Annotated in this window: 56 protein-coding genes (2 of these 56 cut by a window edge); 2 read left to right on the top strand and 54 right to left on the bottom strand. The window is 37.8% G+C overall.

What is annotated here, in order from left to right:
• Positions 1-3,540: the 5' portion of an RCC1 domain-containing protein gene (locus tag V1L65_RS16225; RefSeq protein ID WP_331700248.1), read on the bottom strand. It extends 2,334 nt beyond the left edge of the window; the window shows 3,540 of its 5,874 coding nt (coding positions 1-3,540); its start codon is at positions 3,538-3,540; its stop codon lies beyond the left edge, outside the window.
• Positions 3,541-4,437: 897 nt separating this feature from the next.
• On the opposite strand from V1L65_RS16225, the gene V1L65_RS28755 reads away from it, so the two are divergent.
• Positions 4,438-4,533 carry an IS3 family transposase gene (locus tag V1L65_RS28755; RefSeq protein ID WP_442955703.1) on the top strand — a complete coding sequence of 32 codons (96 nt, stop codon included), beginning with the start codon at positions 4,438-4,440 and terminating at the stop codon, positions 4,531-4,533.
• Positions 4,534-4,594: 61 nt separating this feature from the next.
• On the opposite strand, the gene V1L65_RS16215 is transcribed toward V1L65_RS28755, so the two are convergent.
• The 11 genes from V1L65_RS16215 to V1L65_RS16165 form a co-directional block, all read right to left on the bottom strand.
• The gene (locus V1L65_RS16215) at positions 4,595-4,930 is read right to left on the bottom strand and encodes a hypothetical protein (protein ID WP_331700247.1); all 336 of its coding nucleotides are present in this window, start codon (positions 4,928-4,930) and stop codon (positions 4,595-4,597) included.
• 11 nt (positions 4,931-4,941) lie between these two features.
• Complete coding sequence (locus V1L65_RS16210) at positions 4,942-5,349, bottom strand: hypothetical protein (RefSeq protein ID WP_331700246.1); 408 nt, start codon at positions 5,347-5,349, stop codon at positions 4,942-4,944.
• 206 nt (positions 5,350-5,555) lie between these two features.
• Positions 5,556-7,364 carry a reverse transcriptase/maturase family protein gene (locus V1L65_RS16205; RefSeq protein ID WP_331700245.1) on the bottom strand — a complete coding sequence of 603 codons (1,809 nt, stop codon included), beginning with the start codon at positions 7,362-7,364 and terminating at the stop codon, positions 5,556-5,558.
• Between the two features lie 548 nt (positions 7,365-7,912).
• Positions 7,913-8,329 (bottom strand): ThiF family adenylyltransferase, encoded by a 417-nt coding sequence (locus V1L65_RS16200; protein WP_331700244.1) that lies wholly within the window; start codon positions 8,327-8,329, stop codon positions 7,913-7,915.
• A gap of 22 nt (positions 8,330-8,351) precedes the next feature.
• On the bottom strand, positions 8,352-9,254 hold the full coding sequence (locus tag V1L65_RS16195; RefSeq protein WP_331700243.1) for a zincin-like metallopeptidase domain-containing protein: 903 nt from the start codon (positions 9,252-9,254) through the stop codon (positions 8,352-8,354).
• 65 nt (positions 9,255-9,319) lie between these two features.
• Complete coding sequence (locus tag V1L65_RS16190; RefSeq protein ID WP_331700242.1) at positions 9,320-9,976, bottom strand: hypothetical protein; 657 nt, start codon at positions 9,974-9,976, stop codon at positions 9,320-9,322.
• Positions 9,967-10,356: a hypothetical protein gene (locus V1L65_RS16185; protein ID WP_331700241.1), complete on the bottom strand. Its 390-nt coding sequence runs from the start codon at positions 10,354-10,356 to the stop codon at positions 9,967-9,969. Before V1L65_RS16185 ends, V1L65_RS16190 begins: the two co-directional genes overlap by 10 nt.
• 48 nt (positions 10,357-10,404) lie before the next feature.
• On the bottom strand, positions 10,405-11,565 hold the full coding sequence (locus V1L65_RS16180; protein ID WP_331700240.1) for a hypothetical protein: 1,161 nt from the start codon (positions 11,563-11,565) through the stop codon (positions 10,405-10,407).
• Entirely contained in the window at positions 11,513-12,034 is a 522-nt protein-coding gene (locus tag V1L65_RS16175; protein WP_331700239.1) for a hypothetical protein, read from the bottom strand. The genes V1L65_RS16180 and V1L65_RS16175 overlap by 53 nt, the downstream gene beginning before the upstream one ends.
• Complete coding sequence (locus V1L65_RS16170) at positions 12,035-12,388, bottom strand: hypothetical protein (RefSeq protein ID WP_331700238.1); 354 nt, start codon at positions 12,386-12,388, stop codon at positions 12,035-12,037.
• A 253-nt stretch (positions 12,389-12,641) separates the two neighbouring features.
• Positions 12,642-13,520 (bottom strand): ATP-dependent DNA ligase, encoded by an 879-nt coding sequence (locus V1L65_RS16165; RefSeq protein WP_331700237.1) that lies wholly within the window; start codon positions 13,518-13,520, stop codon positions 12,642-12,644.
• 155 nt (positions 13,521-13,675) lie between these two features.
• Between V1L65_RS16165 and V1L65_RS16160 the strand changes: the two genes are divergently transcribed.
• Positions 13,676-14,170 (top strand): hypothetical protein, encoded by a 495-nt coding sequence (locus V1L65_RS16160; RefSeq protein ID WP_331700236.1) that lies wholly within the window; start codon positions 13,676-13,678, stop codon positions 14,168-14,170.
• A gap of 113 nt (positions 14,171-14,283) precedes the next feature.
• Here V1L65_RS16160 and V1L65_RS16155 read toward each other — a convergent pair whose 3' ends face one another.
• The 42 genes from V1L65_RS16155 to V1L65_RS15950 all read right to left on the bottom strand — a co-directional run.
• Entirely contained in the window at positions 14,284-14,646 is a 363-nt protein-coding gene (locus V1L65_RS16155) for a hypothetical protein (RefSeq protein WP_331700235.1), read from the bottom strand.
• 185 nt (positions 14,647-14,831) lie between these two features.
• On the bottom strand, positions 14,832-15,158 hold the full coding sequence (locus tag V1L65_RS16150; protein WP_331700234.1) for a hypothetical protein: 327 nt from the start codon (positions 15,156-15,158) through the stop codon (positions 14,832-14,834).
• Positions 15,159-15,525: 367 nt separating this feature from the next.
• Entirely contained in the window at positions 15,526-15,975 is a 450-nt protein-coding gene (locus tag V1L65_RS16145; RefSeq protein WP_331700233.1) for a JAB domain-containing protein, read from the bottom strand.
• Between the two features lie 611 nt (positions 15,976-16,586).
• Entirely contained in the window at positions 16,587-17,066 is a 480-nt protein-coding gene (locus V1L65_RS16140; RefSeq protein WP_331700232.1) for a hypothetical protein, read from the bottom strand.
• Positions 17,067-17,274: 208 nt separating this feature from the next.
• A complete protein-coding gene (locus V1L65_RS16135) occupies positions 17,275-18,327 on the bottom strand; it encodes a hypothetical protein (protein ID WP_331700231.1) in 1,053 nt (350 codons plus the stop codon).
• Between the two features lie 427 nt (positions 18,328-18,754).
• Positions 18,755-19,504, bottom strand: coding sequence for a Fic family protein (locus V1L65_RS16130; protein WP_331700230.1), 750 nt, complete (start codon positions 19,502-19,504; stop codon positions 18,755-18,757).
• 799 nt (positions 19,505-20,303) lie between these two features.
• The gene (locus V1L65_RS16125; RefSeq protein ID WP_331700229.1) at positions 20,304-20,672 is read right to left on the bottom strand and encodes a DUF6843 domain-containing protein; all 369 of its coding nucleotides are present in this window, start codon (positions 20,670-20,672) and stop codon (positions 20,304-20,306) included.
• 432 nt (positions 20,673-21,104) lie between these two features.
• Positions 21,105-21,278 (bottom strand): hypothetical protein, encoded by a 174-nt coding sequence (locus V1L65_RS16120; RefSeq protein ID WP_331700228.1) that lies wholly within the window; start codon positions 21,276-21,278, stop codon positions 21,105-21,107.
• A complete protein-coding gene (locus V1L65_RS16115; RefSeq protein WP_331700227.1) occupies positions 21,278-21,805 on the bottom strand; it encodes a hypothetical protein in 528 nt (175 codons plus the stop codon). Before V1L65_RS16115 ends, V1L65_RS16120 begins: the two co-directional genes overlap by 1 nt.
• Positions 21,806-21,990: 185 nt before the next feature.
• Positions 21,991-22,200, bottom strand: coding sequence for a hypothetical protein (locus V1L65_RS16110; RefSeq protein ID WP_331700226.1), 210 nt, complete (start codon positions 22,198-22,200; stop codon positions 21,991-21,993).
• 201 nt (positions 22,201-22,401) lie between these two features.
• Positions 22,402-23,028, bottom strand: a complete 627-nt coding sequence (locus V1L65_RS16105) for a hypothetical protein (protein ID WP_331700225.1) — start codon at positions 23,026-23,028, stop codon at positions 22,402-22,404.
• A gap of 115 nt (positions 23,029-23,143) precedes the next feature.
• Positions 23,144-23,851, bottom strand: a complete 708-nt coding sequence (locus V1L65_RS16100; protein WP_331700223.1) for an HNH endonuclease — start codon at positions 23,849-23,851, stop codon at positions 23,144-23,146.
• Between the two features lie 47 nt (positions 23,852-23,898).
• Positions 23,899-25,038, bottom strand: a complete 1,140-nt coding sequence (gene ltrA / locus V1L65_RS16095; protein WP_331700221.1) for a group II intron reverse transcriptase/maturase — start codon at positions 25,036-25,038, stop codon at positions 23,899-23,901.
• A 691-nt stretch (positions 25,039-25,729) separates the two neighbouring features.
• Positions 25,730-28,204, bottom strand: coding sequence for a hypothetical protein (locus V1L65_RS16090; RefSeq protein WP_331700220.1), 2,475 nt, complete (start codon positions 28,202-28,204; stop codon positions 25,730-25,732).
• Positions 28,205-28,316: 112 nt separating this feature from the next.
• Positions 28,317-29,339 carry a DUF6094 domain-containing protein gene (locus V1L65_RS16085; protein ID WP_331700219.1) on the bottom strand — a complete coding sequence of 341 codons (1,023 nt, stop codon included), beginning with the start codon at positions 29,337-29,339 and terminating at the stop codon, positions 28,317-28,319.
• 297 nt (positions 29,340-29,636) lie between these two features.
• Positions 29,637-29,987 carry an AbrB/MazE/SpoVT family DNA-binding domain-containing protein gene (locus V1L65_RS16080; RefSeq protein WP_331700218.1) on the bottom strand — a complete coding sequence of 117 codons (351 nt, stop codon included), beginning with the start codon at positions 29,985-29,987 and terminating at the stop codon, positions 29,637-29,639.
• A gap of 117 nt (positions 29,988-30,104) precedes the next feature.
• Complete coding sequence (locus V1L65_RS16075) at positions 30,105-31,169, bottom strand: restriction endonuclease (protein WP_331700217.1); 1,065 nt, start codon at positions 31,167-31,169, stop codon at positions 30,105-30,107.
• Between the two features lie 560 nt (positions 31,170-31,729).
• Positions 31,730-32,377, bottom strand: coding sequence for a thermonuclease family protein (locus tag V1L65_RS16070; RefSeq protein ID WP_331700216.1), 648 nt, complete (start codon positions 32,375-32,377; stop codon positions 31,730-31,732).
• A 60-nt stretch (positions 32,378-32,437) separates the two neighbouring features.
• Positions 32,438-33,937 (bottom strand): DNA cytosine methyltransferase, encoded by a 1,500-nt coding sequence (locus tag V1L65_RS16065; RefSeq protein ID WP_331700215.1) that lies wholly within the window; start codon positions 33,935-33,937, stop codon positions 32,438-32,440.
• A gap of 79 nt (positions 33,938-34,016) precedes the next feature.
• Positions 34,017-34,316, bottom strand: coding sequence for a hypothetical protein (locus tag V1L65_RS16060; RefSeq protein WP_331700214.1), 300 nt, complete (start codon positions 34,314-34,316; stop codon positions 34,017-34,019).
• 322 nt (positions 34,317-34,638) lie between these two features.
• Positions 34,639-34,905: a hypothetical protein gene (locus V1L65_RS16055; protein ID WP_331700213.1), complete on the bottom strand. Its 267-nt coding sequence runs from the start codon at positions 34,903-34,905 to the stop codon at positions 34,639-34,641.
• Between the two features lie 14 nt (positions 34,906-34,919).
• Complete coding sequence (locus V1L65_RS16050) at positions 34,920-35,321, bottom strand: hypothetical protein (protein WP_331700212.1); 402 nt, start codon at positions 35,319-35,321, stop codon at positions 34,920-34,922.
• A gap of 58 nt (positions 35,322-35,379) precedes the next feature.
• On the bottom strand, positions 35,380-36,804 hold the full coding sequence (locus tag V1L65_RS16045) for a hypothetical protein (protein WP_331700211.1): 1,425 nt from the start codon (positions 36,802-36,804) through the stop codon (positions 35,380-35,382).
• 201 nt (positions 36,805-37,005) lie between these two features.
• Positions 37,006-37,131 carry a hypothetical protein gene (locus tag V1L65_RS16040; RefSeq protein WP_331700210.1) on the bottom strand — a complete coding sequence of 42 codons (126 nt, stop codon included), beginning with the start codon at positions 37,129-37,131 and terminating at the stop codon, positions 37,006-37,008.
• Between the two features lie 112 nt (positions 37,132-37,243).
• Positions 37,244-37,465: a hypothetical protein gene (locus V1L65_RS16035; protein ID WP_331700209.1), complete on the bottom strand. Its 222-nt coding sequence runs from the start codon at positions 37,463-37,465 to the stop codon at positions 37,244-37,246.
• The gene (locus tag V1L65_RS16030) at positions 37,431-38,528 is read right to left on the bottom strand and encodes a hypothetical protein (RefSeq protein WP_331700207.1); all 1,098 of its coding nucleotides are present in this window, start codon (positions 38,526-38,528) and stop codon (positions 37,431-37,433) included. Before V1L65_RS16030 ends, V1L65_RS16035 begins: the two co-directional genes overlap by 35 nt.
• 148 nt (positions 38,529-38,676) lie before the next feature.
• Entirely contained in the window at positions 38,677-39,123 is a 447-nt protein-coding gene (locus tag V1L65_RS16025) for a hypothetical protein (protein WP_331700206.1), read from the bottom strand.
• 72 nt (positions 39,124-39,195) lie between these two features.
• A complete protein-coding gene (locus V1L65_RS16020; protein ID WP_331700205.1) occupies positions 39,196-39,648 on the bottom strand; it encodes a DUF4258 domain-containing protein in 453 nt (150 codons plus the stop codon).
• A 10-nt stretch (positions 39,649-39,658) separates the two neighbouring features.
• Positions 39,659-40,819 (bottom strand): DNA polymerase III subunit beta, encoded by a 1,161-nt coding sequence (gene dnaN, locus V1L65_RS16015; RefSeq protein ID WP_331700204.1) that lies wholly within the window; start codon positions 40,817-40,819, stop codon positions 39,659-39,661.
• A gap of 490 nt (positions 40,820-41,309) precedes the next feature.
• Positions 41,310-42,668, bottom strand: coding sequence for a hypothetical protein (locus V1L65_RS16010; protein ID WP_331700202.1), 1,359 nt, complete (start codon positions 42,666-42,668; stop codon positions 41,310-41,312).
• Entirely contained in the window at positions 42,661-42,960 is a 300-nt protein-coding gene (locus V1L65_RS16005; RefSeq protein ID WP_331700201.1) for a helix-turn-helix domain-containing protein, read from the bottom strand. The genes V1L65_RS16010 and V1L65_RS16005 overlap by 8 nt, the downstream gene beginning before the upstream one ends.
• A 96-nt stretch (positions 42,961-43,056) precedes the next feature.
• Positions 43,057-48,738: an Athe_2463 domain-containing protein gene (locus V1L65_RS16000; RefSeq protein WP_331700199.1), complete on the bottom strand. Its 5,682-nt coding sequence runs from the start codon at positions 48,736-48,738 to the stop codon at positions 43,057-43,059.
• A gap of 15 nt (positions 48,739-48,753) precedes the next feature.
• Positions 48,754-50,013, bottom strand: a complete 1,260-nt coding sequence (locus V1L65_RS15995) for an S-layer homology domain-containing protein (RefSeq protein ID WP_331700198.1) — start codon at positions 50,011-50,013, stop codon at positions 48,754-48,756.
• A gap of 13 nt (positions 50,014-50,026) precedes the next feature.
• Entirely contained in the window at positions 50,027-50,986 is a 960-nt protein-coding gene (locus V1L65_RS15990; protein WP_331700197.1) for an S-layer homology domain-containing protein, read from the bottom strand.
• Between the two features lie 241 nt (positions 50,987-51,227).
• Positions 51,228-51,749, bottom strand: a complete 522-nt coding sequence (locus tag V1L65_RS15985; protein ID WP_331700196.1) for a hypothetical protein — start codon at positions 51,747-51,749, stop codon at positions 51,228-51,230.
• A 17-nt stretch (positions 51,750-51,766) separates the two neighbouring features.
• A complete protein-coding gene (locus tag V1L65_RS15980; RefSeq protein ID WP_331700195.1) occupies positions 51,767-52,159 on the bottom strand; it encodes a hypothetical protein in 393 nt (130 codons plus the stop codon).
• Positions 52,160-52,218: 59 nt separating this feature from the next.
• Positions 52,219-52,380, bottom strand: coding sequence for a hypothetical protein (locus V1L65_RS15975; RefSeq protein ID WP_331700194.1), 162 nt, complete (start codon positions 52,378-52,380; stop codon positions 52,219-52,221).
• A gap of 23 nt (positions 52,381-52,403) precedes the next feature.
• Entirely contained in the window at positions 52,404-53,162 is a 759-nt protein-coding gene (locus tag V1L65_RS15970; protein ID WP_331700193.1) for a hypothetical protein, read from the bottom strand.
• A 171-nt stretch (positions 53,163-53,333) separates the two neighbouring features.
• Positions 53,334-54,383 carry a hypothetical protein gene (locus V1L65_RS15965; RefSeq protein WP_331700192.1) on the bottom strand — a complete coding sequence of 350 codons (1,050 nt, stop codon included), beginning with the start codon at positions 54,381-54,383 and terminating at the stop codon, positions 53,334-53,336.
• Entirely contained in the window at positions 54,383-55,837 is a 1,455-nt protein-coding gene (locus V1L65_RS15960) for an ATPase, T2SS/T4P/T4SS family (protein WP_331700191.1), read from the bottom strand. The genes V1L65_RS15965 and V1L65_RS15960 overlap by 1 nt, the downstream gene beginning before the upstream one ends.
• A gap of 21 nt (positions 55,838-55,858) precedes the next feature.
• The gene (locus V1L65_RS15955) at positions 55,859-56,947 is read right to left on the bottom strand and encodes a hypothetical protein (RefSeq protein ID WP_331700190.1); all 1,089 of its coding nucleotides are present in this window, start codon (positions 56,945-56,947) and stop codon (positions 55,859-55,861) included.
• Positions 56,944-57,671: the 3' portion of a hypothetical protein gene (locus tag V1L65_RS15950; protein WP_331700189.1), read on the bottom strand. It continues 58 nt past the right edge of the window; the window shows 728 of its 786 coding nt (coding positions 59-786); the start codon falls outside the window, past its right edge — the gene reads right to left on this strand; its stop codon occupies positions 56,944-56,946. Before V1L65_RS15950 ends, V1L65_RS15955 begins: the two co-directional genes overlap by 4 nt.

The following is a 57,671-nucleotide window of genomic DNA, read 5'->3' as shown; positions in this document are numbered from 1 at the left end:
CACGGTGAGCGTTTGCGGCGTTGCCTCTATTTGAATGGAAGTATTACCTGACGGCATGTTAGATACTTGGAAATGCACTTCTTTGCGAATGAGTTGGACGCCGTCTCCTGCCTCGATAATGAATTTATGTGCGCCAGGGATCAGTGTAGAGCTATCGAATGGCTCAAACCTCAAATACTGCTCTTGATCACTGAGTTGAATATTTGTTGTATACAGTGGTGTGGCTTCTTCATCCAAGTATGTGCTTACGACAATAGTCGAATCAGTCATTCCCTGTAACAACAAACTCATAAAAACTAAATTTCTGTTGTGGAGGGGGACTGCTTGTGGCGTATAGAAACTAGTTGCAAGGCCATTCCCTAGCTGTCCTTCTCTTCCTTCTCCCCACCCCATCATCACTGCGCCGTCAAGGAGAGCAAATGAATAGTGGCTTCCTGCAGCTATGTGTATAGCGCCGCGTATTTCTGTTACATTTACTGGAAAAGTAGTGTTAGAAGTAGTGCCCAGTCCCAATTGGCCAGAAGAATTAGATCCCCATGCCTTAACGCTTCCATCCTCCATTAACGCAAGTGAATGTAAAGCACCGGATGCAAGCTGTTTTACTCCGCTTAAACCTGGCACAGTGGTGGGCTGCAATTGACTTGCCATGTTTCCTAGTCCCAACTGGCCGGAAGAACTAGATCCCCATGCCTTAACGCTTCCATCCTCCATTAACGCAAGTGTATGGGAGGAGCCTGTTGCGAGTTGCTTTACTCGATTTAAATCTGGTACATTGATAGGCTGCAATTGATTTGTCTTGTTTCCTAGTCCCAACTCGCCACTAGAATTATTTCCCCAAGCCTTAACGCTTCCATCCTCCATTAACGCAAGTGTATGGGAGGTTCCTGTTGCGAGTTGCTTTACTCCACTTAAGCCTGATACAGTGATGGGCTGCAATTGATTTGTCGTGTTTCCTAGTCCCAACTGACCGGAAAAATTCCCCCCCCATGCCATAACTGTCCCATCCTCCATTAAAGCCAGTGAATGGGAGGAAGAAGCTACGAGTTGCTTTACTCCACTTATATCCTTTACAGTAATGGGCTCCAATTGATCCGTCGTGTTTCCTAGTCCCAACTGGCCAGAAGCATTAGATCCCCAAGACTTGACAGTTCCATCTTCCATTAAGGCCAGTGTATGGGTGGATCCTGTTGCGAGTTGCTTTACTCCACTTAAATCTGGTACAGTTTTAGGCAATTGACCGGAATACCCCCAAGCCTTAACTGTTCCATCCTCCATTAAAGCCAGTGTACGATTAGTACCTGCTGCGATTTGCTTTACTCCACTTAAAGCTGGTACAGTGATAGGCTGCAACTGATTTGTCGTGTTTCCTAGTCCTAACTGACCAGAAGCATTAGATCCCCAAGCCTTAACACTTCCATCCTCCATTAGCGCCATTGTATGGGAGGATCCTGCTGCGATTTGCCTTACCCCACTTAAATCCGGCACAGTGGCGGGCTGTAATTGATTCGTCTTGTTTCCTAGTCCTAATTGACCAGAAATATTTGACCCCCATGCCTTAACGCTTCCATCTTCCATTAAAGCCAGTGTATAGGAGGATCCTGTTGTGATTTGCTTTACGCTATTCAAATCTGGTATAGTGACAGGTTGCCATTTCTCAGTCATATTTCCTAGTCCTAACTCGCCAGAACCATTATAGCCCCATGCCTTAACAGTTCCATCTTCCATTAAGGCCAGTGTATAGGAAGATCCTGCTGCTATTTGCTTTACTCCACTTAAACCTGGCACTGTGATGGGCCTATATTGGGAGCTCGTGTTTCCCAAACCTAACTGGCCGTTAGCATTTGACCCCCATGCCTTAACACTTCCATCTTCCATTAAAGCCAGTGTATGGGAGGATCCTGTTGCGATTTGCTTTACGCCACTTAAACCCTGCACAGTGATAGGCTGCAATTGATTGGTCGTGTTTCCTAGTCCCAACTCGCCAGAACCATTATAGCCCCAAGCCTTGACTGTTCCATCCTCCATTAAGGCCAGTGTATGGGCGGATCCTGTTGCGATTTGCTTTACTCCACTTAAACTCGGCACGGTGGTAGGCAGCAATTGACTTGTCGTGTTTCCTAGTCCCAACTGACCATAAGAATTATTTCCCCAAGCCTTGACTGATCCATCTTGAATCAGAGCTAATGTGTAAGAATTTCCTGAAGCTAATTGCTTGACGGCATTCAAATTTTGAATGGTTACCGGGGTTAGCTGATTATCCTTGTTGCCAATACCAAGTTGACCAGAAGTGTTTACACCAAAAGCCCTCAATACACCATTTGTATATGCAAATGAACTTGAGGCACCAGCGGCAATAAAAGGTTCGTCGATAAATCCCTCTACTTGCATCGGAACGGTCATCACTTGCAAGCTAATCGTTGTAAATATTGTACGGGTATTGTTGTCTCCCCCCCCTAACTGATAGTAGGTATTGGAACCTGATCCATGTAGGGTATAATCTTTAAAAATAAGAAAACTATGTTCACTTCCAGCTACTGCGTGCAAAACATTGTCTTTTTGCAAATCAGTCGGAATAGTGCGATTTGTAGTCCCACTTAAGCCGAGCTGGTAGTTGCTGTTTTTTCCCCACATTTTAACCTTTCCATCATTGAGAATGGCAATTGAATGATAGCCTCCTAGAGAAACTTGATAGACGTTTGTCAATCCGGAAATGGTTACGGGTGATAGTTGATTGGTCGTTGATCCAATGCCTAATTGGCCGTTTGAGTTATTCCCCCATGTTTTTACAGTGCCATTCGTGAGAACTGCTGCTGCGTGATTGGTGCCTGCAGCAACATCCTTGATAGCTGTCAGACCAGATACTGTGACAGGTGCTGTCCCTGTATTCGTATGACCTAAACCAAGTTGTCCGGAATCATTGAGTCCCCATGTTTTAACAGACCCATTCTCTAACAAAGCAACTACAAAAAATCGTCCTATTGCTATTTTTTTAATATTTGTCAAGCCGGGAACAGTAATTGGGGTGTTGGATGCAGTATAAGTGCCATTGCCTAGTTGACCGTAGGTATTGTCTCCCCACGCTTTTAAGGTTCCGTCTTTCATGAGGGCAACTGCAAAATTACTGCCTGCAGCAATTTGTACAACATTAGTCAAATATGTATTTTTAGTGGGTGACTGGACAGTCGTTGTATTGCCTGTTCCTAACTGCCCGTTACTATTATTCCCCCAGACATACACCTCGCCCTTTTCATTTAAAGCGTATGAACTGGTTTCTCCTGCCGCTATTTGACGGATATTAGTCAAGTTTAATTGTGTTGGCGTATAAACATAGCTTGACGAGCCGTAACCTACTTGTCGGTTTGAATTATATCCAACCCCTTTTACATTTCCATCAGGCATCAGAAACAGTGAGTGATAAAGTCCAGCTGCAACAGATGGCTGGTAAATGTCAACTCGTGCCTCTGCTTTACCCGAAAAATAAAAAAATTGAAATAACAATGAAAATAAAAGAAATAGAGTAAGCGCTTTCTTTAAATGCATGGGGCTATTCTCCTTTTTAGTAGGTTTGAAGATTAATATAGGTTTCTGACTGAATAATTAGTATCATATTTCAGTAAGGTTGAAATTGTAAATGGGTGTATTTTGTATAAAAATATGGATATAAGTCGTTTTTTGTCGATTATGACAAATTTTTTTAGTTATTTCGTGCTGAAAGGTCAATTTTCCTTAATATATTGTTAAAAGTGAGTGTTTATGTCTAAAAAGGTGACATGGTCACATACCTGACGGTCATGGTCAAGTCAATATATTATAGACGCTATATCAAAAAAAGAGTCGATCCGTGGTTTTATCCCCTTACGGTAGACAGTGAAAAAAGAGTTCATGATATTATGGACTCAACATTGTTTATGGGAGGGGATTTTTTATGGCTACAAAAGGACAGAAGTTTTCACGATACACGGGAGAGATAAAGAGGTCGTACGATTACGGCTCAAGGAGGGATTGTCCCTTTCTCAAATTAAGGAACGATATGGAATCAAAAGCGATGCACAGATTGTGGAATGGGTACGAAAGTTTGGAGAAACGTTTGAAGACTTTCGAGGCCGCTTCAGTAAGAAGCACTTTAGCACTTTGGAAGAAGAGAATATGCACTTAAAAGCGCAGGTCGAATATCTAAAAAAGCGCAATCCGAATCTACACGGGGAGGAAAGTTGGATAAGCAAGCCAGGTACAGGGTCATCGAAAAAATGACACCGCAATATTCCATCGTTATGTTATGCCAAATTTCCGAAGTATCGAGGGCTGGATTCTATAAGTGGAAATTAAAGGGGTGGAAACTGTTTCGACAACGCTTGTATTGAGTCTTTCTTTTCACACCTTAAAACGGAAAAGCTTTAATTAAATAAACCAGATAGCGAAGCATATGCTCGGCAACTCATTACTGAACACATTGAATACTACAACAATGAACGATTCCAGAAAAAACTAGGCGATCTTTCCCCGGTAGAATACCGAGAAGCGATCGCCGCTTAATACGCTCTTTTATTACTGTCTACTTGATGGGGCTATGACCACCGCGACTCTTTTTTGGGTATTAGCTTACACCTTCGAAATTAAATTGTAATTGCACATTCCGCGTCTTTAATTGATCTTTTATATACTTAGGCAATAATGATGTAGGGGCCTCACGCCTCATTAACTCCTTCATTAATTCAAAATACCGTTTATTCTTGCCAATCCTACCCCGCCCTAAAATTCCACCTAGTTCTTGAAGCTGTTTATGATCTTCTTCTGTTAACAACTGATTACGAGGTATTAATGTAAATCGCCCATCATAATGTAGAACTTTTACCATTGTCACACCATAGCGATCCCGCTTCATACTAATAATTTCAATCAACTCATTCGGAATAATATATGTAGCTTTCATATACCCCTCCACTACAGATTTTTTTCAATTCGTAGTTGTTTCAGCAATTTAAAGTGAGAAAATGTTTCATCATCTATAAAAGTACCCATACCTCCACTGCAACACGTTTGAGCATTGAAATTGACTACGTGGGTAAATAAGGTATTCAGATGAAAAAGGTTATTTACAATATTATTTGCGACTTGAGCAGCCATTTTATTCGTTGCACAGCGTTGTGGAGCGTTATGAATAAGATCCCCACATCCTTCTCCTGGAAAGTGAGTAACTTCATCTTCCCAAATATTCGAGAATACTTGTGCTACCGGCTCTAATACGATTTCATTTGCATATTTAAGCCCACACACTACTTGGCCACCAAAACCACTATGGTTTCTAGAAATCCCGTCTTCTTCAGATAAGTTTCTTTCCTCTGCGAACATAACACCTTCTACACCTGCATCAATATATATTAAATCCTTTAAGTAATCTGAGTAGAAAAAGTTATCCAGCAGCTGACGCGTTTTATTGTAGGGTAAGCACCCGGCGCCTTATCATCTTTCGACGACAGGTTTCCAAGTACTCCCCCCCGAACCGGACGTACACCTTTCAGCGTATCCGGCTCTCTAGATATATCATTCGTCTTGAATTAGTCGAGTCTTCCTGCATGTAAATCAACGTGGCACTTTTTACAAAGAACCATCGTCTTTCTAACCCGAGCAATCATGATTTTCTCCCATAGACTTTTGCCTTTTAGGTCTTTTAACTTCCGTACATGATGTATTTCAAACTGTCCTTCCTCTGTACCACACCATTCACATTTATTTGCTAGAATTCTATCTTCTAACGAGGTCCCTGTGAAATAGGTCATCCAATTAGGGATGAAATCTATTTCCTCACTTATGTTGGGGACATCATTCCTTTCAAACGGACCTTTATACAGATAAGCTATCTTCGTGTTTCCTTTTTTATCCTGATACTTTACACCCAACTTCCCATTAAACGAATGACTGTCTCGAATCCTCTTCGAGGTAGTTTTCCCCTTATTGGCTAGTGTTTTCAGGAAACTTTTTTGGATAAGGAAATAAGGATTGTGGAACCTGAAAATATTATTAGCAAGCTTGTAATATTCATAAAACCCTTGTATTTGAGAGTTATATGTTCTCAATATCTCCAATTCGGAATAATTAAGGTACTTTTTTACGTGCGTTGCTTTCCAAGTTCCGTCCTCTTTAATTCTAAAGAAGCAATTCCTTAACATGAAGTCTCTAATTCTGTCATGGGGCATCGCTAACAATACATTCTTACTTAGCTGTCTTGCCTTACCTTTTACAGTTTCGAGTACTTCCTGACTTTGGTTAATTTTGATGTCATAGCCAAGGAATCTAATAGATTGCGTATTGTGTGTGATTAGTGTTTTTTCTTCACTGAGTTCAAGTTTGAGTTTGTTTTGTAGGAAGTTTTTGATCTGCTCTTTGATTACTATCGCATCTTCTTTGCTCCCAATGACACTGATTAAGAAATCATCCGCGTACCTGAAATACTTTAGTCTTTTGAAGTTCTCGTCCATATCGTTCATGGAGGACATTGAGCGATATTGCTTTTCAAATGCTTTGACTTCTTTTAGTAATTTCAATTTTTGAGATGAGTCAGAACATTCCTTGTATTTTTTTCTCTTATATCTTGCCTTTCCGTTTATGCTCAAATATTCCTTACTCGGGTTCCTTTTGTCCCCTTTATTGAAATTTTCAGTAAGGGCCTCCATGAACTTATCGAGTTCATGGAGATAGATATTAGAGAGTATTGGACTTAATACTCCTCCCTGTGGTGCTCCACTATAAGTGTTGTGGATTTTCCAGTCTTCCATATATCCGGCATTCAGGAATTTTCGGATAAGGTTTAGAAATCTTTCGTCCTTAATCCTTTTCCGAAGGATGCTAATTATGATCTCGTGATTGATATTATCAAAAAAGCCTTTAATATCGCCTTCAATCCACCATTTGGTAGCCTTAGAGTGGTTTTTTATTTGGGCGAGACAGGTGTGACAACTTCTATTAGGTCTGTAGGCATGAGAGAAATCTGAGAACGTATCCTCATAAATCGCTTCAAGGATGACTCTAATAAGTTCTTGTACAACCTTGTCATCAAAAGTCGGCATCCCTAAAGGTCTCATTTTGTCTGAGTTCCTTTTGGGGATGTGAACCCTTCGCACGGGTGCTGGTTGATAACTTTCGTTACGGAGTTTAGTGATCATTTTCATGATCCTCTCCATTCCGAATCCATCGATGGTGTTGCCATCGCTTCCAGCGGTCATGTTTCCGGGATTGGGAGCCAGTTTAGTATAAGCCCTGAGATGGAAGTTGGAATTATACAGCATTCTGTACAGATCTTTAAAGACATAATCCTTGTTACTCGACTTTGATTTCAATACGCTTAGTAAAGTAGATGGTCCTTGCATGGTCTTTCACCATAACCTTTCAGCTTCTATTAAGCGATATTATCCTGCTTTCCTTCGCCATGTACTAGGCTTTCCCTAGCTCGGACTACTACGAAAGCTCCGTTACCATATTGGATATTCAGATTCTACAATCATAGCCAGTATAGGCGCTCCAACTTAGGCAATCCCCATTTAATCATGAAATGATATTTATCGAGGTTGGTTAGGTTCCCATTTCGTTCAGTTTAGTTGCTTATCGCAACCAGCAAGACCTAGGAATGACTGATCATAAGGACAATAAACCTATGACCACCCTGGTCTACCTACCCTCTTTCCCACGATTACGAGCAGGGAGATGATTCTACTCGCCTTAGAACTTGGGTTCAAGCAATCCAGCTTTAACCATACAACCTCTTTTCTCCCTCAGTTAAGCGTACCCATGCGTGGTTCATGAAAAGCACCTCACCTTTACACCATGCTACACTCCCCATAGGGTTTCCCCTCCGGATAAGGTGTTAGGAGATAGGAGTCATTATCCTAGCGTTTTTAAACGCAATCACTTCATGCCCTTATGGGCGCACATTGTCTATCATCCCAATTAATACAGGTACTACTTGGTCTTCAGGATTAATGGATAAAGTACTAAACATCTTTTTAAGCATATCCATATCTTTGATATATGAGGTAACTCTTTTAATGGGAATATCATAGTGGTCGCCATATCTTTGAGCTAGGCTAACCACTTTATACTCCCCAATATCCTCCTCTGTATATAACTGATTATCCAGATTTTTCTTCTCTACCCGATCACCATCGGCAATCATTACGTCAAGCCCGAATGGTTTATTCCAATGGCTTTTGAAGTATGTAGAGACATCTTGGCATAATCCCCTGAAAAAATGGCTACCATTCGCGCCAAGACCAACTATTACGATTTGATAAGAAATTCTTTTACCTGGTAATTTAATATCGATTCCATTTGGCATTATTCAACTTCCCCCTAAATTGTTATGCAACATCTTCCTTAGTGCTGTTATATTCTTGAACAATTGAATTGATATAATCTACCGCTCGTTGAGCTTGTTGAGCTGCAATAACAATCATTTTCTTATCATTTTTCAAGACCTTTAACCAGTTCTTCACATATGCAGCATTCTGCTTTTCTGTTAGATAGTTTATTCCCGCTTCAAAGCACATAATTGAAGCACCAATTTCTGCGATGAGCTCTTCTTTACCGTATTGTTCTGAACCAAACTTATCAAATTGGACAATCCCTGGTCGTGCAAGTCTAGTTTTGTGTCCTGTACTGTGTATCATCTCGTGATAACTGGTCGAATAATACGCTTCTATTTTATAAAACTCCTCTTTGGGCGGTACTCTAACTAAATCTAATGGAATTACATAGTCTGCAGTGTCGGACATATGCCTAAATCGTGGTGAACTTGTATGGCTGAAGAAATCTTGTATTAACTTCTCCGCATTTTCGATAGGATGATGAACAATAAGATCCTCAGTAACCATCCTACTTGCTAATCCAGTACATTGTGTATTTATATCCCACACCTTTGAATATAAAGGGGTTGGTCTACCACGCTCTTTATCAGACTCATTTTCTTCCTCATCATATTCTTCCTCGGATTTCTTTTTGTCTGGCCAGAGCCAATAAACAATCATTGTGTAATTTTTTCTTTCTTCACTTTTAATTTTGCCCCCGTTTTGTTTTATCTGATACTCGGTTGCGTATTCTCCACCTGGTACAGTAGTTAACCTATTTATTCCTTTATACGGCTTCTGAGTTATCCAGTTAACTGCAGGATTACGACTCATCCATTCACGCTGCCACGGTAATTCATCTGTCTCCTCAATAATTTTGATAAGCCGATCTGCTACCCATTCGTATACCTTTGTCATTTTTAACTCCTCCTTAATAATGAAAAAAGGGAAGCTAGCCCTAAGTAAGGCTAACTTCCCCTATACTAATCACGTATGACATGGACACGTTTTGTCCAGGCTTCAGGAAATTCAGAAGGTGATCCTAGACTTGCATTCTCAAATATCAAGTCAGAATCCAACCTAAAAAATTTACCATTATACCCCACCCTAATCTCCATTTCAGGCTCTTTGCGGTGTAGTCTACCTATTACAGCGTAAATCATAAATGCTTGCTCATGTGCATCGTCAATCGATGAAAACCTTGCTTCCATCGTATTATGCGAGTGTATATGGCACACTTCAATATACCTGTTTGCATCCTCTAACTGCCGAGAGAAATTGGCATTAATCCTATCAAATTTCACCCATTGATGAGGACACTCTACAATGTATTGTTTAAGCTGCAGATCCCAAAAGATTTGTACCATAGCTTCATTTTGATCGAGTTCATCACAATAATACTTAAAGAAACCTTCGACCTGTCTTAAGATGGTGTGAGGGATTTTAGGAAGATCAAATCTAAATCCCGTAGGAACCTCCTCACATTCTATAATGTTTTCAGCAGGCGTGATCATAAGACCTAATGTTTCTCTTCGTATTTCATATAATTTCCCATCCCTAGAAGCAACGATATTGAACAGCTTCGGTTTATCAAGCTTGAGGAATTCAGATAACTTCCAAAAAAATGATCTTACTCCCATACTTGATACCCCTTTGTCGTTCCGGATGCATAGGGCATAAGACGCTTTGCTTCAATGTCATAATCCCAAATAGTCCTCTGTTCTGTCAGTTCAAAAAATTGTTGCTCCATTCTTTCCCTTAGTTGAGGTAATGATATTGTACCGCTCTCTGGAACATCCTCTATAAAATCGCTAACTTGGAATACGTGAGTAGCGTAATGGATCGTAAAGTCTAAGTCTACTTCAATCTTCTGATCCTTCATGCTTTTTGCAGCTGAATTTACAGTGGTACCGTTTGAACTGGTTGTAGTAGCAGAGGATTTACGCACAATTTTTTTACTTAACGTGGGTTGATACTCTGTTCCAAATAATGATAATTGCTCTATGTTATTAGTAGTCATAAGCCCGCTCCTTTAAAATAAACAATGTAATACTTACATTTGTACTTTCTAAATCTTCATATAATCAGAAATTGTAAGACCTGTATCTTCTAGAATAGAATCATCGAAAGATTGTCCTTCGAAATTCATGAGCCGTTCTCTTAGATTTGTATACTTAAACAAATCGTTATTACTTGGACTATTCAAGAAAAGATAAGGTAATGTAGATAGTGTAGTAAGGTTATTATAAAAATCGCGTTCATTTGCTAATCTGTTGAGTTCTGGCCAACAAGCTTCCATTGAACGTTCCTCATATTGAACATTTGAGTAGGGATAATAATACACTTTTGAGTCTTTTGAAATGATAGTATCTTTAACAGTAAGTACTTTTAACCGAATTGCCCCATTCGTGTTAACAGAAAATAAGAAAATAAGTTTCGGATATCCTACTTTTTCATAAAGAGTTGAACCGAATTGAACATTAAACATCTGTTTCTCTGTCTCCAGAGCCACAATCCTTCGCCCATCTGCCCCTTCTTGATAAAGTAAACAATTTTTGGGTAGAAGCGGGCTACTTATTGTATGCTGACTTAAAAATGGTGCAAGCAGCTCTCTCCTGACACTTGGTGACAAATGTTTAGATAATGCCCCAAACATTCCCTTCATGAGAGGATCATCCGTTTGGCGTGCTGTACTATTCATAAGAGTTGAAAATATTTCTTGTTGGAAATACTCACTCTGGTTTGAAATTTTCACATTCTCAAGTAGTGTGATGAGCAACTTATCATAATATTGTGCGTCAGTGAGCTGCTTAACTTCCCTTAGAATATCGCTAAGGAGACTATTCAGCCCTACCTCATTTAAAGATGCTAGATTAATCTTCTTTGAAAATATAGAAAAGAATTTCAGCATTACCTCTTCATCTGCCTGCTTAAAACGTTCCATAAAATGATCAAACACTTCATAAAGTTCCTTGTCGTCAGAAGATTCTTTAATTAAAGGCCCAAAAACATCCAGTAATGAAAACTTCTTTTGCCCGCTATGAACAAAATAATTCTTGAGTTCTTCGCTATCCAATATATCCAATAATGAAAAAATGAGCTTATCCACGCGGATTCGCTCACTTTTAACCACAAGTTCATTGGACCATTCTTCAACTGTTGCCAATAAACCACCTCTAGGCAACCGAATAAGTGTCTCGTCCTGTCTTGGAATTTGTAAGGCTTGCATCGTGTTCCCTCCATACCGTTAGTTTGTGTAATAATCTCTCTTTGAGAGATATAAATTTCTCCACTACTTGAAAATAGTCACAACCCTCTGAATTTAACCTTATTCCGATAGGTGTAGACTTGCACTGAAGTCCGCCAAATTGAAAATCTGAAGATAGTTCCTCCACAGGACCAAAAATCCACAGTTCGTCTTTTACCATTTCCGGATACTTCTCCTGGAGCTGAAACCATTCCTTGATTTCACTAATGGTTAAAGAATAACTGTAATCTGATTCTTCAATAGCCGGCGAACACTCAAAAATGTAGGAAAGAGCATTGCAAAAAAAGTCGAAAGCTGAATATTTAGTCACAATCCATTCTGATGGTAATTCAACATTATTGTCGTAGCAAACCTTCGCAATAAGAAAGTTATCCAATGCTTCCAGCCACTCATACTGAACATTCGTAGGTAAAAATAAGGATGTTGTCATTCAAATAAACCTCCTTATCTTCTTTTCATCAGATAGTCTTTCAACACATATAGCTGCATGACTCACCCGGTTAATCTCGACAAGGAGATTCTTTCTATTGTCCTCTTCTTCTTCTTCAGAATCGACAATATCATCTGGATGATAATTAAAGAGTTCCTTATAGGCATATTCTCCATCATCTAAATCAAACACTTTGAAATCTGCGGAGCCAATTGAAGCCATGCCTGAATAGATGACAAAATACAAAACATCCATGGCTCTTTGAATTTTATCTGCCTCTTTTGTTTCTAAAGCAAAATTTGAAATACTTTCGTTAAAGCGCGATAAATTAATTTCCATAGTATCAGTAAGCATTTAAACCTCCCAAAGTAAATTAGTATCTATATAAAAAGCCGACTTTCCGTCTTATAAAGAACGTACTCGCCGGCTTGTAAACACCAAAAAACCCTATGGTGTAGTTCTTCCGTAATGAAAGATCACCCATAGGGTTTATAAACTAGACATAAGGCTCAACAAGGAGTAAATAAGAAATTCAATATATTAATAATATCACATTTAATCATCACTTGTACATGTAGAACAATAACGAATAGTGAAGGGGAAGTCGTCAAGCATTGTGGCTGGACGTTGGATTAACCGAACTGATAAAACTAACAAATTCCGGACTCCGCAGCATCCCGCTCCTATAGTAGTTTCGGAATCGAACGCGTGCCTTTATTTGAGGCTGTACGTAAACGAAATTGCGATCTTCACCAGTTACAATCGTATTGGCGACTTTATAAAATGCCTTACGATGTGCAACAGGTACAGCAAGTTCTATAATACCAGCCGGGCGTCCGTTATAATGGGCTAACCATCCAAACTGGTTCTTTCGATAGCCAGCTATTACGACATCGGCGTATTCATAGTTAATGATCTTAAGCCAATTAACAGATCGGCTCCCTTCATACCTGCTATCCTTACGCTTTGCAACGATACCTTCAAGTTTATGCGATTTGATGACGTCGAATAATGTAATCCCGTCGCCTTCGACCGACAGAACTAACGAGAAATAACTGTTAGGATTTAGAATGCTTGTTAACAACGCAAGGCGCTCCGTAAGCGGCCAGCTCCGAACGTCCTCACCGTTATAATGCAGTACGTCAAAAACGTAATATATTACTGGTCTTGTCCGCACTGCTTGAAGAATCCACGGGTCCTTTTTTAAATGAAATCGTTCCATGATTAATTCAAAATCGATCCAGCCATTCTCATCCATCCGCGCGATTTCACCGTCTAAAACGACATCCACATTGCCATCAATCGGCACATTATGTAGCTCTGGATATTGGCGTGTAACATCGTTATTATGGCGTGTATATAATCTTATTTGATTAGATGTGCGGGATAATATAAGACGGTGACCATCAATTTTGGGCTGGTATATGAAACGGTCGTCATCAAACGGTTTTTCCCGTTTTTCGAGAAGCATTGGTTCAATAAACATAAAACCACCTCAATAAAATTATATCGTATGTCCTGCCTGTATTGAGTTGGTAGTTAATGGACACATATGGGCTTTTTGCTATTGCATATCTAACGTATGTTTGGTATATAATAAGATATGGGAACAAGGGTTCGCAATTATGGAGGTCGATATAAATGAGTAAGCTTGATGCTAACAATCGTTGGAGTGGAAAAATGCTTTTGACCGAACATCAGGAGCAATATGATCAGCGGAATGATGAAAAACCGAACGGTAGACCATCAACAGAGGAATTAGAGATGATAAGGGATCTTGTTATGTTCCCTCAATTAATAACAATGGTTCAAAAATCAATTGAAGATATGGGTTTTGCTAAAATAACCTTTAAGGGAGTTGTCAATCGATTCCTAGAAGTTATTATGTTTAGGATTTCGGACGATTACTACGCTTTAAAGCGAGAGCTTAAAAAACGTAATATCAAGGTATCTGAAGAAGAAACAAATGATGGTATTCTGTATTATCGCTATTTTTGCCGCGGATATGAAGAAAAGTTTGGTATTGTACGTGAAACGTTACGTACAGAAATGTCGATGAGACTAACTAAATATACTACTGATATTACTCAAGCTTTAAAAAAACCAACTGGGGGCAACAGAGATTACGAAACTTAAGGGACCAAGCACAATATAAAAACCTTAAGGAAAGTATCCCTGCGACCCTTTTTATTTAGCTCTTTTCTAAATTATTGTTGCTTATCTCAACAAGGAGAAATGATTTAAGTAAGCTAATCATTGCATAATTCTAGTATATCAACAAACACCGCATCCTTTAGAATTAATCTCCTGTTCATTGAATCAATTTCATGTAATTGCTCCCAATCATAAACGGTATCATATAAGTCATACTCCTGACTTAAATGAATATAACCATATTTTTGTAGTATTTCTTTAACTTCCACTTCCGCTTCGATCAGTTCAAACGTATTTGCGGGTCCAACTAACCCTAAATTACCAATTAGGGAATTATGCTTAACCTCATGAAAAAGCATGTACTCGAATACAGGTACTATTTTAGAAATAGTTAACTGGATTTCTTGAAGTAGAACAAACCCTCCTTCTCCTACTTTATCTTTTAGTTTAAGGTACACTTTTGCAGAAGGATAAAATCAATCTTGTACTTTAACTTCAGAACTTATCCCTCCTTTATTTATTCAAACTTTATAGTTTTTTATTATCGCCCCTTTCAAGTAAGTAGTTAACTTCGAGATTTATTTTCCAAAAGGAGGAATTCCTTAGTCGCTTGAAGATATCTACTATTTGTTATAGTTAAGCACTAAAGAATTTCTCCTTGCTCGCCCTCTCTGCGAAAAATCGCATGAGAATATCCACCAGCATAGTTCCCTTTACTTTGTTCCAATAAAAAGTGTTCATAACCTTTACTTAATACAATAATGAGACTTTCATGACTAGCATCATTCCTTGTTTCATATTGTATCGAACACAATTTGTACCCTTCATTCTGCTTCTCTTTAAATACTGCTTCTATCTTGGGAAATGCTTCAAATAAAACGGTTTGAATAGGATTTACTTGAATCTGATCGTTACTATGTCTTCGCTTTTCATACTCTCGATTAGTCCCATAACATTCTTCTCGTTCCATCAAACTCGTCCTTTCTTTTTTAACCTATTTTACCAAAGGCTCGCATAATAACTATGTCGAATATATAATTCAATTATACATAGTTATCCGTCCAAACATAGAGTTTCAACTGCATATCTAATGTTATGGAGCAAAGATCATTGTTACACTTGCAAGAGCATAATGATTTGACTGGGATATATCAATTTTTATTGAATTATAGACGAATGATTGTAGAAAAGGTGTAAATGGGTTATTTTTCCTTATGCCGCCTTTTTAGAACCTGTTTAATAAAATATTCATTCGTCCCTCTTCAAAAAAAAGAATGCTCAAATATCATTGCACAAGAAAGGCCGGTTATATACCGGCCTACCTTTTGAATAGGACCTCATATTAATCCATCTTCCTTTAAACTAGTAAATCTATCATCTCCAACAATTATGTGATCCAACACATCAATGCCTATGATAGATCCGGCTTCAATTAATTTTTTTGTTAGGTTTATATCCTCAGGAGATGGGCTAGGGCATCCACTTGGGTGATTGTGAAAACAAACCAGTGATGCAGCGTTGTTTAGAATGGCTGATTTGAATACTTCCCTCGGATGTACGAGTGTTGTGTTAAGAGTACCTATCGAAATAACATGTACACCTGCGATTGCATTTTTTGTGTTTAGAGTCAAAATCCCAAAATGTTCTACTGCTTCATTTTCCAAGTCTAGTACAGTAGTAATAATATTATACGCATCTTGCGGAGAACGGATAATTTTAGATTCAAGGTCATAACGGGCTCCCTTTTCTTTGACTTGTTTTACCTTATAAAGGTTAATAGTTATCATCGTCTTATTCTCCCCTTTGATTGATTTTCAGCATTTATATTGTTTTTTTCTTCATCAAAATCGACAATATCATCTGGAGGATATCTAAAAAATTCCTTATAGGATTCTCCATCTTATAGATCAAATGTTTTGAAATCTACAGAGCCAATTGAAGCCATGACTGAAATTATGTCAAATTACAAAAAATTCATGGCACTTTAAATTTCATCTGCCTTTTCAATCTCTAAAGCAAAATTTGAAATACTATCGTTAAGGCTCTGTAAATCAATTCCCATAGAATCAGTAAGCATTTAAACCTCCCCCAAAGTAAAATAGTTATATAAAAAACCGACTTTCCGTCTTATAAAGAACGTACTCGCCGGCTTGTAAACACCAAAAAACCCTATGGCGTAGTTCTTCCGAAATGAAAGATCACCCATAGGGTTTATAAACTAGACATAAGGCTCAACAAGGAGCAAAAAAGAAATTCAATATACTGCTAATAATATCACAATTAATCATCACTTGTACATGCAAAAGGTGTTATATATAAAAAGAATCGACATAAATTTTTAAAACTTGAAATTTATAGTTTAACTTTAATTGTATCTAAGGACTCTATTCATCAAACTTTATACATATAAATACCAATTATCTTCTTCGTGAGGTGAATATAAACATAAATCTTGTTTTAGGCTGTGAAAATGTTCATGCGAAAGAACAATAGAATATTTAAAATGTTCGTCAAAAACATAAGTTTCTTGGGGGAAAGAAAAGTAATTTAACAAGAATTTTTCAAATGGCATCTGATGCAGATAATATTTTCCAAGCTTAAACATTTCCTCATCTCTCTCATTCACATCCCAAAACACATAAACATCCCCAGGAAAAGGTGGATTCTCATTTACTTCCTGTATAGTTAATACTCTTGGACCTCCAATCATACAATCCCAGAGCATATATCCCGGTTCTCTTTTGTAATACTTATATTGTTCTGAATCCGTAGAACAAAACTCTTTCTCAAACTTTCTCCTTAATACTTCTGATTTTGATTTGGATAATCGAACAAACTTTTTTTTTATTTCGGTTGCTGTATAAGGCCTTAGGTACATTAAAATTCTCCCTTCACCTATACTAGAATAATAATAATCTTATCCTGAAAAGTCCCTTCAAACTAGTATCAAATGATTACCGAATTAACTTAATCATGAACATTCCAATACTGCAAGAATCAAAACTAAATCTATTTGTATTTGAAATTTTACTTATTTAGTTATTCAAAAATAGAAAGGGTATAGCAAATGCTACACCCTTTTGTAATTAACCATACCAATGATGACCAGCTGCTCTCACATTAAAGGATTTCATGCTATGCCAATGTGGTTTATTATACGGCCACTTATATACCCCATTAGCATCATGAGTATGAGCAAAATCATGTTCAGCTTGTGTACCTGCAGTAGATGCTTGTTGAGCTACTTCTCTAGCATCATTCATACTTAAATTATAGGTATCCAATTCCGCCACTGCTCTCAACACCGCCATTGAATAGGGTATTGGTTCTAGAACAAACACTCCTCCACCCCAACCAGTATTGGGTGCTGCTGAAAAGTGCTTATAGTTATTTGGATATGCAATTGTTCGAGATTGTGATAATGAAGAAGTAGCTTTGGTTTTATAAGTAACCCCCTCATTTATTCCAATATTATTGGAAATTGCTGTAGCAGTACTCAGATAGCTATAGACAAATCCACCAACAATTACAGCTCCGCCTACAAGAGCGATAAAATCTCCCACTGGTAAGGGCCCATCAACAGCTGCAACTGGACCCAATGCGGCTAATCGTGTTGCTAAACCTTGTTCCGTAAAAGCTAATCCCATTTCTTTCAAAATTCTAACCATATCTGAAAAACTTGCAGGTTGTATCATATCATTAGATTCATTCGGATAGGTACCGTTTTCTTGAAAGTAATTATAATATTGAAGAGCAAGTTGATCAACTCTTTTAAGTTGTTCCTCATCTTCATCCGTTAAAATATATTGTGTCTGTAAGGCACTGCTTTCGAGGTTTGCTCTTTGGTGATTAGCAAACGATTCTTTTTCATATAATTCTATTTTAAACTTTGATATACTGATACCTTCCGAATCTTTTACAATATCATCCATGTCATTTAATACAGCTGATAGGTACTGGTTATCTAATAATTCTTGATTAGTTATTGAATTTATAAACTCGTCAATTAATGCTTGAGTAATTGTAAATTCACCTTTATGAATTGAGGTATTAGTCGCAAATGATGTGTTTAAAATAGAAAAAAAGAGGGCAATTACTAGCATTATCGATAATACAAATTTCTTTTTACTTAATACCATGTTTACAACTCCTTTTCCTTTTTTTGAACCATGAAAAATAAATTATTACTATCATCTAAATCCTACACAATATCCCTAATACTGTAAACGAATTCGAATTTCGTATTTTCCGAAGTAGACCTTGCGCATTGAAACAATATATAATGATATATTTAATAAATTTTGAACATCCGGTAATGGCAGAAAATACTAAAACAACGAACGAACTAAGAAAATCTTTCACAATATTCATCTTATTAACAAAAAAAGGCCCGACACATGGCCAGACCCTTAACATACATCAAATTGTGTGTATTGCTACCCTTTGCTCCTATTTTGGTAACTTTCGCTACCAGTTAATCGATATTCGTGGACACTAAAAATGGCTGTTGAGAATCTCTCGACAGCCTGAAATAACGATGACTCGTTCCTTTGATCAATCTTACAACTAATCTAACTCCTCTGCCATTTCTAACACAGAAATATATCGTATTAATTCTGCTTGAACATATTCTTGTACAAGTTCGATAAGTTTAGAAGGATCTCCCTCATTCTCATGGTAGAATTTAAAGCTATCGTAATACCTGCGTGTGTCATGAAATTTCATATTAATAGGTGGATAACCAGCCGATAACAAGTCAAGGTTCATTAGCAGTCTACCTGTTCGTCCATTCCCGTCGATAAAAGGATGGACACTTTCAAATTTCAAATGAAACAGTGCAACTCTCTCTACTACGTGCATATCTTTCATAGTTGTATGATATTCCTCCATCATCCGTTCCATGAGACTAGGAATTAGATAAGGGGAAGCAGGTTGATGGCTAGATCCTGTAATCATTACGGGTACGCGACGATACACTCCTTTATCGCTGGAGGCCCCCATTAACACAAGATAATGAATATCTTTAATGATTTGTTCAGATAGTTCCCTTTTCTCTTTCACCACTTCTTCTACATAATAGTATGCTTCTTTATGTCCAAAGGCTTCTAAGTGATGACGAAGCGGCTTCTTATCAATTGTGATGCCTTCCTTTAAGACAAGTGCGGTTTCCTCCAAGGTCAATGTATTGCCTTCGATAGCGTTGGAGTTATATACAAAATCAATCATAAAATCCTCCCCTAGCCGCTTCACACTTTCTGGAGAAAGCGGGCGTAAGGACTTTAACTTGGCGAATAACCTATCTATTTCTTCAAACAATCTGTGTCACCTCTTTCCTACTTTTGATTATCATTTGTTTAATTATACATACACACAGCAAGTCATGTAAAATGCTGTATGTATGATATTGAGGCTCCCCTTATGATTTACAGTTCTGCTTGAATTTCCTTTTGTTGATGTTCTTTCGCGATTTCCAGATTTAACATTACCTTTTCCATGTACAGTAACAACAAATCCTGATTTTTCAAGAGCATCAAAGTCCTTCTTTACTATTAATATACTAACGTTAAGCTCTTTGGCTAAACTTTGTACTGAAGGAAGGGATCTTTTCTTATATTTTTTTTAATAATTTTTCTTCTAAATTGATCTAAAATCTAATCATGAATCGGAACCATTTATGTAGTTGAATGTTATACTCAGTTTATCCGCCTCATATTTGTTACTCTAACCGACTCCAACTATGAATAGTTATATCATCAATCTACGACATCATCACTGTAATGGAGAGCTCAGCATAATCTTTAGGACTATTAATAGCTTTTAGCCTGGAGACTTCATTCTCACCATTAATGAGAAGCCTAGTATCAAAATACACTGATCCTCTATTTCTTTCAGCTTCTCTAAAAGTAAGTAAAAACATGGATGAAATGGTTTAAGCAAGATGTTGGGGGAGACGATTCAGTTCGTCAAGCTGGACGGGCGAATTCTTTATTTGTTCATTTCGGCAAAATTTGTTTAAGAGAATCGTGCTGTAACAACCGAGACACCAATAGGGGGAAGTACCAACGGTGGCTATGCGCTTTATATCTATTTCTCTAGGACAACTGAATCCCAGCTGTTAACTAGATTTAGTTCCTACTGTAAAATTAAGAGTCTGCAAACCATCTGGATTTTTAGATGTGTACAAAGAATGGATTAAATCATCTTTAATTTCTGTTCGATCACCCTCAGAATTAACATAATAGAAGCGTACTGGACCCGTTTTGTTTTCACTTGAAGTTAACAGCACACCAGTAGAAGGTATTTCAAGATAAATACGATTGTTTTTTCTTTCTAAAGCAGGATAACCTTCTTGTTCATATATAATTTTCACTTCGCCTGTATATCCCTCTGGTATTAAAAAAGTAGAAGTAGGTTGTATACTTAGTTGTAGCACGATTAAAATCAATACCAATACTGTAATACCTGTAATTATGAGCTTTTTCACAGAACATCCAACCTTAAATTGTATTTTAAACCATTTGTACGGTATTCCCTGCTCTAATTTTATTATCAGATCGTCATGATCTGCTTGCCAATCTGTCAGAATTAATATTTAGTCTCAATTTATTAATCACTGTTTTATTAGCCTTCTGCCCATAGCGCCGTCCTCAATCATCCTTGCAATCATTACAATGAGATAAGTCTCTATCATTAATGGCTTTAGCAGGTTTATTCATAGTTTTCCCGCACTATGGATATATTTATACGCTCATGCTTTTTAAAATGTTTCTTCAGGTATTACCTTTTTATATCAACCACTTGATTGTAACTTTGCCCTCCTTTTCTTAATATAAGAGCGTAGTTTCAACTTATCAATAAAAAAAAGCCCAGCACATAGCCAGACTTTTCAACTTTAATACATCAAATTTTGTATTTATTATTTCTGTTGAGATGCAAGCTTTTTCGAATCGCGTTTAAGTAGATACTTCTTCATTAGTTTATCACGTTCAATACGCTCTTTCTCATCTTGTGGAGGGATTGCCAGGACACCATTTCCCGCTTCAGACAATTCTTCAAAAGCATCTACTATATCTTTACTGTTATCGATCATTATGCATCACCCTCTCTGAAATATCGGTCTACCAAATATTTAGCTGCATTTGTTTCGATAGTCATCAAATGTCCACCAATGCTTATTGCACCTAACTTCTCTTGATAATGTTCTACTAACTTAGTCTTTGAAGTAAACGCGATTACTCCTTCAAATCCAAGTTCAAAACTAACCTTACATGCATATGCGAATAAATGAGCCCCTACACCGCTAAATAGTTGTGAAGAAGATCCAATATTCCAATGAGCACTTTCAACAAGGATAACGTCAATATACCCCTGTGCAACTTCGAAACTAATAAGTCCTTGAATATCATTTGAACCAACTACCATCAGTTTATAAACGAGCCGATTGGGTGTTAAATGTTCCTTTTTCCAATCGAAATTACTCCAGCCTTGCTTTTTAGTTAATTGCTTGAGATCAGAAGTAACCACCGGTTCAATAATTGTCTTATATTCTTCCCCTGATTCTCGGTGAATTAAACATGGAGTAAGTTCATCAATGAAAACTTCGATTTCATTACGCATAGTAGTACCCTCCATTAATTATAACATAATTTCAATAGTTTACCGTAGATAACAACCACAACCACCAAAATAAAATAAATCAATCTGATAAACTTTTTAACTTCCTGTTGAATCTTCTTATAAATCCTGCAACTCCCGTAATTATTAATGAACTTTTAAATTCAAACAAACTTAATATTGTATTTTTATTCATTCATTAGATCACCTAACCTACTAAACCTACTAGGAATAGAATCATTAAGTTCAAGATCTAATTCGGCCTCCAAGCCACTAAGTATTCTTTTAATCCATTCGAACAGTTTAAAATTACCGACTTTACTGCACCTTATGTTGTGTTCTTCCCTTTCAGTATGTTCATCGTTAAAGTTAAAAAAGAAATTCTGTCTCTTTTTCATTCTCAATTCCTCCTTTAAAAGTAAAAAACAAGCTCTTCAATGTGAACTTGTTTTAGGTAATAAAAAATTTAACGCAAAAAAGCCCTATAGGGGCATACCTTTAAACGGTATAACCACCCATAGGGCTTAACACTAACAAATAGGCTCAAAGAGCAAGAATAAATACTTATACTCATATACTAACAAATTCATTTCAAAATATCAAAATTTAAAAGCAATCTGCCCCTCTACAGGTACTGATTTCCCTTTCTTTTTCTTATAATTCTTAAGCTCAACTATCTTAAGCATATTTTGCTCCCATAGTTCATCATTTACCTCAGAAGTTTCATTATACGTAAATAAATCAATAGGCTGCTGCTCAATCACATTTACAACAACACTTTCATTATTGTTCTCTAAGATAACTGACAAACCGCATAAACGTCTTGTTTCAATGCTTAGCTGCTTCATTCTCAAAGAAAGCGTTTCTTTAAACTCCGATTCGGCAATCATTTCAACATTCTCTAGATCCTTTGCAGCAAGAGCTGTCCAAGCATCGGCAACCTCAGAACCGGCAAAACAATTAGCTAAATCAGAAGCAAGAGAAGACTGCTGATCACGTGCATAGGCTGCTAGCTCCGATCGATCCAACCTTCCCTCAACAAGTAACGCATGCCCTCTTGCTGCCATTATGCGCAGGAACTGTGCCATTTGTTGTGTGCCGTTATATACAAGATAATATACACGACATTCACGCTCTTGGCCTAACCTCCAGGCGCGCCTGGATGCTTGTCTTACAGTACTAATCTCATAGTTTAATTGATAATAAATAATGGTTGGCCAGTACAATAGCGATAGGTAAACTTTTGATTCGATCTCCTGCTTTTCCCCCGCTTCACACGGAGCGTGACAGTTTCCTAGTCACTCCGCGTTCCATCGAACAGTTTGGCCTTTGACTACCCTTTTATACTAACTTTCGATAGCTTTCCAGTTTCTTATATTCTTTCGAGCCCTTGCTGAATGGATTTGGTTGCTTTTCATGAACGAGGCCACGACATTCAACGCACAAGCTGACGAGATTACTTACCATGTTGATTCGGTCAATGGGTAGTCGCGGGTCTTTGTGATGGGTGTGTAAGTTACCTGAGTCTAAATTTACTTTGCACACTTTACATTCGCACTTATCTCTGTTGAGAGCATAACCCCTGTTCATCCAGTATTCGAAGTTGTATAGTGATTTGCCTTTGGTTCGTTTCGATGTGTGTACTCTGCCAATGATGTTATCTAATAGAGTGATTTCATCTGGACGTGCCAATCGGAGACGTTTTTCAGTTCGCTCCATGTAAATCTTTCTTCCTTCAATACTGTATGGTGTTTCGGCTGGGATCTTAGGTTCCGGTGCTTTCCATGTGCTGAAAGCCAGCATGGTTAGTCCGATCTTGCAACCCTCGTATTCCAAGTAAGGCACCCTTGTGCGGTGACCTTCATGCCGTACAGGTAGATTATGTGTGCTTTCCGCTTCTATTTTTCTTTTGAGGAACTCTCCGAGCTTAGAGCCAGTGAGTTTCATAAAGATTTTATCGAGTTTGTACCACAAGTAGTGGTCAATCTTGCTCCCATATTTCGTGACCTCAGAAGTCATGCCCCAGTAGTTCCCTATTCCGATTACCATGCTATTGTACCGATTCATCTCTTGAATCGTTTTGTCGCGGTGGTAGGCTAGTGCAATACGTTTAGCTTGTTGGCTAAGCTAAGCGATTTAGTTGCTGCTTTGGTTGCCTTTCGGGATGGTTTGGAATATGTTACTTTACCTTTTCCCTTTCTCGAGTTACCCACTTTCGTTTCAATGCCGAGGAACTGGAGGTATTGCTTACTCGCATCTGTGATCAGAGTTTTCTCTGCAGATAGTTGTAATTTCCCGTTCCGTTCCAGGAATTGTTGAGCGGTCTCTTTCATTCTTATGGCGTTTTTTTCACTGTCGGTAAGGATCACCCAATCATCAGCGTATCTCACTAGATAGTATCTAGGGTACTTCGTTCTATGTTGGGGTCTGTACTTGACGGTTTGAAAACTCTTCTTGTCCTTGTAGTTGGCGATTTCGGGATGTTCTTCCCAGAAGGAAGCGACGAATTTATCAAAGTCATGCAGATAAACGTTCGCTAGCAAGGGGCTTATAATCCCCCCTTGCGGTGTACCTATGGGATTTCTTTCGATTTCATCGAGTATTCCAACCTTTAGCATCTTTTTGATGATCATGAGAATTCGTTTATCACGTATTCCCATTTTCCAGAGCTTTTTGAGCAGGATGTTGTGATCAACGTTATCGAAGAATCCTTTGATGTCGCCTTCGACTACCCAAGTACATTTGGATTGCCATAGAATGTGGTGCATACGGGCAATGGCTTGGCTCGCGTCACGCATAGGTCTGAAACCATAACTGTGATCGAAGAATTGGGCTTCCAGAATTGGTTCGATAACATTTCTGACTATCTCCTGAATAATCCTGTCGGATATGTTCGGGATTCCCAATGGACGCATTTCCTTTTTTCCAGGTTTAGGTATAAGTTTTCTTCTTATTTGTCCAGGTGAGTAATTCGATAGCTTGTTTTGAAAGATTTTGATTACCTCTTCATGTTCCATCTTAAGGATGTCTTTTATCCGCTGACCATCTGGTCCGGGGGTATTACTTCCTTGATTAGCCTTGATCTTGTGGATCGCGGTAATGATGGCTGCTGGGCTCGTTGCTAATTCTAGGAGTCCGTAGAAACTACGTTTGCCTTCTTTAGCTTCCGAGAATATCTGTTCTTGGATTCTTTTAAGATCGCTATCTGTATCCATTTTCAGTCTGTGAACCTTCATAGAGATCACCCCCATGTGTTGTGGGTCCCTCTAGAATTAGCTTTTTAACTGGCATTCGACTGAAAAGTTAGTGGTTAGTTACTGTCCGACTATGCCCCTTCACTCCGCAGGCATTACCCTGCTTCAACGCTACTACGGGCTGCTGTCCTCCAGATACAGCCGTCATTTCCTACGACTTAGGGACATCACCTCTGATCAGGCTTTACATTCCCTTCTGAAGTTCTCACGTTGCATTGAACCTAATCTAATTTAACTCCTTTAGGTGCCCTCTTTACTCCGGTTGGTCTGATGTAGGTTTAACGGCTAATTATTCCTACACCTGGCATCCCATTTCATGGATACCGTTGGTCATCTAACCAAAACAGATGATCAACACCACACTTCCCTATTGGGCTACCCTTTCGAGTAGTGGCGCTTTACGGAGCTTCGGACAAGGGTTCCTCTCGTCACCATGGGAGTTACTGACGACCCGCACCACTTTCACCTTGTCTCCGGGGGAGATTTAGGTTACTTCGGGTTACGTCTCTAACTGGCTTCATACCCCTGTTGTATCAGCAACAGGCGCATGCAGTAGCTTCGGTCTCGGAATTAAAACCGTTTATCCCGATAGGGAACTGCCCCCTACAATTCGGTTCAACACTTCTCCTAGCATAGCTGGGAAGCTAATGTACTAGTGCCCCTTTTTCCGTAGTTAGGCGGTTATAGGGGAACGTGACGCACTCAAGTCTAGTCCTACCTCTACAAGCTTCATATTACAGATAACAACTGGTACTTCTTGCTCTTCTAGTTGTGCAAGTACTTCAGAACGATTATCCGTATTTGGTTCATCAAGAATATGACACCTTATACCTTGTTTATTAAGGATTTCGGCAACCCGTTCATTTAAGTTATATTCCCCGGTATAGTTATTGTATATAACACACCGTCTACCCTCAGCTAATTCTTGTGAAACCAAGTTTAATAGTTCTCTTTCCTTAGCATGATGACTATCCGCTGATAGAGCCGGTGCTTGAATCTCTTTTATATTGTCTCCGGCACCAAATACTACATTCGCTCCACGTTCTGGTCGATCTCCATAGTTGATTGTAGCAGGAATAAACTTACTCCAGGCACCCTTATGACCTTTCAATGATCTTTTCTTACATTCATCTTCGAGTTGCTTATGAAAGCTCCTATAAGCGAATCTATGATTCTCATCCATATCAATAAATATCGGTATCTCTTTTAACTCAACAAGCGGTAATCCCATATCTGATAGCTCTACAAATCCAGATTTATGCAGAAGAAATTGTGCCGTTAATTGAGGAGCAATGCCTGGTTCCTCTTTCGGCTGCCGCGGCTTCTGCTTTTTCTTAGTGATCCACCCATTATCTTTTTCTTCAATATCAACGATTTGTTTGAGCTTCCCAAATCTAGCTGCCCATTGAATACTTCCTGTAGTATGATCAATTCCTGCATCTAACAGAGACTTTGGATCAGTCCGCCATAATAATTCCTTAATACTTGAGGACTTACCATTTGTTAATGTACCAGTCAGCATTAAAGTTTTTTTGGCAGCCTTAACCATCTGAGTAAATGCATCGCCCCTACCCGATGACTCTGCTTTACACTGATGGGCCTCATCGCAGATATAGAGATCAAAATATCTATTCATACGTTTTAATATTCTAGCGATATTAACTCTCGGCCGATTTCTTGTCTCTCCCCTACTCCATACTGCAGGACGCCATAGTTTAGCATTACAAACCCTTTCATTCTCTTGTATATATCCTTTTTCATTATACGTACAAGAAATCATTTTACGGTTTCTTCGCCATTTTATTTTCACATGATTAGGCACTCCATTTGTTCTAATGGATCGTTCTTCTCTAGCTTTATAATAATCAAGCTCGTCAGGTTCTACTCCTTCTGCAACAGCTTCCCATGAAGCGGGAATAAACCCGTCAGATTCTTCATCATCTTTTATCATGAGAGGACGGCCACAATCTGGACAATGCCAGGCATAGTGATCGTATGTGCCGGCTATTCGCTTCCATTGCCCCGAAAAGTAAGGTTCCGGACTTAGCTTTGCTTTATCAATACCTACAAGCGTAAATTCTAATCCTTCCGGACGGTATCCATCCTTTACTTTTCTCATCATTTTCAATGCATCTAAACTATTTTCAATAATGTTTACTTTAACATTTTGTAATGTTCCCATAATTTCTTTATGCTTCCACTTTCTTAGGGTAATACCAGGAGCAGATAACAATACAGCTGTACCTGCAGCTTCGTTACGATTCTGTTTGTGTTCATTAATTATGTTTGCTACGCCACAAGCGACGATTGATTTACCTGTACCCATATCACCAGATAAAAATAAGGCATCTTCATACTGGAACGTGTTGTATAGTGCTTGAATCATATGTGCTTGCGCTGGAAATGGAATACGTGTCATTTCTCCTATTGATGGATGCAACTGCATATCTTGTGTATGCCGTGGTTTATGACTCTGAAGCTTTTGGGCCATAATTTCAGCATTTTGCAGCATATATTCTTTCATAGACATGGAGGAATTAAAGAAGCCTTGAACGTTGCTTGAAGGGATTTGTAAGAGTCCATTACGTAATGCTCCTTCAATGGCATTAAGAACACTTTCTTCTGTGCCATTAAAAACAGCTGCCTGTAGATTTGGCCATTGTTCTGTAAAATCATCATTACGAATGATTTTAAGTGGGGTAAGCATAAAATCAAGTAGCTCTGGATATTGTGATTCCCATTCATATGGTAATCCGAAACGATGAATCACATGATTGGATAATATTTCTCCTAAGTTTCCTTCAGGAGCTATAAGGTATGCCCGATTAAACTTAATCGAATCTGGTATTTCGTCTAGTCCTTCCAGGGTGACCAAGGAATTATATACGGTACCATGAGAGAGATCTCCTAATCCGATTGGACGTTCAAGCCTTTTAAACTTATCAGAACTTCTTACATACTCTGTTTCTCCAACGTGGATATTTCTACTTTCAATCAACCCCGCTGAAATCGCTGAAACTGCTTCTGGTATGCCCATATAGGATGCGAAAATGATGTTTTCCATTCTTCCATTAGCAGAAGGTTCTACGACCATAACATGTAATGTTGCTTCAAAGCTCCGGTCTAAACCATACATTCTTATTTTCATTCAGTTCGGTCATAGCTTATTCATGGTCAAATAAGAGGTTAGCCCTCTGACCAATTTTAAGCCAGAGGACCTTTCCCCCTATTTCATTGTATTAATTTTGCGTGGTACTCCCCTATTCTAAATCGTAAATACCCGATGGACTAAAAACGCGTACAATTGACTGGAATGATTTTGTTATCATTTCTCCCGTACAATTTCCATCTTCATCCCTTACCTCTTCTACGTCGGTAGTTGCCTTTGTAATTCCGGAGATAATATGAGTACCCATATTCCCCCCTACCGCCCCGCTTGCAATAGCAATTCCAGTATGCGTCGGTTTTAATGGAAGCATTGGGTTTTTCATACTCGCTCGAGTAGACTTAGGACTTATTTTATTCCCAACTTCAGTTAGTAAAGGTGAATTACTAAAATCCATTTGCAGCTCATTAAGTTTTAAACGACCTGCACGGAAATATTGTATTGGGCCCGTCGAAGAAAAAACTTTCATAACTTCATCGATTTCCTGTAAGGTAGGAATTGCTTCAGGACCTTGGTCGCCTAATCCCCTTAACCATTTATAAATTGCTTTACTGTCTTGCGACTTCCCGTATCTTGCAATTAAGATAACTTGTTTGAATACCAGATAGTTTGCGTCTGTAAATCGAAATACTTTTACATCTCGAAACCTACCGGATATTACGCCTGCGGCTGGCTTAAGCACATGTTGAGGGACACAAAAAAGTAGAAGACCATCCCGCTCCAACATGTTATTACGCCCTGTTAATGCTTTTAGAAATGTAAGTTCTACGCGTTCGCCAAATCTCTCGTCATATGGAGGATTAAGCCAAAGTAAAGAAAATTTTGCTTCCGTCCTCATATTCTCATATCCATCGTGTAATACATGTTTTAGATAGCTGGCTGCCTTATTGACTCTACCTTCTTCTAATTCAACTCCATATGTCTGAATACACCTACTGTCCCCAAGAGCCTGGGCGATCATATGAAGCGCCTCTCCTTCTCCACAACATGGATCGAGCAGATTAATAATACTCTCCTCATTTTCTAGTACGCCTTGTAAGTACTTACACAATAAGTGTAATTCTTCTACTGGTGTTGGGTAATAACCGCCTTTGCTCTGACTCGCAATTCTAGCCATATTCCTCTTCCTCTCAATTTAGTGTATTGTACAAATCTATATAAAAAGTCAGTACCCGGATACTTTATGGATACTGACTTGTAAGCGCAAAAAAGCCCTATGAGCGCAGGTCTTAAAAAAGACATACCACCCATAGGGCTATATACTAGACATAATAATAAAAATTAAAAAATTATCGTTTAGTTATTATATCATAAGTTGTTAATTCTTTTTATCTGTTTATCGGTTAAATATCATTTTTATTATCTGAATTCCGTTATTTCAACTGCTTTCGTAGTTTGTTTTCGAGCAAAAAAGTTAGTCGCCATTATTCGAACGTAAGTTTCCTATAAGTTGTTCAATAATTGCTACGTTATCCATCGTTTCTAATATTTCATTGGTTAGCAATCCAGCCTGGATAAGAGCACCTATATACATGGAAGCACGTAGTTTTCCTTCAAAAAAAGTACTGATAAAGTTCTCCACCATAGGATGGTTCAATGCTTGATCAAGTAATTCCCCTCTACGTTGATTCTCGATCATCACTTTTCCATTTGGGAGAATAATAAAATTTACCGTTGAATCTAATTCCAACCCTAAGTGGTCTCGAATATCTTTAGGTATTGTTATTTGTCCTTTACTTGTAACTTTTGCTGAAAGTCCCTTCACGCCTTCCCTCCTTACTATTCCTTACCTCACTATATGTTACATCTCTCATCTTGTAAAGTCATGTTATAGTATTACAGTTGTCCAATTAAACGCAATTGCAGAGAAGAGTATCACGAATTATTGTTCCCCGTATAACTCGAATACAGCACTCTGTTCTTCTAAGTCTGTAATAGAGCTTGTTTCAAACAAATCGTGTATCTGCTTTAAATAGATCGGATTATTAGCACTCCTGGGCCATCTAAATATTATATTCTCAAAGGTTTCAGCATTCATGTTTTCATTATGTAATAGCACGGATTGAGTTTCACTTGAGTCAATCTTTATCAATTCATGTTCTTTAGGAAACACTCTTGCAATGTTATTCGCATATTTCTGTGCAACCGAAGGAACACCTAATTTAATAGCTATGATATATTTTAGGACTTCTACATGTGGACTGTGATATCCATGGATTTTTTCTCTAACTAACATCTCATATGCCGCACTTAATTTTCCATCAATAAAAAGCAGTACTGCTTGATCGTATGCTAAATAATTTCTCATGTATTTATGATCCATTTTCTTTCCTTGATAAAACGTTTCCTTAAAAATATCAAGCCGGGCAAAACATTCGTCAACTAATCCATTAACAAGGGCATCCTTACCCATCTCAAGAATCGAAGCGAACAAGTTATCGATTAGGACTCGCTGAAGAATTTCGTTTTTTGGATCAACCTTGATTTTACTATCGAGCATTAAATAACGTTCGCTGTCAAACAAGGGATGATTTTGGAATCCTATTTGTGCTTCAGTTTGAATAGGTCCAATCTCACTGGTTTTAGTAAGGGTTTCGATCAATAGGGAAAGTGCTGAGCCATCAATCAATTCTAGGTTTTTGCCTTTTGAAAATTCTAGGGCTTGTTTAGAAAAAGTACTCGTTGTTACCAGAATCCCTTTCAGAGCATTCTCTGCAACTGTAGTACCATACAGATCTCGAAGTTCCGGTTCTCCCACTGTATTCACCCAGCGCTTACATTGAATAAGGTATTTTCCCTTGAACACTAGCCCGTCATAGTGAGCTATTATATCAATACCTCCATCACCACTTGCTTTGGTTAGTTGAGCTCGGAACCCAAGCTTAGTAAAAACTTCATAGACAAGTTTTTCAAATTCTTGTCCGGTGAGAGAATTAATATGTTTCACTTTGTCTGCTCCTTTAATAGTATGATCGCTAACTAGAACTTTAAAGAGAAGTATATCATATAGATACTAAACTCCATTAAACTCAAAAAAGCCCCGAAGGGCTTTATTCTCCATAAGTATCGCAACAACATCCAAAACCTTTTAGTCAGATTTCGCAAAATCGATAATAACTTTTTTAGGTTTACCTAAACGTAATAACTCCACCTTAGACCGGCCATCTTTATAAGTAGCTTTGTATAGCTTCGTTAATATAAATACCCCTTCTAAATCATTACCTTGGGCAAGTAACAACCCATTAGGATGCTTGTTCGAATATAAAATAAACTTATACAAAAAATCACCCTACTCTCGATGTAATACAAATAAAAACTGATTGCAAGATTCCTTAAATATCACAATGGAATCAAACAATCAGTTTGGTATTAGTATTGCATTAGCGCAATACTAATAAAATATCCACCCATAGGGGTTCAAACTAGCAATAAGGCTCTTGTGAGCAAGAATAAAAAAATACAATTATAGTTTATCATAATTATTTTGATCATGTCTCGATATTCTTATTATCTTGTATATCCCTTATTTGATACATATCCAGGAATACTCCATATTCCTAGCTTCTCAGCCTTTGCAATACGTTCTAATTTTCTATATTCCTTAACATACTTAGTATCAGGTGCATAAACATATGCTACTCGAGCTAAACCATTTTCCACTAACAAACCATTTATATTTTCTCCATCCACAAATATATATCCTAACAAACGATCATACGCATCCCTTCCAGTTTGCTCTTTTCCATTACCAAACTCAATATGGACACTTTTCCCCTCTATTGCTTCTCTTAAAAAATTTCTAGCTTCTTTTGCGAATGAATCTTTTTTATCGATTTCAGGTGTATCAATGCAAAGTAATCTGACGGCTTCTCTTTTGCCGTTTACGTCAATGTAAATTGTGTCACCATCATATACCTTCTTTACAACGTACAACCCATCAGACGGCAAATTGGAGGCCTTCTGTTCGATAATATCTTTCATTACGCTAGTAGTACTCTCTATTATCTTTTTATTTAGAGTATCGAGACTTTCTTGCACTCCATTTTCAAGCTGTGAACTATTAATTTCATTTAAAACTTCTGTTATGGTTTGTGATCTTCTTTCTATATCTGTTTGTATTTTATTGGATTCAATGTTGCATGAAACCAGTAACATTGTACAGATGATTAATAATAATAGGTGCCTTATTTTCAAAGTAATTCCTCTCCTTTTAAATTAGTGATATGTAACTACTCCCAAGTCTTCTACCTCTTCAATTGGGGCTACCCATACAGGCTCAAATCCTAAAGAAAATGAAATACCCGCTTCCGCTTCTGCTGCAGCTAGCAGAATTACATTTCCAGTTTGTTCAGCTGCCAATGGCGGATATGCATTTCCTATGTATTCTCTCGCCTTTGCATCTGTACAACCCTCTAGTTGGAACGGTCTTCCATCCGGAAGCAACATTGGAAAGCTTTGTAGCACTGCCAATTCATACGTCGTTAATGGCCGATGCCACGTTCCGTCCTGGGCAATAATGACCCATGTCCCGCGCTCGTGTGCTGCAGGTAATTCATGAATGCCTTCTCGATGCAAATTGCCTATATTATTTAATTCACACAGTTCATTAAGATGATGTATTCGAAAAGTATTGGTATAACCATTAATCCGTTCATCTGAGATACAGGCTGCGCCTTGATGTGGACCAGCTGCACCCGTGACGCAAACGGCAGCTTCCTTGAAAGGTTGCACCCGTAGTAGATTTGTTTTTCCATGCCCCCCAATGTTAAGAGATATATCAGATATAGATTCAAAATTACTATCTTGGGAAACAAGTAAATTCCCATATTCTATATCGTTCAAATTACGCCAATTCCCTCCTGCAGGTATAAGCGCTAATCTCAACCACGTTTTCCATTGCAAGTTTGGTAAGCGATGAAGCGGGCCGCCTTTATTGTTATCATTTGGAGCGGGTAATGAAGCTAATATGTCTCCTATATTTTTTAGCTTCTTCTTCTCAGGATAATAAATAAAGTTTGGAATTTGGGATTCTTGCCTAGCTAAAATTAAAAACCGAATCCTATTTTGTCCTAATCCCCCTACTTCCCCAAGGTTGTGATCCGCTCGAATACTTACTGCATAGCCATACCGTTTAAGGAGCTTCTTAATTTGTTGGAGTAATGGCTTTCCTCTCGATGTAATTCTAGGCACGTTTTCTAACTGTATGATTGCAGGTACATCCCCACCATATTGCAAGCAAGCCTCAAGAGATAGCTCTAATCCACTCACTGTTAAATGATTCAGTGCTTGATACTTTTCACTTTTTGACTTTTCCTCTGGCAGCAGCCCAGTTAGCCCCTTACACGGAGGTGATGTAAAAAGAAAGAATGGGACTTGATAGTTAAATGCGACCCATATATCCCACGGTGTCTTTTCGCTCCATTCAGAAGGCGGCTGTTTACCATGCCAGGCTACATACTGCCAATGTCTAAATAAATCCATTTCGATGGAAGTATTCTCACCGGCAACAAGATCATGATTATGACAAGCTACAGGATCATAATCAATCGAACACAAAATTTTAAAACGGTACAATTGTCCCCCGTATTCTACTTGTGATCTCATGTAACCTACAGTGGCGCCTCCTATACCCCCAAATAATATTGCACATGTCTTCTCGTTGATATTAGACATAACTGTATCAGTCCAAAAAAAATGCTCTTGAAATATATTCAAGAGCACTTTTTAGAGGACTTCCTCCTCTCGTAATATAGATTCCATTTAATAAGTAAAATGATCTAATTAAACTTAGCTATCATGCATTACTGAAATAGTCTTCGTAATAAAGTTTTAAGCGATCTTTTTCTGTAAATTCATATGCTCTTACTATAAAATAGTAATTGCTCCGCACTTTTTCTTGGAGTCTCTTCTCGTCCATGAATTGCATCATATCATCAACATATTTAAATGTTTCGGTAGTTACATAGCGATCTATTACTACGCTATTTGCATGAGGTATCACTCGTACAATTTTCCCCATTTCTTCAACATCATCTGTTTTAAGTAACACAATCTGTAATTTATTATCTTCTGAAATCCAAGTACCGTAGTGCATAATTGCTGCGCCTCCTAAAAATTTAAGTTAGATGATTGCTTTCGAATCTATTGCTATTTAACAACATGCAATAAATTTTCCTTGTACTTTTTTCGTAACGGGCATTGAATTTAGAACCCTTGTATTCCCCACTCCATATGTAAGACGTCTCAGTTTCTGAATCAATTGCGTAACCAATTTCCCCCACATCAAGATCGGGAAACTTCTTTTTTAGCCAGTTGTTAACTTCACGGTCCATTCGTTTTCTCATTGCTTCTGTGAACTTCCACGCGCTACTCTTATTCACGTAACATCTCTCCAGTTATATTTTTTTTGAAATGGGTCACCTTGCGTGCGTAACTGAAATAGGCAGAACATTGAGATTAGCACTCGACGCGCCTTTAAACGTAGAAATATCTAAAGCAGATATTTTACGAACTCTCTCTAATTCCAATTCAATAAATCTCCCTTCCCAGTTCACATGTAACATTTCTATCCCTTCTTGACATGTATGTTCTACAAAGTGGGCCGGCACACATGGTTCTTCTTCGCCATGAAGCCATATTTGTAATGGTTCACCATATGTAAAATTGATATTGATGTTTTTCAATTTAAGCCCTCCTTTTAGTTAGCAATGGATTTATAAATCCCCCTACGACATGGTTCTAAAGCAATTAAAGCATTGGGCCAGCTTCCAGCTGCCCAGCTCGCTACATCTTGTTTAGTTCCAATGTGATATCTGATTATATTTCTTTTGTTTTGCCTTATCTGTAATCGATACGCCTTTGGTATATGATCATCAGTCATCTTATCGATTTGTTTCTTAGATAAGTTCGTAATGGATACGACCGGGTCTGTTTCAATCACATACGATGTTTGACCAATGGTGTATGAAAAAGAAGCACTTTGTCCAATCCCAATTTGCAAGATTTTCATATTGCTGGCGTGCACAAATGAACCATTTCTCGAATAGCCATGCTCATCAATAATGTACTCAACTCGTTCAGTTCTAAAATTTGCTAACATAATAATCGCTCCCTTATAATGAAAATAAAAAAAAGCCGTTTCAAAACGACTCCTTAGTTTAAATAGTTGTTTCATTCATAGAATCTGAAATAGCTATGATCTGAGGCTTATAACCATTGTTAAATAAATCATCGATACCTTTACCCAGCTTAATTGGCCATATTGCAATAAGCAGCTCAATGTTGTGAGACATAAATACCTTCTTTGCCTCCTCGATGCAGTTTAAAACATTCTCTTGAACTCCCTCTTTTGTTTGAGCATCAGCATCAAATCCTAATATTACCCTTTTAGGTTTTAATGCAAGTGTAGGCTCAAGCAAAATTCGCCATGAATTAACACCGGGTGCTTGCAAGTGTAGTTGATCTGTAAAATCACTCGCTATATCTCCTTTAAGTGCTCCCTCACCCCACCAGATTGTAGACGTATCCATCATATCTTTTATAGAAACACCAGGCTTCCAAGATCTAAGTTTTTTTGATGGAACGGCACAATGATAAGGAACCGGTTCACCAATCAAAGTTCCTGCTAAAATTCCCTTTTTCTTTAAAGTTAAAGAAGCAAACCAATAATACGAATTGCCGTCAACTAATGATACTTTACCTTCTGGTAGTTCAATCGGTAATTCATTACGGCTACCTTCCCACAATATTTCTCCAGTATTAGAATCTAATACAGCCAGAAACTGTTGCGATTCTTTGACCTTAATCTTCCCGACTCTTTTAACTACTTTATTAGGCTTATCAAACCTAATCTGAAAGCCCTGCATAAAGTTTGAAATATCCCTATACGGAATAAGCAGCCCTTCTCTGCCTAAAGTCGTCCAATATGGCCCATACTTCCCTTGACACAATGCAAAGCCTGGTATGCCAATTGGTTCACCTACAAACGGTAGAATATCTCTAACGACACGATAACGATCTCTTTTGGACTCTAATAGTGATCTGTATTCTCTACTATGAATTTGTGAATAATTTAGTTTGCGCACAGACTTTAGATGATCATCATGAATATCTATTAAAGATAATTGCTTCATCCATTCACGATAAACATAATCTACTCTTTCTGGTACTTCTTTTGGAATCGACTCGTCTTCGTCAATCACTTTGTTACGAAATACGTTTTCTTGACCTGATCTTTCAGCTGCTTCGATCGATCCGTCTTCGTACTCTATGTTTATCCCAGCGAGATGACATACTCCTTTAACTGAATCGATAAAATCTTTCCCTTCAAGGGTAATGTTATTACGGTAAGCGTAATAACTAATTGCACAGGAACCGCCTTCAGTTCCACCAAAATTATGCCATATCCCTTTACTAGGGGTAATAGCAACAGATGGTGTTGATTCACCTTCAGTTTGATAGGTAAAATAACTTCTACCAGAACGTGTAATCTCATCACCTAAAGCTTCTGCGACGAATAGAATCTCTACTTCCCGAGCCTTATCAATTGTAGATTGACTTATTCTTTTGAACTCAGCTTTCACAGTTATTCCTCCTATAGGGATTTTTAAAATAAAAAAGCCCTATAGAATATAAGCATGGCAATGCCAACACTCATACCCTATAGGGCTTAAACTCTCAAAAAGGCACATAAGGTGCAACGAAAAACAATGTATGTTTATATATTATCATATTTTCCATTTTGGTACTAGATCACGCAAAAATGTTACATAACTTTATGGCTTTCACTTATCTAATCGTCTTATAGTTTCCTTACGCTTTAATTGGTTTTCTTTAGTAATTTCCTGCTGTGATTTAAACGTAACTTTTTTTGGCTTTTTCATAAACGGTATTACCTTTTTTTTATTCATTCTAATATTCACCCCCGTTTGGGTTTTCCTATTAGAACTCATTCTTGACGAAACTATTAGAATTTAACCAATCTATGAAAATAAATAAACCCTGGCATAAGCCAGGGTCATATTAAATATTATTCTTATGTGTTTCAGTTGACGATACAGCTGCTTCTTTTTGGGCTGCAAAAATCTCGTCAAGAATCCGCAACACGTGCTCGCTATGGGTACGGGTATTGTCGACAATATCCCGTAAGGTATTCTCGCGATGGATACGGTTCTTCTCAACGATTTCCCGTTGTGAGACGAAGCTAATTTTAATTGGCTTTTTGACTTCGGTCATTCCCATCATGGATTCCCTCCTTACCCTCATTTTCTCGTTTGTAAAGTACTAAACAGAATGCATGTACTAAACGATAGACTTCTCTTATTTCTATAATATCATCAGTTAGTGTCAGCTTCAATGCTTTATCATTAGAATCATCAAAGTGGAAGTTCCAAATCCATACTTCCCCATAAATATTCATGCGATATGAAGCAACTGTACGACCAGGATACGGATTATTATAAGAGAACCCGTCCTCCCCCTCCGGTAACATTGCCACATACACCGCTGCATATTTATCTGCGTTTTCTTTTGTAAGCAGAATTTTCTTTGGACTGATACCACTTGTACCTTTGTCATGAACTTTATAAATAGAGTCATCTTCAACTTTATAAATCGTATATGCACATATAAAATCTAGTTCATTGTAATCCATACAATCGTTGGCTAATCGAAAAAGAGATTTATTAATCGCTTTAACCATTTCCACCAAATAACCAACGGCTTGTTCGTATTTTTCAACTTCGAGCTGCAGATAGTCTTGTGCGCTCCGTAATTGCTCCATTTCGGACTGCATCGCATCAAGGTGCCCTTTTGTATACTCTATAACACTTTTCACATCAATGCCATTATTGGGCGTAAATATAGGAGTAATGAAATCCAAAAGTCCACCAAATGTGGCAGTGTGCTTCTGAAGAAATGGTGCCCAAAATTTGTACTCCGTTGGTCTCTTAGCTTTGAATGCCCCAATATGGAAGTTAGGATGCCCCATAACTACCATTTTAGTTGTATATCGAATGACAATAATCCAATATACTATCCCAATAATAATAATGGTGGAAACTATAATCAACCATATAGGTAATGAAGCAAAATATCCACCTATAGCAATTAACAAAGGACCGATAAATGGTAGAGATCCCCAGCCAATTTTTCCTATTACACCAGCTGAACGGATTAAACCTTTGAATGATTTTAACGGGCCCAGCCATGCTTCTTTTATCCAAGAAGATGGATCTTGATTTCTCATTTTTTTGATAACAGGATCAAACTCTGTACTTAGCTCTTCTATAAAGCTATGATAATTCATCCTAGTCTGTTCATGCGACAATTATATCACCACACATTCCTATGTAATCGAAAACTTACCTTACTACCTTATTTTTTCGAACGTTCAGGAAACGAGGGGCAACTCATCCAAGTCGCCCCTCGTAAAAACTATTTTATCCTATTTAAGTTTAGACTGTCATTAAATCATTGAAATTAATAACTAAAGGAACTTCTTTTCTTTGGTTAAGTAAAAATCCTACCTCTTCATCCACAATTGTTTCGACTTCTGCAGCAAATTTCAAATCTATTTCTTGATTTCCACATCGTTCACATTCATAAATTGGCATCTCGTCAATCTTAATTTCATGTTGGTTAGATCCTACATGAACCAAAACTTGATCCGAAGTCGGTACTAATTTCATATTACCGCTACACCCAACCTCCATACATGGCATGCTCACTTCCCTACTAAAACTCATAACGGCCTGCCTAATAAGTTCAGATGTATTCGAATTTGTATATAATGCAGCCTTTAACCGCAACATTCTATTTTCCTCCCTGGTCATTCGATGAGGAACTGTTATCGAACGACTATTTTTAGCATAGGGACGGCCTGGTTTACGCTTTATACTCATTGGTAACCCTCCAAGCAGCTTTTTCCCTATTATATCCTATTAATTAATGTAATACAACAATTAATCATCTGTTTAATATTCTTCTTCTAATTGTTCTGCACACCAGCAAATCCGCTCAGAATAATTATTGCCCCACCACCATGATCTACTCCGGGGATCATATACAGTAATGACTTCCCAGTCAAACGGTGAGTTAAGTACACAAACCAAGTGAATAGGTCTGTATGACTTAGGGCCCGTGTGAATAAAATACATAACAATGATTATTTTGTTATTGCTTCGTTCATTCATTTCAATTACCCATCCATTTGTTACCGCTTCTAAAATATCCTTACGTGAAAAGGCTCGAAACATTTCGCGTTGGGAAGCATGTAATTTCAAACGAAAACGTACATCACTACTATTGCTCTGCAGCTTTTCTTGAAAATCTGTTAAAAGTAACTCCGCTTCTGATTGTAAAGATTCAAATTTCTTTAGATGTCTAAGTGCTCTATTATTACAATTAATTGGCTGAAGACAATGCATAGGACATTTTTCACTCCCTATTTAATCTTATAGGTAGTACAAGAGCAACGTGCTTCATCACATTATCAGAAGTGGGAGAAATACATATCGGACTTAGCGGCCCGTTACACCTTATTTCAATTTCTTCCGAATGGATGTGCTTTAACAAATCAATAAAAAGAGTAACATCTACCCCAATAAGAAGCTCCTTCCCTTCTAGCAAATCAACTTCAACTTCCTCTTCATACTGAGTATCTGATTTTACTTTAATCACAAGCTTATTGTTATTTAAATCAAAAATAGTGACTTTCCCTTCGCATACACTTGCCCTGTCCAGAGCGGTAAATAATAATTCCCGCTTCAGTTTTAGTAAAGTACTATAGTTAGGAGTGATAATTTTACTGCAGTCCGGATAATTTCCATCCAATAACCTTGTTTGATAAATCAATTTTTCAGTAACAAGTTGGAATAAATTCTCGGAATACTCAATGCTGATATCCCCATCTATACTAGAAGCTACCTTAATGATCTCTTTTGCAGCATTACCAGGAATAACTATATTCGATAATCCTACTGGAGTATCTAAATGCAATTGATTCATTGCTAATCGGTGTCTATTTGTTGCAAACACTGTCAGCTTTCCCTCGCCTATAAGGAATTGGATACCAGATAATATACCATCATCTTTCTTTTCCGCTGCATAGTGAGAGGTTTTGAGTAATGTAGCTAAATCATTACTCTGCATGGTTAGTTGATTATCCAGAGTTTGATGTACATATCGCGGATAATCTTCTTCCTTCATTAAATTTAATTGAAAAGTAACGGGTTTTCTTTTCCCTACAGTTAACCTAATGGTTAAACTAACATCAGGAACAATTTCAAATTCTATCTCGCCTTGAGGTAGTTTTTTCATTGCTTCCAAAAACAAGTTTCCTGGAACTACAAATGATAAACTCCCCATATAAGTGCTTACGGCTTCATCAATTACACGAATGGATGAACTTGAATCAGATCCTGTTAAGGTCATTTGACTACCTTCGACTTCAATAAGAACACCTGTAAGAATTGGCACTGGGGGATTTCTATCAATAGCTGCCACTGCTTCACTTAGCATCTCAATAAACCTTCCCCTATCCTGTAAAGAAATAATTTCTGTAGAAACTTCTAACTTATTTGCTGTAGCTGTTGTCATTGTCATTCCTCCGAATTGTGTAATTATAATCGTCTATAAAATAAAAAGCCGATTCATGTATGCCCCGAATAGAGGTAAATACATAAATCGACTTGTAAGCGCAAAAAAGCCCTATAGGCAGCGCAATCTTCTACGAAGAAAGTTCCACCCATAGGGCTTAATTCTAGTCAAAAAGCTAAATTAGCAAAAAATAATAAGTAATGTCTTTATACTAGCACAAAATTTGTATTTCTGTCACTATGATTAGGTTTAAACTACTGATTCGTTTCCAATCTTCCGACCGACGACTAGAAATAATAATCCAGTAATCGATAGTCCTGTTACGATTGCAGCTAGAAGCAGGAGCAGATAATATCCTGGCACAATATCTGAAAATTTTTTAAATAAATACAATTCAACACAATATGAACTCATAGTAAGAAAAATAAATAGAATTACATATTTATAAAAAGATATATTAGTCAGCCCCCTTGTTCCAGAAGCGAAGCGATTATTTTGAAAAAATCCGACGAAGCAGTCCCTTATTCCTTTGCCTATGATCTGGCTGTAACCTCTTTAATATTTCTTCGTCAATAATGCTTGTCGTAAGTAAACGGAACAGTTGATTCATCTCATCACTTTGATCATTCGTTAAACCTTCCCACCCGGAATTTCCATTCATTGTAGCTTCCAAAATAGTATTTAAATAAGACATGAAATAAACGTTTTTTATTTGGTAAGAATTTTGCAACTCTTTCCCATAATCTTTTTCAAGCTGCTCAGAGGAACGATTACAAATAAGAGTGATCTTATCTCGCTCGATGTACTGAGTCATATTTTCGTATCGCTTAAATTCTCTATTCACTCGAACGGGATCAAATGAACTAACCATGTATACATGGTTCGCTTGTTTTAAAATAAGCCTTTCACGATCATCATCAATATTTGATGAGAGATCGTAAAAAAGAATTGGGATTTGTCTGGCCATACCTACGAGCTGCGCCGATTGCATAATGTCCCAATCTTTATAACTTTCTTGCTTATTACGTATGATGTAAGTGACATCTTTAATTGTAATATCACTGCCTGCCGATACTTGGTCATTTGAACTTATCTGAGAGTGCCAGCTCTTCCACGATGAGGCGTTTATATGTGGATTAGCATTAATATAATCAAACCACGAAGGTTTGCTGTAAGGGGATTCTAGCAATCCTACGTGCAAACGTAGTAATGCTAAATACTCCAAAAACATTCTACCGAAGGTTGAAGATCCCGCTCCTTCATAAGCTGATGCTATAACGATTAATTTAGGTTGAATTAATAATCGCTCATATATAGGAACGGTTGTCTTAATAACCTGCTGCTCTGTCTTTGGTACCACTCCTGTTTTAATCATGTGCTCTGCTTCACGTTCCTGTTGATCCCGTACAAGATCTTCAGTCACCTTTTGAATATTCTTCTTGAAACGTTGAATATTCTTATACTCTGGCTGCTTGGACAATTGAACCAGGTAATCAGCCGGCAAAGAAGCATTGTTAAAAATATCAAATATTGAGAATGTAGTTAGTTTAGTAAGGAATATATCATCATCCGGCCGATCACAAATAAATACGATACGAAGTGAAAGACTTATGCCACGAAGCTCCTCGAATATATAAGCCCATTCCTCTTCTCCACCATCGTTACCAATCAAATCTTCGCTCACTATAACCATCGTGGCGCCTGTTTCAAGAACCCTTTTTAAAAGAATATTTCTTGTATTTATTTTAGACACTACTTGGCCAATATCATGTTGTTCAAGATCAGATTTAATCATTTGATCAAATTGCTCATTACCTGTACCAATAATTATGACATGCTTATCATTCAAGCTCGCTCTTCTCCTTTACTAAACAATTAATAGCATCCTTAAATTGATCGAAGGAACACGTTTTGTCGTCCTGTAGGTATAGATTCTTGTAAGCATGATATAATGCATAATCCCATAACTTATCCGACACATTCAAAAATTGAGTTTCCATCTTAGATACCTGTTCCCTAGATAATCCTGCTTCTTCCGCTACACGGCTTTGTGTGTACCCAAGTCGTTGGCGAATGATTCTAATACACTCGCCCTTCGATCTCGGTAAAAATATGTTATTCAAAGCATTGTCACTTCTCATTTTTTCTGGTCCTCCATTTTATGGTCATAAAAAAAGACGCACACTCCCTATAGGAATGTGCGTCCTCCGCTACTTCATTAAAGCAATTATAACATACTACTCTTGACGGATTAAAGAATAATAATCGTGAATGGTTTGATCAATTGTTATAGATACCTCATCATATTTAATCGTTCCATTAGAATATACAACTCTGAAGTGGAATAGATATGGTCCATTAGCTAGCTTGTCGTAGGTAGAGTCCCAAAGTTCACCCTTCCAATGTTTTCCGTTAGTTGATGTCATAGTAGCTACATCTCCTGTCTCTACAAGCGTTGCCGTAACTTCTGCAGCATATGTTGTACTTCCTGTAGTATCAGTTGTATCAGCTGCTAGCATAAATTTTTCGCCTGCCAAGAAGCGGGATTGTACCCATGGACTATGATCGGTTCCTGTCTTCATTTGATTATATGCCTTCCGATTATTCTCCCACTGCTGAGTATGATTTACAAATCCGTCGATCGATAACTCTTTTACAGTAAATGTTTTAGTCAATGTTTCTTCTGGTGCTTTACCATCACTCACTTTCTGAGTTACCGTATAAATTCCAGGATATAAAGCTTTATAAACCGGTCCACCTTCGCGAGGATAAGGATATGATAACGTATAATCATATGTTTGTTTCTCATTCTTTGGATTTACGATCTCATATTTTACACTCAGAGTATCACGATCTGGGTCATTTACATCGTGTGTAAATGTTACAGTATCTCCTTCAAAAATTAACGAAGGTGACCAATCGAATCCTGGCTCAGGCGGTCGATTATTAACGACTTCGTATTCCTTAGTAACAGTTTGAACATTTCCATTTGGAGTGCGAGAAGTCCATTCAAATGTGTACATTCCATCAGGCATAGGCCCTACTGTAAATGTGGTTGTATTCTGCCAATCTTTTTTTCCATATCCTACAGTGCTTAGGGTTTCTGATGATAAAGTAAATGATTTTTGATAACGTGTACCTTTAAATGCAATGACAGTTGTTGCATTACTATTAACTGCAGCATCAGGATATTTAGTGGTTGAAGCACGAATTGTATACGTATCATTTACCACCAACGCTTTTACATTCTTAGCATCATTAATATTAGCATCAATCTGGCCAACTAAATTTATAGGAGTTACCACTTTAACGGTATACGTATGGGTAGCTCTTGATCCAGCAACCGAACCATTTCCTTGGATTGTAAAGGTGTATGTTCCGTCCGGTGTGGTTCTTGGTATCGTAAGAACCTCATCCTGCCATGAAATATCATTGCCTGCTTTCGTACCCGTATAGTACGGTACTGATTTGTTGATATGGCTGCCCATTGATAACTGCAATGCGATCGAATACGGATACCTTGTCCATAGCTCATAGGCTGTCAGCTGCTCGCTAGCTGGCACGCTGTTCAATGAAAATCCGCTATACGTCGTTTTTAAGTTACTTTTCATTTGAACAGGCACGGTGTCTGGGAGTACATATGTCCGTTGAATAGGATCAGACCATTCCCCTTCAATATCTTGCGCCTTGTAATCTAGCACATAAGTACCTGGCGGCAGCATGTCGGGTATTTTCGTGAACACTTCACCTGTACCCTTGTTTTCAAAGCGGATAGTACGATCTTGAATGCCTCGGTCTGTTGCTGCTCTTGTGATGTTATGGTCAAGGTCGTAACTCATATCTACCCAAGTTGTACGGTACATATTTGAAGTTAAGATGTAATCAAAATCTAGCGTAACATCTGCTATTGGGCGACGATGTACGAGCACTTCTACAGCCGCCTCGTTAGATTCGTATGCGTAATCTGCAAAATTCGGATCATCTGTTGGCTTGTCTTTAATCTTGCGATAGAACGTATACTTACCTGTTTTGTTAAAGGTAACAAGCGACTCATACGGATGCCAGTTGTTAATATTCTTAACCGATATGAGTTGTTGCCCATTAAAGCTCTCTAGCCCCATTGCATTATCATAGTGGTCAGGATCATGAACGATTTGCAGTAAGTCAAACTCAGCTGGCAGCTCGTCATCCTCGTAATCAAATTCCGCTGTGTAAGTCTCAATCGGTTCACCAATTAACCTAAGCACCCTTGGTACAGCTGGATTGTTCTCTGCAATAAGGTCGATGACTGCTTGCATCACAGATTCGATAAATCCTTCATTTTTCACGTATCCGTTATGATCAATTTGCTGCTTAATCGCATCACTACCCACTACTACTAAATTAGCATCATGTTTACTTAATACATGCTTTAGATCATTTAGCTCCGAAATGGTTTGATCTGTAATATAAACAACGTATTTCGTTTTAACCGCCTGCATGAAGCTGGCATCATACGATTGCCTTATATCCTTGTAGATTGTTCCAGCATAGAAACCTGTATAATCGTCGTAATCAACCCATTTCGATTCCCAAACGTCACGAGTCCAATACACATCACCTTCGTAATATGCAGTCCACCCCCTACTGCACGATCCATTTGGCGGGCCTGTGCCGCCGCAAGATGGACCGTCAGGACTCTCTCCTGTTCTGCTTAAAGTCCCGGAATATCTTCCATCACTATAACTCATAGAACCTGAACAGTTATTCCAAGACGAACTACTATCATATTGCCCTTTATCGTTGTAATACGTAGTGACAGTGCTAGAACAGGAATCCGTAGCTTTTTTAGAATCTGTCACTGATACCCACTTACCTTCGTCTCGTTGATATGGCGAATTACTTATACTTGTACGACTTAGTGTTCCTTTATAACCATCAGGCGATGTATAACTAATTGATGAAGATGGATAGGATGTGCCGAAATTTCTTGATGTACTAGCCTGTTGATCATACGTATAGGTTTTCATATCCCAAATGCCAAGATTCGCCATCATATTTGATCGTGTAAAATCATTTGCGAGTGTCACTTTATTTCCTTTAATATAATCCGTCGACTGTTGTTTCAACCCTTTATCGAGCATTAGATAAACATCCATTTCAGCCAGTTCAGCAGGTGTATCTAAATAAATATGGCTGAAAGGTGCGTAGTTGTCTACAGCAAAATACCCTTCATAATGATGTGTTTTATCGTCAGCAGGCGTAATGAACTCCATTAAGCGATCTTCATTCGTACCTTCTCTTGCATCAACAACAATTTTATATTGCCCAAGCTGATCTAGCACAGGCAGCTCCGTTACATCATCTTCTGTTTCGAAAACAAGTTTGGAAAAATTACCATCATTTTTAGGATCATAATACACTTGCAGTTTCTTGTATGCGATAAAGTCACCATCTGTACTTTGCACATCATAGAATAACGGCAAGTTGTCCAACCTGCTTATTTCTTCGCTGTAGGTATGTGCGATAATTGCAGGTCTATGATCAGGCAATATTTCAAAGTCTACAACATAAGGATCTGAGTAACGAGTAATCGATTTTCCGTTGCCATATGGAATAACTCGCTTGGCAGCAATACTCATTTGATAATGTCCTGTTTCCTTATACATAAAAAGCTTTTCTGACATATTAGATTCGCAGAAACCGACTCTACACTTTAAGTTAGGATCGTTAGGCTTGACAAAGTTAAAAGATGTTATTTCCATCGGTGCATTTGCTTCTGTCCAAACATCGTTACTTTCTTTTGAACGGTCATATGCTCGCATGGTTCTATTTTCTTTGTATAAACCTTCTAGCTTAAGTGATACCTTCGGCTTTGTTTCGTGTACGACAACATGGCGTATAAAGTGCGATTCCGAACCATCAGGAGCAGTTAGCAAGAATGTAACTTTGCGTATCCCTTGTAGTTCCTCACCGAAGATGTACTCACCTTTTAAAAATTGGTTAGCATCAATTTCTTTATCATCAATGAGTACACGTTTTTTAAACTCGCTGTAATTCGCTGGATCTTCGCAACCTTTATGCGGTATGAGTTCAGGCGCTCCTTCAGTGACTGGAAAAGGTACTACATCATACCAATCAAAAGGCCAATCTACGTTAGGTGTTACAAATTGCGGTGGCGCTGGCAGCATTTCATGATCAAGTCCACATTTATAAGAAGGCTGCTGCTTAATATTGATATAACGTATGGCAGTAGATTTGTTATTAGTAACTACATCTTTATCGACAATCGTTTGCTTGACCATAAATCGTTTTTCTACAATAGAATCAACTGTTTCGTTAGGAAATTTAGTGATTATAAAGTCATATAAAAATTTACTTACTGCTGCTTGATCTAAGTAGCCAGCTTTCGGCTTTTTAACTTCAGGTATAGCTGGGTCAAACTTTTTAGTCGCCTTTGTGCCATCCGCTACATTCGTAATTTCAAACTCATAGTAATCAACATCTTTACCATAGGATAAATCGACGTAACCTAATTTTTCCTTCGTCAGCTCTGATCTTCGTTCAAGAACGATTTCAGGAATAACCGTAAAATCACTAAGCATTGAAGTTTTCACTGAAGTAGTTTGGAATGTTACTGTTAATTGGCAAGGCGCTTTAGTCATAGACGGATCAAATACGGTATGATTCGCATAGTATATGACTGCTTCACCTGTTGTTGTATACGTCCATGCTTTTTCATCTGACTTATCTATCTTTTCGGTATCAATCTTTAAATTAAAGGTTGTACTTGCAGTGTTGTTTTTTCGCACAACTCCATCAGATTTTTTGTTAGATGAATGCGATAGTGTTTTATTTGCATCTCTATCATTTACATCCAATCTCCAATAGTCGATATCTTTCTGTGTGTAAAATTCCGTTTCTTTGTCACGCTTACCGATATGGTTTTCATCTTGTAATGTACCTGTTAATTTGACTTCCACTTCAACATATCGATCTTTGGTTATTGGAATCGGCTTGTTACTGACTGGTTTAAGCTCACAAACAGCCTTATCTTGTCTTTTTTCTAAAGGTGTTTGCTGCAACAGCGGAAACGATTGATAAAACAGTCCATTTTTAACGGGATTCCAATGTACCATCATACCGATACCAGGCTCCCATACCGTAGGTTCTTGAGCTACGGACATAAAGTTGCGAACGTCTGTGTATTTACTTTGTTTAGGTAAAATTTGATTGCGATCTGCATAAGAAATTGTAGGTGCGTTATCAAATTTAAAACCTATGGAACGTTCAATATTTTCTTTTATATAATCAAATTCTGGAACATCTGGACTTGACTTACCTACATATACCCCTCCTGGCCCACCAGGTTTGTACTTATATGAGTCAGGTAGATTTTTCCATGGTTCAAAAATCCAACGTTTATCTACTGCTTGCGTTGTAGTGTCGCCGCTATCACGAATAAAATAATCGTTGGGATAAAGCGATCCTGTGTCGTCATAGCCTAGAAAACGCCATTCACCAAACACCATATCCCCATAACTCTGTTGGTATATGTAGAAATGCCCTTCATTTTCTATAACATTTGCTTGAGCATCCTGCATCCCTTTTTTAAAACTTTGAATGTTCAACGGTATATTATCAGGTGTACCGTAAACGATTAAATATTGTGGAGGAGCAGTTTTATAAGGGTTATTGTTTAAAATCCATGTCTGTGAATAAAACTTAGAATTAAATTTAAACCCATTGGAACTACAAGGTCTAACATGTGATGGTATTTGTCCGTCTATCGCTGGATTATAACCACATGTATTCGGAAAATTGTTAATTGTTTTAGGTGCTTTTTCTACTACTGCAGCATCTGTATATTGCGGCAATAACGTAAAGATTATAGCTATTAGAGAACAAAATGTTATAATTTTTCTCCATTTTCTATTCAAATCTCAACATCCTCCTTAGTATGCCATATGCAAGACAATAAGCGATCCTTCTAAGTAAATGGAGAAATCCTTCTTGTTAAAGGTAAAGGTCAATGGATGGGATGTTAGATCTTTTTCTTTCGACTGCATTACTTTCTTAAGCTCTGCCCCTTTTCCTTTTCCTGCAAACAATTCTAAAACTGCATTAAAATAATCTTCGCTATAAATTAGTTTATTATCACGAGAATACGCTACATTTACTCTTCTGCTATCATTACTATCTACACCCGCTGTCATTTCGACTTGTGGTCTTAAATGCCACATACCTGTACGTGTGTAATAATCCCAACTTTCCGCATCATCTTTGCTCGCAAAGACAGCCATCGAATAGGAATTTTTAATATCTAGATATCCCTTTTTAATATGTTTCTTTCCTAATGCTACGAGTTCGTTATAAATATCAAATTTATACTTATCACTGAACAAAGCAATGTAACCATTAATTTCTGTATAATACTGTCCTTTTAGATTTGGCTTAAATGGTGTACGTAAGGAAGAATCACGTAAGCGTAACACCATAGTTAACGCTTCGGCTCTTGTAACATAGCGGTGAGGGTAAAAATATTTGTTGGGATATCCGTTCATAAGACCTGTAGTCAATACCATTGCTTTATACTTCCCAACTATATCTGTAAAAGTATTAAAGTCCTTTAGACCACTATTCTTATTGACGAAACTATCATAATTTCCCTCTATGCCACCTTCAAAATGACTGTACCATTCCCCTAACAAATAGCTCGCTTCTTCACGCTTTATTTGTTTTTCGAATCGTTTGTAGTCTTTTGGAAATACGCTATCATATTCAAGTAAATATGGCATTTCATAAAGCATATCTACATATGGCTTTGCCCAATAGCCTTTCTTTGCTGTTTGGAAATCAAACTGATTTTTACGGACAGCCGATCTAATTGTTCCAAGATGACCTGGTTGAAAGTCAGAAAGAAACTCATACCACTCAGGATCAAACACTGTGTATCCGTCAACGTTTGCGGAAAAAGCACGTAGCATCATAACAATAAACTGATCGGCTTTTACTACATCATTTGGTCGAAATGTACCGTCAGGGAAGCCATCTACTAAACCCTTGTCGTAAGCCTGTAAAATAGTATCTTTTGCCCAATGGTTATTAATATCTTTAAAAGGATTCGAATTAGCAGCATTAATTGTTTGTGTGCTAATTGGAGCAGCTGCAATCAATACTACGAAAGCCACTACTGTTAAAATGATTTTCTTCATATATAAATACCCCCTAGTTTAATAAGTATTGGATTAGCCGTTTTAAAACAATAACAGCTTCAGCCCTTGTAACATCTTGATCTGGACGAAAAGTTCCATCTTTGTATCCATTAAAAATACTGAACTGACTTACAAGGGCAATAGCCTTCTGGTAATCATTAGAAAGTTTAGATGTATCATTATAAGTTTTAACACTTATCTCTTGGTCAGTCGTAAGCTGCATAATGTTATATAGTAACAAAGCAACATCCTTGCGTTTGAAAGAAGACTTTAATGCCGGATCAGACCATTTCATTACATTTAGATCCTTAGCAGCAGCAATATATGGAGTTGACCAGTGCTCTCCTGATTTCGTGATAAACTGGTATTCGGCAAGACCCATTGATCTTTTTATTTCTTCATCGAGCACTTTCCATCTGAAAGCGCGTGCCCATTGTCTATTCCCTTGATCATTTTCATCGGATAAAGCCATAACTAGCATTTTTGTTAGTTCTTCACCAGTAACTTTTGCATCCGGCGCAAATACCCCTTTAGATTTCCCATTTACTACCCCTTTCTTAACAAACTCACTTATCGCATCCTTCGCCCAATGATTGGCTATATCAGAGAATAACGGAATTTCGACCTTCAAATTGAAGTACATTATCTCTTTTGTAATAATTTCGAATCGATAGGTTCCCTTGGCCGCTGGTGTTAACGAGTAAGAACTTACCCAATAAGATCCATCCTTGTCCTTAATTTCAGTACTTTTTTTATTCTCTATAATTTTACCATCTGGAAGAATAATCCTAGATGAAAAAGATTTTTTCCCTTCAAGTGTAAACTGTATTTGTTTAACTGATTCTTGAAGTTCATAACTCTTATTCACAATATTATCTTTAGTTTCTGAAGCTGCACTAACTGGTACTGAGACTATAGACATCATAAGAACCAAAATCAGTACAAAAGACAAGCCCTTAACATTATTGTTCAATTAAATTCACTCTCCTGGTTATTTTTTTAAATAAGCTCTTTTGCTAGTAAAAGCAGAAAAAGGACGTACTTACCCTATAGTTGGGTAAGTGCGTCCTTCGCTACTCATGTTTAATATAATTCTTTATTAAAACAGTACTCCCCTTATAGAAGAGTATCACTAGCAATAGAAGGTATAAAAATATATATTATACAAAATAAGAATACCATATTTTGCTGATTTATGGAACATTCGTTTTCATTTATAACCTCTTATCCAAATACCGATAGACTGCTTTCTTTAGCTTCACAATATCACCTTCTACATTTAGCGGTGCTTCAATCAGAGCTACAACACTTGGACCCAGCAAAGTTTCTCGCAAAGTAATAACTTCATTGCGATACATTACACTCTGCACAAATTCATACGGATATATCGGTCGTCCTAATCCGTCGTGAGGAACCTTATTATCACCCACAAAGAATAGCCCTACAGTTTTAATTTGACCACTAAAAATTGCGTTATTTATTGGATACAATTGATCATCAAGTACAAGATTATCTTTTAAACTTCTTCTGAAATTGGCTGTGCCAGCAATCTCATCAAATACAATATATCCTTCAGCTTTAAGGGATTTATCTACAACAGCTGCGTCATGAGCTGCTAATATTACAGTTCCATAAGATCGTACCTCACCAAGCATAATCATTCGATCTTCAAGGTTTACATTAAAGATAGTTACTATGGCAACCAAAAGTGAGATTAACATTAATACCATTTTCATATATTAAAACTCCTCAATTAAGAAGTAGGGAATTCTGTATTAATATAGCGATAAGATCCTATTGGTTTATTAATAATATTCCCGAAGAATATTAGGACAGTTCTCGGATAGGTGATTTTTAGATGGATTCTCTCATCACCGGAACCTTTTATTTTTCTTTCAGCAAGGTTTATAGTACCTTCCATTATGATATTTTCAGATTTAAACGAACGAGCATCGACTAAAAATTGCTTTACCTCTTGTTGGATCTCAGGAGTTATATAACCATAGGGAGCTGCTTTAAGAATAGCTTCAGTGATCGCCATTTCAAGATAAACTTGATTCTTAGTGTCAGCATGATCAAGTATGATTACCACTATTGCTAAGCTGACAATCAAGAGAAATAAAATTATTGTATAAACAAACTTCATATGTATCCCCCTAATCAAGGAAAAAGAGAGGGATACCCCCCTCTTTCTCTCCGTCCTATTTACTTTGCGTAAGAGTCTGTAGTGTCGTCGACACGTTGAACCGCTTTTGCATGAGAATTGTTCACCTTAGCGATAAGACCCGTCGCTGGCGCGAAAATAAGCGTCATTATTAGAAGCCCCGTAATTCCAAATCCTAAAATCTTTTTCCAAGTCCAACTCATAATAAAAACCTCCAATTTTAATTTTAGTAATTAATATCAAATGAATAAGCCCAAATAAACAAAGCTAGTACACCCCAAAGAGCCGCAGCTGCAACCCCACTAATGTTAACTAGGGTTAATACCTGATTAATATCTTTTTGCCTTGATTTATAACTTGCTGTTTGTTTTTCGGCTAATGTGTCTTCGTTTTCTGCCAAGGATTTTGCAGCTGCTTCATAGCCGATTTCTTCAAGTTTCTCAAGCACAGAACAAATTACATCTATTTCTTGATTATTAGGATATTGCGCCGCAAAGTTTTTTAGTGCCAACTTACGGTTCTTCCATTCATGCTCTAGAAGTAATAGATCTCGTTGTAAGATTTTAAAATAATTCTGAAATTGTCTGATAATAGATAGTACAGAACGTTCATGCTTCTCATTTACCTCATTTCGAAGTAGCTGAATAAAAACGGCTGTTTCTCTACCCACTCGATAATTATGAATTCTTTGAAACAAAGGAGCGACAAACATGGTAAATATAGATGGAAATTGTTCAGTAGGCGATAGTGCTGAAAATACAGCTGCTATGAAAACAAGAGGATAATAGAATTCCCCGCCTCCATTTACAAACAACCTTGTTAACAAAATTATGATGAGAACAATACACAGACCATCCCTAAATATTTTCAATTTGCTTGCAGTCAACCACTTAGGTGCCCCCATTGAGATTAACAAACGTTCTGCCAATTCATTCTCATACCATTTACTTAATTTCGCGACTTGGTCATTAATTTCTAGCCGCATATATATTCGCAACTCATGTATTGCTACAGAGCGGTGTCCCCTATTTATAGACACAAAAGATAGAATAACTGAGACAGCTATTGAAAATAAACCTCCATATAGCATCAACGAATATAGATTTATGGAGATCCAATATTGCAATGTTTCGATATAAAAACACCCCCCTTCAATTTAAAGATCAAACTTTCTCCTTGATATTAGGATATTGACTGCTAGCCCTACAAAACCAAGCACTACAGCTAGTACAAAGAAATTTAGTTGTGCTGGAATTTCAAACAGATATCGTTTGGCGGTTGATTCTGGCATAATCCCACTTGTTAGATAATAAACACCGTATAAAACAGGAAAAGTCGCTAACCCAATTTGAAATATCTCCTGTTTCTCTGGTCGATCCTCATGATTAACACGCTGAATCATATGCATTTTTTCAATAAGTGATCGTATGCCTACACGTATGTCCTTATTTTCCCTTCGATTATCATTCCGGACATCAGTTGTTATTCCTAATGCTTCTCGAAGCAAAATGCACAGAATTTCTGCAAACCTTGTCCCTATTTGATGTTCAAACAGTACTAATTCATGCTCTGCTCGCATTCGGTTTTTGGCTTGTAAACCTTGTATCAAGTTATAAGTTAAACGCTGCATAGTAGCATTCTTAATAGAATCTACCATTGAATTTAGAACAGCATACGCATCCCTATCTATGAGGTATCTCTTTTCAAATTCCTCAGAGAAGGGAAGTATTTCGTGGCTTAGTTTAGCTCGTCGTTGCTGCAAAACTGCATGTAAGAGTAAAAATGGTACTCCACTCGCACAAAGTCCTATAATAACTGACACACCTATACCGACTTGGTCATATGGCAAATTAGCATCCCATTTACCGTAAATATCAAATAAGTAGTATCCTGTCATACATCCAATAACAGCGCTAAAGAATAGAAATAGATATGTTCCAATCTTGGCGCCAGCTAAAGGAATACCAAAAATAACTTCAAGATGCATAGAAATATAGCGCAGAATGCGATTATTAAATATCTCGTCAGTATTACTTAGCTGTAAATTTCCAAGAGTTTCAAATCGCTTCTTATCCTTATGCTCTTGATATAGATGAAGAGCTTTTAGAAAGACAATACTGGCCATGATTAATGTCCCAAACAGAATTAAAAAGGCAGCGAACATAAACCAATTTCGTAGAAAAAACTGCGCAAGATTATCAAGCATTAGCGATCCCCCCAAGAGAGTCTCGTTATTCGAACCTCATTTGGAATTGGATTCTGCTGTGAAAGGGACTGAAGGGCATTCATACCTTCTGTATACGCTATACGGTCTTTTTTCCTCATGCTTTTTTGTAGTTCAGGATCAATCTCAGCGCTATAACACCACTTTTCACCGTCATACCACATGATTTTTCTACTTTCTACCCCCATTGTTAGAGGATCAAAATGAATCTCTGCTAGTTCAACGTTGCGAATAGTTTCGCCGTCCTCATCCGTTTCGAACACTAAAACAAAGTCAATTAAGCTAGCATAATCCGTTAAAGAGATGCGATAGTTTAATCCTTCCGTATGCCGCAGCTCTTTACGAGCAAGCGTGCCGGGAACGTTTGTCGAATTTTTCTCATGCATCGTCGTTATTACCAAACCCCTAGTGTTCGCACAAGCTTCCTTATACATGGGTGCTTCTACTTCCCGCACTTCACCAATGACATATATTTGCGGGTCCATTCGCAGTGTTCTAGGGAATACTACTGGAACCATTGTACGGTCATCACCAACAAATTCAGTAATATCACGGTCTGGAAATCTGGCTTTCAAGTCCAATTCCCATGCATTCTCCGCTGTTACGGTCACTAGATCAGCTCTCGTTTCCATAAACATGGTTAACAAAAACGTTGATTTCCCCACGCCTGGCTCCCCGGTTAGTATTAACTTAGTACCACAACGCGCTAGCATACGATAAATTGGGGGGCTTTCACTTGCTATAGTGTTTAAATTTATTTGTTGCTGCAATGTAAATTGCTCGAGAGTATTTCTTCGAAATACGATAGTTGGATGTTTACTCATCGGAGGTATTGTAATAACAACCCGTGTGCCATTATAAAGCTGCAGCTCGGCATAAGGCTTTTCACGAGACATAATCGCCCCATCCTCACTACGAGTCAAATTATCTATGAGCCGATAAACATCCTGCATACTCTCATACTGTTCATGCGTGCGGTGTACTCGATCATTGGGCCGCCGATAGCGTACTTCTTTTCCGTTTACTCTACACTTACCGACAGTTCGATATTTCTCCATCCATACGCTCACGCAGCCATTGCCCCATGTTTCGTGAAATAAAGCATCCACAAGATCCGGATAAATTGCAGGGGGCTGTATATCATGCAATTTATATTCATCTACAATTTGTCTAATTATCGTTTTTACTTCTTCTACTTCCTCGGGATGACCTTTTGTTGCTCGATGTGTCTGATTCACATGTTTTTTTTGTTCTTTTGAATCTTTGGCTTTGGTTAAACGATCCTTAAACCATTGATCCACCAGTTCAATTGCATTTTTGAACTGAAACATCTGAATTCGACCATCAAATACGCTGCTTTCTCCCTCTTTCATGTAGTCCGCCAAGACATTTTGAGGGATTTCTCTATTTTTTGTCTCTGATAGCAACGCTACCATTGTAATCACCATCCGTTACCATTAACCTGACTTTTTAAAAAACCAACCTTTAGCCTTTTGTTCGGTTTTAAGCGGCAGCCTATGCTCATCAACCAAGTTTTTTGCCAATTTCCCTAAGCCTGCCTGTGTAAATTTCTTCGACATGGGATTAGGCCCAGGTACGTAAGGCAACTGTAATACGCATCCTGCAGATAATTGATTGCTCACACTGCTTTTTGCTTCAGTTCCAAGCCCATCATAGTTAAAAATAAATGAATTGTTTCGTAGGTCTAGCTCAAACTGATACCTGATTTGAGGTATATATGAATAAAACTCTTTCATGTCATCGCGATTTGACGTCGCTATCAGATATTTACGCTTTACATTTTTCAGATTGACTAGAGTCATTGCATTATCCCAATATGGGGAGACCACAAAAATGGTGAAATCAAAAGCTGATTGAATTAACGAATAGATTTGTTCTAATTTATAGGGGTCCATCGTCCGTGAGGACTCCAGCTTTGAATTACCGGCTATATAGAATAGGTTATCGTCAAGGCTTGTCGCCAGCTCCTTGATACGTCCTGGAGTAAGTCCACCAATATCAAACTCGCGATATATTTGAGTAATACCATTCTCAACTGAAATAACATCATATGGATCGAGACTTACTATGCCTATGCTGCCTGTAGTTTTATCAGCAATTTGCTGGCTCAATGCGCGGGCAATCTCTGATGCTCCAGATTTTCGATGTACAGAAATCAAGGATATACACGGTTGTAGTCTCCCTTCATACCGTGAAGGAAAAAGAAATTTCTCTATCTCTTCTTCAATAACCCCTTCGTAAATAGTAATAAAGGGAATATTTTTGATTACGCACAATTCTTTGATTTGTCCAAAATCAGATCGAATACCATTCTGTACATCCATTACATAGGCTATCGTTGTATCAGAATATTGATTCCATATGGAATCAATTTCCTTAGAATTTAAGTTATCAAGAAGAATTACGTCACAGGAACCTAGTGATTCGCCCTCACTATCCATTGAAAATACAGTGTCGGTAATACCTTTAATCTGTTGAACAACAGCAACGATACGGCTAGTCTTACCTGTTACACCAACCTTCATTTTCTCACCACTCCATTATCCACTGCTAAAATAAGTTTGTATCCCTCTTCAACAGCCAGCTTCAAATTTGCAAATTTTTCAGGTGTTAAAAACATTTTCACATTTTCCGGCCGACCAGTACCCTCTGAGCGATCGTCAACTTCTTCGGCATTTCGAATTTGTCGGTTCGATGAATCAAATACATATCTTACCCGTACGTTCTCGAAAATAGGCTTAGATAATGGGCGATTTTCTTTATCTGGAACGACTATATACTCAGTAATCTTTGCTATTTCTGTCCCATTGATGGAATCAAGCAATTTCGAGCTTTGCTCTTGTTGCTCATACCATTTTCTCAATGATTCCGTTGGTGTCAGCCATATCTCACCAACATCTCCGATACGACCTGTCCAGTCAATGACAGCCCACCAATCATTTGGTATGGGATATGGCATTTCGCCATCGTCTGGAACCAGGATCGGATCTGCTACATGAAAGGTAGTCAAGTACTCCCCTTTATGTAAAGGACTAACAAAAGACTTATTCATGACAGCATCCATTTTGTCCACAGTAACCATATTAGGTGTGACGGATGCCTTTAATACTTCTTGTAATTCAAATAATTCCTTAAAATTCTCGGAAGTAATATCCGTATAGGTGTCAATCAAATTTGATTTTGGTGTGAATACGTACTCTTTTGGCAGAAGCTCTTCTCCTTTAATAAATAAAAGAAGGAACATAGTGA

It is taken from the genome of Paenibacillus sp. IITD108 (assembly GCF_036541265.1).
GTDB lineage: Bacteria > Bacillota > Bacilli > Paenibacillales > Paenibacillaceae > Pristimantibacillus.
This window is presented reverse-complemented; position numbering and strand designations above follow the sequence as displayed.

Coding starts and splice junctions, on each gene's coding strand:
- V1L65_RS16215 (WP_331700247.1), bottom strand. CDS start 4,930: ATGAAAGCTACATATATTATTCCGAATGAGTTGATTGAAATTATTAGT.
- V1L65_RS16210 (WP_331700246.1), bottom strand. CDS start 5,349: ATGTTCGCAGAGGAAAGAAACTTATCTGAAGAAGACGGGATTTCTAGA.
- V1L65_RS16205 (WP_331700245.1), bottom strand. CDS start 7,364: ATGCAAGGACCATCTACTTTACTAAGCGTATTGAAATCAAAGTCGAGT.
- V1L65_RS16200 (WP_331700244.1), bottom strand. CDS start 8,329: ATGCCAAATGGAATCGATATTAAATTACCAGGTAAAAGAATTTCTTAT.
- V1L65_RS16195 (WP_331700243.1), bottom strand. CDS start 9,254: ATGACAAAGGTATACGAATGGGTAGCAGATCGGCTTATCAAAATTATT.
- V1L65_RS16190 (WP_331700242.1), bottom strand. CDS start 9,976: ATGGGAGTAAGATCATTTTTTTGGAAGTTATCTGAATTCCTCAAGCTT.
- V1L65_RS16185 (WP_331700241.1), bottom strand. CDS start 10,356: ATGACTACTAATAACATAGAGCAATTATCATTATTTGGAACAGAGTAT.
- V1L65_RS16180 (WP_331700240.1), bottom strand. CDS start 11,565: ATGCAAGCCTTACAAATTCCAAGACAGGACGAGACACTTATTCGGTTG.
- V1L65_RS16175 (WP_331700239.1), bottom strand. CDS start 12,034: ATGACAACATCCTTATTTTTACCTACGAATGTTCAGTATGAGTGGCTG.
- V1L65_RS16170 (WP_331700238.1), bottom strand. CDS start 12,388: ATGCTTACTGATACTATGGAAATTAATTTATCGCGCTTTAACGAAAGT.
- V1L65_RS16165 (WP_331700237.1), bottom strand. CDS start 13,520: ATGTTTATTGAACCAATGCTTCTCGAAAAACGGGAAAAACCGTTTGAT.
- V1L65_RS16160 (WP_331700236.1), top strand. CDS start 13,676: ATGAGTAAGCTTGATGCTAACAATCGTTGGAGTGGAAAAATGCTTTTG.
- V1L65_RS16150 (WP_331700234.1), bottom strand. CDS start 15,158: ATGGAACGAGAAGAATGTTATGGGACTAATCGAGAGTATGAAAAGCGA.
- V1L65_RS16145 (WP_331700233.1), bottom strand. CDS start 15,975: ATGATAACTATTAACCTTTATAAGGTAAAACAAGTCAAAGAAAAGGGA.
- V1L65_RS16140 (WP_331700232.1), bottom strand. CDS start 17,066: ATGTACCTAAGGCCTTATACAGCAACCGAAATAAAAAAAAAGTTTGTT.
- V1L65_RS16135 (WP_331700231.1), bottom strand. CDS start 18,327: ATGGTATTAAGTAAAAAGAAATTTGTATTATCGATAATGCTAGTAATT.
- V1L65_RS16120 (WP_331700228.1), bottom strand. CDS start 21,278: ATGATCGATAACAGTAAAGATATAGTAGATGCTTTTGAAGAATTGTCT.
- V1L65_RS16115 (WP_331700227.1), bottom strand. CDS start 21,805: ATGCGTAATGAAATCGAAGTTTTCATTGATGAACTTACTCCATGTTTA.
- V1L65_RS16110 (WP_331700226.1), bottom strand. CDS start 22,200: ATGAAAAAGAGACAGAATTTCTTTTTTAACTTTAACGATGAACATACT.
- V1L65_RS16100 (WP_331700223.1), bottom strand. CDS start 23,851: ATGGTAATCGGAATAGGGAACTACTGGGGCATGACTTCTGAGGTCACG.
- ltrA (WP_331700221.1), bottom strand. CDS start 25,038: ATGAAGGTTCACAGACTGAAAATGGATACAGATAGCGATCTTAAAAGA.
- V1L65_RS16090 (WP_331700220.1), bottom strand. CDS start 28,204: ATGAAAATAAGAATGTATGGTTTAGACCGGAGCTTTGAAGCAACATTA.
- V1L65_RS16085 (WP_331700219.1), bottom strand. CDS start 29,339: ATGGCTAGAATTGCGAGTCAGAGCAAAGGCGGTTATTACCCAACACCA.
- V1L65_RS16070 (WP_331700216.1), bottom strand. CDS start 32,377: ATGTTACTGGTTTCATGCAACATTGAATCCAATAAAATACAAACAGAT.
- V1L65_RS16060 (WP_331700214.1), bottom strand. CDS start 34,316: ATGCACTACGGTACTTGGATTTCAGAAGATAATAAATTACAGATTGTG.
- V1L65_RS16050 (WP_331700212.1), bottom strand. CDS start 35,321: ATGTTAGCAAATTTTAGAACTGAACGAGTTGAGTACATTATTGATGAG.
- V1L65_RS16040 (WP_331700210.1), bottom strand. CDS start 37,131: ATGAATAAAAAAAAGGTAATACCGTTTATGAAAAAGCCAAAAAAAGTT.
- V1L65_RS16035 (WP_331700209.1), bottom strand. CDS start 37,465: ATGATGGGAATGACCGAAGTCAAAAAGCCAATTAAAATTAGCTTCGTC.
- V1L65_RS16030 (WP_331700207.1), bottom strand. CDS start 38,528: ATGAATTATCATAGCTTTATAGAAGAGCTAAGTACAGAGTTTGATCCT.
- V1L65_RS16025 (WP_331700206.1), bottom strand. CDS start 39,123: ATGAGTATAAAGCGTAAACCAGGCCGTCCCTATGCTAAAAATAGTCGT.
- V1L65_RS16020 (WP_331700205.1), bottom strand. CDS start 39,648: ATGCATTGTCTTCAGCCAATTAATTGTAATAATAGAGCACTTAGACAT.
- dnaN (WP_331700204.1), bottom strand. CDS start 40,819: ATGACAACAGCTACAGCAAATAAGTTAGAAGTTTCTACAGAAATTATT.
- V1L65_RS16005 (WP_331700201.1), bottom strand. CDS start 42,960: ATGAGAAGTGACAATGCTTTGAATAACATATTTTTACCGAGATCGAAG.
- V1L65_RS15995 (WP_331700198.1), bottom strand. CDS start 50,013: ATGAAGAAAATCATTTTAACAGTAGTGGCTTTCGTAGTATTGATTGCA.
- V1L65_RS15985 (WP_331700196.1), bottom strand. CDS start 51,749: ATGAAAATGGTATTAATGTTAATCTCACTTTTGGTTGCCATAGTAACT.
- V1L65_RS15980 (WP_331700195.1), bottom strand. CDS start 52,159: ATGAAGTTTGTTTATACAATAATTTTATTTCTCTTGATTGTCAGCTTA.
- V1L65_RS15975 (WP_331700194.1), bottom strand. CDS start 52,380: ATGAGTTGGACTTGGAAAAAGATTTTAGGATTTGGAATTACGGGGCTT.
- V1L65_RS15970 (WP_331700193.1), bottom strand. CDS start 53,162: ATGCGGCTAGAAATTAATGACCAAGTCGCGAAATTAAGTAAATGGTAT.
- V1L65_RS15965 (WP_331700192.1), bottom strand. CDS start 54,383: ATGCTTGATAATCTTGCGCAGTTTTTTCTACGAAATTGGTTTATGTTC.
- V1L65_RS15960 (WP_331700191.1), bottom strand. CDS start 55,837: ATGGTAGCGTTGCTATCAGAGACAAAAAATAGAGAAATCCCTCAAAAT.
- V1L65_RS15955 (WP_331700190.1), bottom strand. CDS start 56,947: ATGAAGGTTGGTGTAACAGGTAAGACTAGCCGTATCGTTGCTGTTGTT.